Origin of the sequence: Caballeronia sp. Sq4a (assembly GCF_023170545.1) — a bacterium.
Lineage (GTDB): Bacteria > Pseudomonadota > Gammaproteobacteria > Burkholderiales > Burkholderiaceae > Caballeronia.
The window spans coordinates 629547-686644 of sequence record NZ_CP084252.1; the positions used below are offsets into that span (position 1 = coordinate 629547).

At 64.2% G+C, this 57098-nt stretch carries 53 protein-coding genes (2 of these 53 cut by a window edge); 17 read left to right on the forward strand and 36 right to left on the reverse strand.

Going from position 1 to position 57098, the window contains the following annotated elements; all coding sequences use genetic code 11:
- Positions 1–607, forward strand: the 3' portion of a protein-coding gene (locus LDZ24_RS22430) for an AraC family transcriptional regulator (RefSeq protein WP_248323427.1). 374 nt of this gene lie to the left of the window's left edge; 607 of the gene's 981 nt are visible here — the last part of the coding sequence; its start codon lies beyond the left edge, outside the window; its stop codon occupies positions 605–607.
- 16 nt (positions 608–623) lie between these two features.
- Here the strand turns inward: LDZ24_RS22430 and LDZ24_RS22435 are convergent, their stop codons facing one another.
- From LDZ24_RS22435 to LDZ24_RS22485, 11 genes are all read right to left on the reverse strand, one after another.
- Positions 624–1232 (reverse strand): c-type cytochrome, encoded by a 609-nt coding sequence (locus LDZ24_RS22435; RefSeq protein WP_248323428.1) that lies wholly within the window; start codon positions 1230–1232, stop codon positions 624–626.
- A complete protein-coding gene (gene soxC, locus LDZ24_RS22440; protein WP_248323429.1) occupies positions 1225–2517 on the reverse strand; it encodes a sulfite dehydrogenase in 1293 nt (430 codons plus the stop codon). Before soxC ends, LDZ24_RS22435 begins: the two co-directional genes overlap by 8 nt.
- 173 nt (positions 2518–2690) lie before the next feature.
- Positions 2691–3485 (reverse strand): glucose 1-dehydrogenase, encoded by a 795-nt coding sequence (locus tag LDZ24_RS22445; RefSeq protein ID WP_208454799.1) that lies wholly within the window; start codon positions 3483–3485, stop codon positions 2691–2693.
- Positions 3486–3501: 16 nt separating this feature from the next.
- Positions 3502–4962, reverse strand: a complete 1461-nt coding sequence (locus tag LDZ24_RS22450) for an FGGY family carbohydrate kinase (protein WP_248323430.1) — start codon at positions 4960–4962, stop codon at positions 3502–3504.
- A gap of 10 nt (positions 4963–4972) precedes the next feature.
- Positions 4973–6055 (reverse strand): ABC transporter permease, encoded by a 1083-nt coding sequence (locus LDZ24_RS22455; protein ID WP_248323431.1) that lies wholly within the window; start codon positions 6053–6055, stop codon positions 4973–4975.
- 19 nt (positions 6056–6074) lie between these two features.
- Positions 6075–7622, reverse strand: a complete 1548-nt coding sequence (locus LDZ24_RS22460) for a sugar ABC transporter ATP-binding protein (protein ID WP_248323432.1) — start codon at positions 7620–7622, stop codon at positions 6075–6077.
- Complete coding sequence (locus tag LDZ24_RS22465; protein ID WP_248323433.1) at positions 7619–8254, reverse strand: DUF2291 family protein; 636 nt, start codon at positions 8252–8254, stop codon at positions 7619–7621. The genes LDZ24_RS22460 and LDZ24_RS22465 overlap by 4 nt, the downstream gene beginning before the upstream one ends.
- A gap of 75 nt (positions 8255–8329) precedes the next feature.
- Complete coding sequence (locus LDZ24_RS22470; protein ID WP_248323434.1) at positions 8330–9274, reverse strand: D-ribose ABC transporter substrate-binding protein; 945 nt, start codon at positions 9272–9274, stop codon at positions 8330–8332.
- 48 nt (positions 9275–9322) lie between these two features.
- A complete protein-coding gene (locus LDZ24_RS22475) occupies positions 9323–10120 on the reverse strand; it encodes a GolD/DthD family dehydrogenase (protein ID WP_248323435.1) in 798 nt (265 codons plus the stop codon).
- A gap of 14 nt (positions 10121–10134) precedes the next feature.
- Entirely contained in the window at positions 10135–11079 is a 945-nt protein-coding gene (locus LDZ24_RS22480) for a transketolase family protein (protein WP_248323436.1), read from the reverse strand.
- On the reverse strand, positions 11072–11926 hold the full coding sequence (locus tag LDZ24_RS22485; RefSeq protein WP_244851035.1) for a transketolase: 855 nt from the start codon (positions 11924–11926) through the stop codon (positions 11072–11074). Before LDZ24_RS22485 ends, LDZ24_RS22480 begins: the two co-directional genes overlap by 8 nt.
- Positions 11927–12103: 177 nt before the next feature.
- Here LDZ24_RS22485 and LDZ24_RS22490 point away from each other — a divergent pair, with 177 nt between their 5' ends.
- The gene (locus LDZ24_RS22490) at positions 12104–12871 is read left to right on the forward strand and encodes a DeoR/GlpR family DNA-binding transcription regulator (protein WP_248323437.1); all 768 of its coding nucleotides are present in this window, start codon (positions 12104–12106) and stop codon (positions 12869–12871) included.
- 213 nt (positions 12872–13084) lie between these two features.
- Here LDZ24_RS22490 and LDZ24_RS22495 read toward each other — a convergent pair whose 3' ends face one another.
- The 6 genes from LDZ24_RS22495 to LDZ24_RS22520 are packed head-to-tail and all read right to left on the reverse strand — an operon-like array spanning position 13085 to position 19612.
- Positions 13085–14104 (reverse strand): ABC transporter substrate-binding protein, encoded by a 1020-nt coding sequence (locus LDZ24_RS22495; RefSeq protein WP_248323438.1) that lies wholly within the window; start codon positions 14102–14104, stop codon positions 13085–13087.
- Between the two features lie 36 nt (positions 14105–14140).
- A complete protein-coding gene (locus LDZ24_RS22500) occupies positions 14141–15049 on the reverse strand; it encodes an SMP-30/gluconolactonase/LRE family protein (protein ID WP_248323439.1) in 909 nt (302 codons plus the stop codon).
- Positions 15050–15098: 49 nt separating this feature from the next.
- On the reverse strand, positions 15099–16085 hold the full coding sequence (locus LDZ24_RS22505; RefSeq protein WP_248323440.1) for an ABC transporter permease: 987 nt from the start codon (positions 16083–16085) through the stop codon (positions 15099–15101).
- On the reverse strand, positions 16082–17032 hold the full coding sequence (locus tag LDZ24_RS22510) for an ABC transporter permease (protein ID WP_175943370.1): 951 nt from the start codon (positions 17030–17032) through the stop codon (positions 16082–16084). Before LDZ24_RS22510 ends, LDZ24_RS22505 begins: the two co-directional genes overlap by 4 nt.
- The gene (locus tag LDZ24_RS22515; RefSeq protein WP_248323441.1) at positions 17029–18534 is read right to left on the reverse strand and encodes a sugar ABC transporter ATP-binding protein; all 1506 of its coding nucleotides are present in this window, start codon (positions 18532–18534) and stop codon (positions 17029–17031) included. The genes LDZ24_RS22510 and LDZ24_RS22515 overlap by 4 nt, the downstream gene beginning before the upstream one ends.
- 43 nt (positions 18535–18577) lie before the next feature.
- Complete coding sequence (locus LDZ24_RS22520) at positions 18578–19612, reverse strand: substrate-binding domain-containing protein (protein WP_206470401.1); 1035 nt, start codon at positions 19610–19612, stop codon at positions 18578–18580.
- 371 nt (positions 19613–19983) lie between these two features.
- Here LDZ24_RS22520 and LDZ24_RS22525 point away from each other — a divergent pair, with 371 nt between their 5' ends.
- The 4 genes from LDZ24_RS22525 to LDZ24_RS22540 all read left to right on the forward strand — a co-directional run bounded on the left by LDZ24_RS22525 (position 19984) and on the right by LDZ24_RS22540 (position 25690).
- A complete protein-coding gene (locus tag LDZ24_RS22525) occupies positions 19984–21189 on the forward strand; it encodes a sensor histidine kinase (RefSeq protein ID WP_248323442.1) in 1206 nt (401 codons plus the stop codon).
- An 83-nt stretch (positions 21190–21272) separates the two neighbouring features.
- Entirely contained in the window at positions 21273–21467 is a 195-nt protein-coding gene (locus LDZ24_RS22530) for a hypothetical protein (protein ID WP_248323443.1), read from the forward strand.
- A 94-nt stretch (positions 21468–21561) separates the two neighbouring features.
- On the forward strand, positions 21562–23979 hold the full coding sequence (locus LDZ24_RS22535; protein ID WP_248323444.1) for an FdhF/YdeP family oxidoreductase: 2418 nt from the start codon (positions 21562–21564) through the stop codon (positions 23977–23979).
- Between the two features lie 166 nt (positions 23980–24145).
- Positions 24146–25690: a methyl-accepting chemotaxis protein gene (locus tag LDZ24_RS22540; protein ID WP_248323445.1), complete on the forward strand. Its 1545-nt coding sequence runs from the start codon at positions 24146–24148 to the stop codon at positions 25688–25690.
- A gap of 15 nt (positions 25691–25705) precedes the next feature.
- On the opposite strand, the gene LDZ24_RS22545 is transcribed toward LDZ24_RS22540, so the two are convergent.
- Complete coding sequence (locus tag LDZ24_RS22545; RefSeq protein ID WP_248323446.1) at positions 25706–26704, reverse strand: glycosyltransferase family 2 protein; 999 nt, start codon at positions 26702–26704, stop codon at positions 25706–25708.
- A 190-nt stretch (positions 26705–26894) separates the two neighbouring features.
- Positions 26895–27293 (reverse strand): tautomerase family protein, encoded by a 399-nt coding sequence (locus tag LDZ24_RS22550; RefSeq protein ID WP_248323447.1) that lies wholly within the window; start codon positions 27291–27293, stop codon positions 26895–26897.
- A 122-nt stretch (positions 27294–27415) separates the two neighbouring features.
- On the opposite strand from LDZ24_RS22550, the gene LDZ24_RS22555 reads away from it, so the two are divergent.
- Positions 27416–28315 carry a LysR substrate-binding domain-containing protein gene (locus LDZ24_RS22555; protein WP_248323448.1) on the forward strand — a complete coding sequence of 300 codons (900 nt, stop codon included), beginning with the start codon at positions 27416–27418 and terminating at the stop codon, positions 28313–28315.
- A 120-nt stretch (positions 28316–28435) separates the two neighbouring features.
- The gene (locus tag LDZ24_RS22560) at positions 28436–28837 is read left to right on the forward strand and encodes a tautomerase family protein (protein ID WP_248323449.1); all 402 of its coding nucleotides are present in this window, start codon (positions 28436–28438) and stop codon (positions 28835–28837) included.
- Between the two features lie 82 nt (positions 28838–28919).
- Here the strand turns inward: LDZ24_RS22560 and LDZ24_RS22565 are convergent, their stop codons facing one another.
- Positions 28920–30827 (reverse strand): AAA family ATPase, encoded by a 1908-nt coding sequence (locus LDZ24_RS22565; RefSeq protein WP_248323450.1) that lies wholly within the window; start codon positions 30825–30827, stop codon positions 28920–28922.
- 636 nt (positions 30828–31463) lie between these two features.
- A complete protein-coding gene (locus tag LDZ24_RS22570; RefSeq protein ID WP_248323451.1) occupies positions 31464–32396 on the reverse strand; it encodes a LysR substrate-binding domain-containing protein in 933 nt (310 codons plus the stop codon).
- 166 nt (positions 32397–32562) lie between these two features.
- On the opposite strand from LDZ24_RS22570, the gene LDZ24_RS22575 reads away from it, so the two are divergent.
- The 9 genes from LDZ24_RS22575 (at position 32563) to LDZ24_RS22615 (ending at position 40904) form a co-directional block, all read left to right on the forward strand.
- Positions 32563–33633: an ABC transporter substrate-binding protein gene (locus tag LDZ24_RS22575; protein WP_248323452.1), complete on the forward strand. Its 1071-nt coding sequence runs from the start codon at positions 32563–32565 to the stop codon at positions 33631–33633.
- Between the two features lie 28 nt (positions 33634–33661).
- Positions 33662–34741 carry an ABC transporter ATP-binding protein gene (locus tag LDZ24_RS22580; protein ID WP_244851727.1) on the forward strand — a complete coding sequence of 360 codons (1080 nt, stop codon included), beginning with the start codon at positions 33662–33664 and terminating at the stop codon, positions 34739–34741.
- Positions 34728–35600: an ABC transporter permease gene (locus LDZ24_RS22585; protein WP_248323453.1), complete on the forward strand. Its 873-nt coding sequence runs from the start codon at positions 34728–34730 to the stop codon at positions 35598–35600. The genes LDZ24_RS22580 and LDZ24_RS22585 overlap by 14 nt, the downstream gene beginning before the upstream one ends.
- Positions 35601–35616: 16 nt before the next feature.
- Positions 35617–36414 (forward strand): ABC transporter permease, encoded by a 798-nt coding sequence (locus LDZ24_RS22590; protein WP_248323454.1) that lies wholly within the window; start codon positions 35617–35619, stop codon positions 36412–36414.
- Complete coding sequence (locus LDZ24_RS22595) at positions 36411–37538, forward strand: FAD-binding oxidoreductase (protein WP_248323455.1); 1128 nt, start codon at positions 36411–36413, stop codon at positions 37536–37538. The genes LDZ24_RS22590 and LDZ24_RS22595 overlap by 4 nt, the downstream gene beginning before the upstream one ends.
- An 11-nt stretch (positions 37539–37549) precedes the next feature.
- The gene (locus tag LDZ24_RS22600; RefSeq protein WP_248323456.1) at positions 37550–37918 is read left to right on the forward strand and encodes a (2Fe-2S)-binding protein; all 369 of its coding nucleotides are present in this window, start codon (positions 37550–37552) and stop codon (positions 37916–37918) included.
- A complete protein-coding gene (locus tag LDZ24_RS22605) occupies positions 37908–39323 on the forward strand; it encodes an FAD-dependent oxidoreductase (RefSeq protein WP_248323457.1) in 1416 nt (471 codons plus the stop codon). Before LDZ24_RS22600 ends, LDZ24_RS22605 begins: the two co-directional genes overlap by 11 nt.
- Complete coding sequence (locus LDZ24_RS22610) at positions 39316–40482, forward strand: FAD-binding oxidoreductase (protein WP_248323458.1); 1167 nt, start codon at positions 39316–39318, stop codon at positions 40480–40482. Before LDZ24_RS22605 ends, LDZ24_RS22610 begins: the two co-directional genes overlap by 8 nt.
- Positions 40483–40550: 68 nt before the next feature.
- On the forward strand, positions 40551–40904 hold the full coding sequence (locus LDZ24_RS22615) for a RidA family protein (RefSeq protein ID WP_248323459.1): 354 nt from the start codon (positions 40551–40553) through the stop codon (positions 40902–40904).
- 101 nt (positions 40905–41005) lie between these two features.
- Here LDZ24_RS22615 and LDZ24_RS22620 read toward each other — a convergent pair whose 3' ends face one another.
- The 15 genes from LDZ24_RS22620 to xylB form a co-directional block, all read right to left on the reverse strand.
- The gene (locus tag LDZ24_RS22620; RefSeq protein ID WP_248323460.1) at positions 41006–42391 is read right to left on the reverse strand and encodes a GntP family permease; all 1386 of its coding nucleotides are present in this window, start codon (positions 42389–42391) and stop codon (positions 41006–41008) included.
- A 47-nt stretch (positions 42392–42438) separates the two neighbouring features.
- The gene (locus LDZ24_RS22625) at positions 42439–43326 is read right to left on the reverse strand and encodes an amidohydrolase (protein ID WP_248323461.1); all 888 of its coding nucleotides are present in this window, start codon (positions 43324–43326) and stop codon (positions 42439–42441) included.
- A 47-nt stretch (positions 43327–43373) separates the two neighbouring features.
- Positions 43374–44678 carry an MFS transporter gene (locus LDZ24_RS22630; protein WP_248323462.1) on the reverse strand — a complete coding sequence of 435 codons (1305 nt, stop codon included), beginning with the start codon at positions 44676–44678 and terminating at the stop codon, positions 43374–43376.
- Positions 44679–44745: 67 nt separating this feature from the next.
- Positions 44746–45471 (reverse strand): GntR family transcriptional regulator, encoded by a 726-nt coding sequence (locus LDZ24_RS22635; RefSeq protein ID WP_248324211.1) that lies wholly within the window; start codon positions 45469–45471, stop codon positions 44746–44748.
- A gap of 278 nt (positions 45472–45749) precedes the next feature.
- Positions 45750–47300: a methyl-accepting chemotaxis protein gene (locus tag LDZ24_RS28060; protein ID WP_284506666.1), complete on the reverse strand. Its 1551-nt coding sequence runs from the start codon at positions 47298–47300 to the stop codon at positions 45750–45752.
- Between the two features lie 265 nt (positions 47301–47565).
- Positions 47566–48222 carry an HAD family phosphatase gene (locus tag LDZ24_RS22650; protein WP_248323463.1) on the reverse strand — a complete coding sequence of 219 codons (657 nt, stop codon included), beginning with the start codon at positions 48220–48222 and terminating at the stop codon, positions 47566–47568.
- A gap of 28 nt (positions 48223–48250) precedes the next feature.
- Positions 48251–49756, reverse strand: a complete 1506-nt coding sequence (locus LDZ24_RS22655) for an FGGY-family carbohydrate kinase (RefSeq protein WP_248323464.1) — start codon at positions 49754–49756, stop codon at positions 48251–48253.
- Between the two features lie 11 nt (positions 49757–49767).
- Positions 49768–50742 (reverse strand): shikimate dehydrogenase, encoded by a 975-nt coding sequence (locus LDZ24_RS22660; RefSeq protein ID WP_248323465.1) that lies wholly within the window; start codon positions 50740–50742, stop codon positions 49768–49770.
- Complete coding sequence (locus tag LDZ24_RS22665) at positions 50739–51386, reverse strand: glucose-6-phosphate isomerase (protein ID WP_248323466.1); 648 nt, start codon at positions 51384–51386, stop codon at positions 50739–50741. The genes LDZ24_RS22660 and LDZ24_RS22665 overlap by 4 nt, the downstream gene beginning before the upstream one ends.
- 3 nt (positions 51387–51389) lie before the next feature.
- The gene (locus tag LDZ24_RS22670) at positions 51390–52778 is read right to left on the reverse strand and encodes an FAD-binding oxidoreductase (RefSeq protein WP_248323467.1); all 1389 of its coding nucleotides are present in this window, start codon (positions 52776–52778) and stop codon (positions 51390–51392) included.
- Between the two features lie 37 nt (positions 52779–52815).
- Positions 52816–53601 (reverse strand): SDR family NAD(P)-dependent oxidoreductase, encoded by a 786-nt coding sequence (locus LDZ24_RS22675; RefSeq protein ID WP_248323468.1) that lies wholly within the window; start codon positions 53599–53601, stop codon positions 52816–52818.
- Positions 53598–54362 carry a ribose-5-phosphate isomerase RpiA gene (gene rpiA / locus LDZ24_RS22680; protein WP_248323469.1) on the reverse strand — a complete coding sequence of 255 codons (765 nt, stop codon included), beginning with the start codon at positions 54360–54362 and terminating at the stop codon, positions 53598–53600. The genes LDZ24_RS22675 and rpiA overlap by 4 nt, the downstream gene beginning before the upstream one ends.
- Positions 54363–54402: 40 nt before the next feature.
- Positions 54403–55248: a MurR/RpiR family transcriptional regulator gene (locus LDZ24_RS22685; RefSeq protein WP_248323470.1), complete on the reverse strand. Its 846-nt coding sequence runs from the start codon at positions 55246–55248 to the stop codon at positions 54403–54405.
- Positions 55248–55961, reverse strand: a complete 714-nt coding sequence (locus tag LDZ24_RS22690; RefSeq protein ID WP_248323471.1) for an HAD-IA family hydrolase — start codon at positions 55959–55961, stop codon at positions 55248–55250. The genes LDZ24_RS22685 and LDZ24_RS22690 overlap by 1 nt, the downstream gene beginning before the upstream one ends.
- Positions 55958–57098 carry the 3' portion of a xylulokinase gene (xylB, locus tag LDZ24_RS22695; RefSeq protein ID WP_248323472.1) on the reverse strand. Its footprint extends 374 nt past the window's final position, so the window shows 1141 of its 1515 coding nt (coding positions 375–1515); its start codon lies beyond the right edge, outside the window; it ends in the stop codon at positions 55958–55960. The genes LDZ24_RS22690 and xylB overlap by 4 nt, the downstream gene beginning before the upstream one ends.

Here is a 57098-nt window from a genome sequence, read left to right on the forward strand (position 1 = left end):
GATGATTCAGATCGACCGTCATCACATGCCGGCGCGCGCGGAACCACCGCAAAGCATGATGTCGAGTCCGATGGATGCCGACTTGCGCCTGTCGGTCCTGCGCTTTCTGCAAGCGTTGAGCCGGCCGCTCGATGCAGCCGTTCTCGGTCCCGCGCTGGTGCGTGAGCTGTACTTTCGCGTGCTGACCGGCGCGCAAGGTCATGCGATGCGCTCGGCGCTCGCGATGCAGGGGCAGTTCGGCAAGATCGGCAAGGCGTTGCGCCGCATTCACGCGACCTACGCGCAGCCGCTCAATCTCACGCAACTGGCGCGCGAAGCGGGCATGAGCGTGCCGACCTTCCACAGTCATTTCAAGGCCATCACGCACACGTCGCCCATGCAGTATCTCAAGTCGACGCGGCTGCATCAGGCGCGTCTCTTGATGGTGCGTCAGGACATGACGGCGGAGGCGGCGTGTCATGCAGTGGGCTATGCGAGCGCCTCGCAATTCAATCGGGAATTCAAGCGCCTCTTCGGAACGACGCCGGCCGCCGAAACGAAGCGCATGCGCGAGAGCTTCGCCGTTCCGCCGCCGTTTGCCGGCGCGGAGTACGTTTCATCGCATTAGGCGAGCGCGCGCGACATCACAGATGACCCGGCCGCGGGTCCGGCACGAAGCCGTCGCGATTCGGCATGCGGATGGCAGCGAGCGAATGCGCGTCCAGCCGCGCGTCGTCGGGCACGATGCCGTTGCGGTTGAGCATCCATGCGCTCAACGCGTACACCTCGTCTGCGCTCAGCGATTGCGGCGCGTTATAAGGCATCGCGCGGCGGATGTAGTCGAAGAGCGTCGTGGCATACGGCCAGTAGCTGCCGACCGTGCGCACCGGCTTGTCGCTCGCGAGCGTGCCGCGTCCGCCGATGAGCCGGTCGCCCAGGCCGCCTTCGCCGTTCGCGCCGTGACACGCGGCGCACTTCGCGGCGAAGATGTGCGCGCCGGTCGCCACGTCTCCGCTGCCTGCGGGCAGGCCACGGCCATCGGGCGCGACATCGATGTTCCATGCGGCGATTTCCGTCGCGGTCAACGGCGTGCCGATGACGTCGATGGCCGCGCGTTGGGTCGGGTCGTGCGTGAGCGCGTTCTGCGCGCCGTCATCGCGTGTGGGCGTGCTACAAGCAGCGAGCGATACCGCAGCGACGCCGATCATCAACGGCCGCAACAGACGATGCTTCAAAGCCGGGGCGTTATGCATTTTTCACGCTGCCATCGGCGCCGATGCGCCATTGCTGAATGCCGTTGTAGTGGTAATACGAGTTCAGCCCGCGCGCGGCGACCAGCGCCTCGCGCGTCGGCTGAACGTAGCCGGTCGAATCAGTGGCGCGCGAGAGAATCGCGGCAGGCTCGCCGTTCCAGACCCAGCCTGCATGAAAACGCGTCAACGCGCGATCCTTCGGCGGGCCGTCGAGTTGCGCTTCCTGCCATGAGCGCCCGCCGTCGGTCGACACCTCGACCTTGCGAATGGAGCCGCGCCCCGACCACGCGAGTCCGATGATCGGGTAATAGCCGTGAACCGTGAGCCGATGCCCCGGCGACGGCCGCGTGATGACCGATTTCGCATCCATCTCGAACACGAACTGGCGCGCCTGCCCGTTCGCGACCGGGTCCGTGTATTTCGACGTTTCCTCGCGCGTTTCCAGCGGCGCGTCGACGAACTTCAGCCTGCGCAGCCACTTCACGTTCGTATTGCCCTCGAAGCCGGGCACCACGAGCCGCAGCGGATAGCCGTTCTCCGGCCGCAGGCGCTCGCCGTTCTGCGCATAGACGACGAGCGCGCGGTCGAGAATGCGATCGAGCGGCAGGCTGCGCGTCATCGCGGCGGCGTCGGCGCCTTCCGCGAGCATCCAGCGCGGCGTCTGACCGTCACTGGCCGCGAGACCGCCTGCGGCTCCGATCAGCGTCGAAAGCCGCACGCCGGTCCACTCGCAGCACGACAACAAGCCGTGCGTCATCTGAACCGGCAGACCGCTCGGCCCTTTCCATTCGCTTGCGGTGTTGCCCGAACATTCCAGAAAGTACACGCGCGATTCGGATGGCAGCCGCAGCAAGTCGTCCATCGTGAAGAGCTTCGGCTCGCGCACGAGACCGTGAATCGCAAGCCGATGCTGATCCGGATCGATGTCGGGCACGCCCGCATGATGCCGCTCGTAGACGAGCCCGTTCGGCGTGATCGCGCCATGCAGATCGGCGAGCGGCGTCAGCGACGAAGCCTGGCCCGGCACGGGGAACGCGCGGGCCGCGCGCCGCACGACGTTCGCTTCGTGCGGCGACGGCACGCCATATGGATGTTCGAGAATCGGCGCGCCGGGCGTGCGCGTCCACGGCTGAACCGAGAGCGGCTGCAACAGCGAGGACGCAGCGTTGGCGCTCGGCGCCACCACTGCCGAGACTGCGAGACCGCGCAACATCCGACGGCGCGATGGCGATGCAGTTCTGTCGGTATTCGCGGAAGGCGATGAAATGCGGGGAGTTCGCGGCATGCTTGGGGCGCCGGGGGAGAGTGTCGGTCAGGGGGAACAGTATAGGACGCGCCTTGCGGAACGCACAGCCCTGGTTTCGCCTATCGATATGAGGCCGGATCATAAGCGCACGTCGCAGCGTTGCGCGTCGACGTTTACTTAGTCATCCCGAACGACACATGCTCATCATCGCATCACGACATGAACATGCCGCCGTCCACGTTGACCGTCTGACCGGTGATGTACGCGGCGTCGTCCGAGGCCAGGAATGTCACCAGGCCCGCGACGTCACCGCCATTGCCGGCACGCTTCATCGGAATGTTCGCAACCCATTCGGCCATCAACTCGCCGGGTTTGTAATCGCCCAGCAGTTTGCCCCACGCTTCGTCGTTATACGACCACATGTCCGTCGTGATGATGCCCGGGCAGAACGCGTTCACCGTGATGCCGGTCGGCGCGAGTTCCTTCGCGAGACTCTGCGTGATGCCGAGCACGCCGAACTTGCTCGCAGCGTAATGCGGCGTGTAGACGAAACCCTGCCGCGCCTGACCCGACGCCGTGTTGATGAGCCGCCCCGCTTTGCCTGCGCGCAGCATGCGGGTGGCCGCTTCCTGGCAGCACAGAAAAACGCCTTTGGTATTTACGGCCATGACCTTGTCCCACTCGCTTTCAGTCAGGTCCGGCAACTTGGCGATGGTGATGACCCCCGCGTTCTGCACCGACACGTCCACTTCGCCGAGCTTGCTCGCGACTTCCTCATACAGTGCGACGACCTGAGCCTTATCCGTCACGTCCGTTTCGACGGAAAGCGCGTCGAAGCCCGATTCGCGCAGACGGGCGGCCGCATCGTGAACGCTCTTTTCGTTCGCACTGACGCACACCTTCGCGCCTTCCTGCGCGAACCGCTCCGCAATGGCGAGACCGATGCCACGACTGCCACCCGTCACGACCACGACTTTGTTCTCGAACCGCTTCAATTGTTGCGCCACTGAGATTCTCCGGGAGTTAAAGACGCTCGATCCATCGCAGCCATTGCCCATGATTCTCCGCAGCCGCTTCGACACCGCTGCCCGGCTCGACGCGTCGTGCCACGACACGATGCGTCTGCCAATCGTCGAGCGATGCCACGATGCCCGCCTGATACGCCGCGAGCGCCGCCGCGCCCGACGCCGAAATCTCGCTGACCGCGAGCGTGCTGACAGGCCGATTCAACGTGTCCGACAGAAATTGCAAAAGAAACGGACGCTGCGTGAGGCCGCCGTCGAGGTACAACTGCGCGAGCGGCACGTCGGCCGCCTGCTCCATCACGTTGATAACGTCCTTGATCTGATAGACGATGGATTCATACGCCGCGCGCGCCACGTGCTGCCACGACGTCGAAAAGTTGAGTCCGACGATCTGCGCGCCGCCCGGATACTTCCAGTGCGGACAGCCGATGCCCGAGAACGATGGAATCACGAATACGCCGCCGTTGTCGTACTCGGTGAAGGCCTGCTCGGCCTTGGCGAAATCGTCGAACAGGTTGAGCTTTTCCTTCAGAAACGCGGGCGTCGATCCCGCGCTGATGATGATCCCTTCTAGCGCGTAGTCCACGCGCTTGTCGGTGGCGAAACAGAGCGTCGAGACGAGGCCGTGTTCGGGCTCGCGCGCCTTCCCGCCGACGTTCATCATGATGGACGATCCCGTGCCCATCGTCGCCTTCGCGACACCGGGACTCAGGCACCCTTCGCCGACGGCGGCGGCGTGTGAATCGCCGATCATCGAAAGAATAGGCAATGGCGCCGCGAGCAGGCCGTCGAAATCGGTCATGCCGAAGTCGGACGCAGACGGCCGAAGCTCGGGCAAGCGCAGTCCTTGCAGGCCGAACGTCTCGATGAGTTCGCGATCCCATTCCAGCGTGCGAAGATTCAGCAGCATGGTGCGCGACGCATTCGTCACGTCGGTGCAATACGCCGCGCCGTTCGTCAGCCGATACAGCAGCCAGCTATCGACCGTGCCGAAGTACGCGTCGCCTGCCGCGATATGCGCGCGCACGCGTTCATCGTTCTCGTTGAGCCAGATGAGTTTGGTGCCTGAAAAATACGGGTCGATCAGCAAGCCCGTCTTTTGTGCGATGAGCGGCTGCAAGCCGTCGCGCTTGAGCCGTTCGCAGATGCCGAGCGATCGCTGGCATTGCCACGACACGCCTGGGGCGATCGGCTCGCCCTTCGCGTTCCATAAGACGACCGTCTCGCGCTGATTCGATATGCCGATGCCCGCTATGTCGCCTTTGAATCCACTCAGGCATTCGTCCACGGCTTTCAGCACGGATGCGTACAACGCATTCGTATCCTGTTCGACGAAGCCCGCGCGCGGCGTGGTGCATGTAACCGGCGCGAAGCCGCGCGCATGAACCTGTCCGGTCTGGTCGAAGACGAGGGCCTTCGTGCCGCTCGTGCCCTGATCAATGGCGAGAATATGGCTCATGGTCTAGTCCTCACGCGGTCAGCGAGACCATGCGCGACTGAAGCCGCTGCTGCAACTGGTCGATGACCACCGCGAAGATAATGACGAGGCCCTTAATGACCATTTGCCAGAAATCGCTGATGCCGCACATCACCATGCCGTCGCCCAGAATGCTGATCACGCACGCACCGACGACGGAGCCGAATACCGTGCCGCGTCCCCCCATGAGCGCGGTGCCGCCGAGCACGACCGCCGCGATGGCGTTCAGTTCATAGGTCTGTCCCGTCAACGGGTGCGCCGTCTGCAACTGCGCCGTGATCACGAGTCCGACAATCGCCGCGCAGAATCCCGAGAACATGTAGACGAATAGCTTGACGCGATTCGTTCGGATTCCCGAGAATCGCGCCGCTTGCTCATTGCCGCCGATGGCATAAATGCGGCGGCCGAGCGGCGTCTTGCGCGCGACGAAGATGGTAATGGCCGCGAGCACCAGCATGATCCACACCGGCATCGAGAGGCCGAGAATCGTGCCGTTGCCGATGAACTCAAAGCCCGTGTTGCCGAGTGCCGGATTGCCTTCGAGGTCCGCGAAGGTGCTGCCGTTGTTAACCAGCAGCGCCGCGCCGCGCACCACATACAGCATGCCGAGCGTCGCGATAAACGGCGCGACGTTGAGCATGGTGATGAGGTAACCGTTCACCGCGCCGATCAACGCGCCCAGCAAACACGCGATGATCGTCACGCCCCACGGATTGAAGAACACGATGTGATGCCCGATCTTCACGCCTTCGAGCAACAGGTATCCCGCCGCCATGCCGCTAATGCCGACGATGGAGCCCACCGACAAGTCGATACCGCCCGTCAGGATCACGAGCGTCATGCCGATGGAAAGAATCGCCACCACGGTGACATGCTTCGCCATGATGAGCAGGTTGCCGGTCGAGAGGAAGCTCTCGGTGGCGAGCGAGAACACGATGATGATCGCGAATAGCGCGATAAAGATGCGCAGCTTGAGCAGATTGACCGCGACGCGCGACGCCACATAGGCGCCGTGCCGGTTGTGCTTCGCATGCACCGGCGTGACCGGCGGGTTGCTGCTGTTGGGTGTATTCATGGTTCGGATCTCGGTTGCCTCACACTACGGCAGTCGCGGGCGTCGATGCGCGCACGATGCGTTCACTGTCGAATTGGGGCCGGTCGAGCACGGCGGTCAGCTTGCCGCTCGCCATCACGAAGACGCGGTTGGACACGGCCATCGCTTCGTCCAGCTCCGATGTCGCGTAGATCACGGCGATGCCCGACCGCGCGAGCAAGCTGATCGTCTTGTAGACGTCTTCTTTCGCGCCCACGTCGATGCCGCGCGTCGGTTCGTCCATCAACAACACTTTGGGCTTCGTCAACAGCGCCTTGCCGATGACGACCTTCTGCATGTTTCCGCCGGATAGCGACGTTATCGGCGCATCGACGGACGCAGCCTTGATGGCCAGTTTCTTCACGATGTCGTTGGCCGCTTCCACTTGTTTGTCGCGCGTGAGCGCACCGACGAAGCGCCGCGTGAACTTGCCGAGGCTGGACAGGGTCATGTTCTCGAGTATGGTCATCAGTTGCACCATGCCCTGCTTCTGGCGGTCTTCCGGCACGAGCGCGATGCCAGCCTCGATGCGCTTCGGTATCGGCAAGTCTTCGATGGCCTTGCCTGCGAGTTCTATCTCGCCAAGCGCGAGGGGATTCGCGCCAAGTAGCGATTCGAGCAACTCGGTGCGGCCCGCGCCCATCAATCCGTAAATGCCGATCACTTCGCCGGCACGCGCGGTAAAGGACACGTGATCGACCGCATAGATCCCGTTCGAACGCTTGAGCGCGAGGTCTTTCACCTTCAGCACTTCGCGGCCGATTTCGTGCTGCTCGAAGGCGAAACGCTTCTTCGAAGAGCCGACCATCGCTTCGATAATCCACGGAATGTCGATGTTGGCGATATCGTTCTCCGCCACGAGCCGCCCGTTGCGCAGCACGGTGATGCAATCGCCGATCGCCATGATCTCTTCGAGGCGATGCGAGATATAGATCACCGTCACGCCCTCTTCCTTGAGCTGGCCGATGATCTTGAAGAGAATCTCCACTTCCGTCTTCGAGAGCGCGGAAGTCGGCTCATCCATGATGAGCACCTTGATGTGCTTCGACAACGCCTTCGCTATCTCCACGAGCTGTTGCTGACCGACGTACAGATCGCCGAGCCGCGTGCGCGGATCGATCGCGATGTTCAGCCGGTCGAGCAGCACTTTCGCCTGGTGGTTCTCCATCTTCGAGCGGATCACGCCCGAGTTCGTGATCTCGTTGCCCGCGAAGATGTTCTCCGCCACCGTCATGTCCGGGAAGAGATTCAACTCCTGAAAGATGATGCCGATGCCGTGCTGCTCCGCACTGCGCACATCGGTGATCTGCGCGAGCTTCTCGTCGATCCAGATCTCGCCCGAGGTCGGCGTTTCCGCGCCCGCGAGCAGTTTCATCAGCGTAGACTTGCCAGCGCCGTTCTCGCCGATCAGCACGTTGACCTTGCCGCGCCGCACCTTATAGTCCACATCGACGAGCGCCGCCGTGCCCGGATACTGCTTCGACAGCCCGCGCGTTTCGATTACGTTGACGGGGTTCATCGTGCGGGCGGTATGCTGATTCTCGTTCATTTCCAGGCCACCGGAATCGCGCGGATCTCGCCTGCAGGCTCGCTCCAACTGCTATAGACGGCAGAGACATCGACCGGATCGCCGACCTTCAGCTTGAGCGAACTCTGCACCCGCGCCACGACGAGCTTGTTCAATTCCTGACCGAACGCGGCAAAGCGCGTCTGGTCGTCGAAGTCACTGTATTTGACGCCGGGAAAGCCGTCGCGCACGCCCGTGCCGATCACCACCGGACCTGTTTCGAGCGCGATCTGAACGGGATCGCCGCCGTTCGCGGGCGCCACTTCCACGTACGCCTTGCCGACGCGCGACGTCGAATCGATCTTCGTCACCTTGCCCTGCACGCGCAGCCAGAAGTTGCACGGGAAAGCATTGCTCTGACGGAATCCGTATTGCTTGCAGGCATCGTCGAAATTCTGGTTCAGCGCGCTGATGACCTGCGCCGCCGGCTTCGCGTTCTTGTCCGCGTAGGGAACCAACTGGTCGTTCAAAATCTTTGCGGCGTCCGGACCCTTGTGCTGGCCTTGCGCGCGAATATCCGCAAGTTCGATATCGGTGACGACGTGGCACGCCGGCAGACTGACGACGCAAAGCATCGACACCAGCCGCCAGCGCGCGAATACGGGATGAACCATGACGACCTCGACCTCACATGACAAGCCATGTGCGGGCGCAGCCCTTGCCGCGCCCGCACGGAGCAACAACGCGTACTACTTGTTGTAGTAGAAGTCCTTCACATGCGAAGCGTTGTCTTTCGTAATGAGAATGCCGCGCGTGAGCTGACGCTCCTGCTCGCCGGTCTTGCCGGTCTTGATGTATTTGTCGAGCAGATCGACGCCGTGAATCGCGATGCCCTGCGCCTGCAGCATCACGGTGGCCTTCAGCTTGCCCGCGAGCACGGAGTCGCGTTCGTCGTTGCTGCCGTCGATGCCCATGACGACCACGTCCTTATGTCCCGCCGAGTCCAGCGATGCAATCGCGCCGAGCGCAACCGGGCCATTGCCGCAAATCACGCCCTTGATGTTCGGATGCTCTTGCAAGATGGAATCCATCGCCTGCTTGCCGGGCAAAAGTGCGCCCTTCGCATCCTGACGCGCGACCATCTTGAGATCGGGATACTGGTCCAGCACCTGATGGAACGCCTGCGAGCGCGTCACGCAGTTTTTGTCCGCGAGGTTGCACGTTAGTTCGACGTACTCACCCTTCTCGCCGATGGCTTCCACGAAACGCTGCGCCACCTCGGTACCCGCTTGCAGGTTGTTATGGCTCAACTGCGCAATGGCGATCCCGTCCTTCGGAATCTCGCGGTTGATCAGCACCACGGGCACTTTCTTGTCCGCGGCTGCGCGCACCGTCGCGACGCTCGCGTTGGAATCGGCGTTATCGAGAATGATGCCCTTCACACCCTTGCCGATGACGAGATTGACCAGCTCGTTTTGCTTGTTCACGTCTTCGCCATGGGAAAGCACGATGGTGTCGTAGCCGAGCTTCTTCGCTTCTGCATCCGCGCCCTTCGCTTCGGCTGCGTAATACGGATTGTCGAGCGCATTGACGAGAATCGCGATGGTGCCTTGGCCTGCCGCATTGGCGGTGGCCGGCAACGCGGCGGCGAACGAAACGGCCACCGCTGCTGCAACTGCAAGCTTCTTCCACATGTTGTTGTCTCCGGTTTGTTTGTCTTTCTTCGACAGCGTTGGACTGGCTCAGGCGATCGTGTAGCCTCCGTCGATCATGATATCGGCGCCCGTGATCATGTCGGCGCCGTTCGAGAGCAGAAAGAGAATCGCGGCGGCGATTTCATCGGTATAGGCGAAGCGCCCTACAGGGATCAGCTTCTTCATGTTCTCGCCCTTCTCGCCTTCCCATGCGGCCGCGCCCATCGGCGTCAAGACGACGGTCGGCGAGACCGTGTTGACCGTAATGCCGCGCGGCGCCCATTCCTTCGCGAGCACCTTGGTCATGCCGATAAGGCCCGCTTTCGCCGACGTATACGCGCAATGCTGATCGATGGCGACGGTCGCAGCCTGCGACGCGATGTTCACGATCTTGCCGCCGTGACCGCTTGCCAGCACCACGCGCGCGAAGTGCTTCGAGCACAGGAAGGGACCGGTGAGATTCACGCCGATCTGCCGCTGCCATTCGTCGTAGCCGATGTTTTCCGCGGGCGTCAGCGTGATGCAGCCTGCGGCATTGACGAGTAAGTGCAGAGCGCCGAAATGGTCGTTAGCCGCTGCAATGGCCTTCTCGACGTCAGCCTCATTCGCGACATCGCAGGCAAAGGCTTTCGCGTTGTTCGCGCCGAGTTCTTCGATGGCGGCCTGCACGCGCGGTTCTTCGAAGCTCGGATAGAGAATCGCGACGCGTGCGCCCTTCGCGATCAGCGCGGCATTCGTCGCCATGGCGATGCCGCCGAGACCGCCCGTCACCACCGCGACCTTGCCATCGAGCCGGAAGTCAAAGTCCACGCCGTGGCGCAGCGACATGTCGTACTGAATGCTCATTCCCGTCTCCTCTCTTATTGAGCGCAGTGCGCGCGTACGGCATTCGCGATACCGGCCGCGTCGATGCCATAGTGTTTGCGGATGCCCTTGCGCGTGCCGTACTTGGCGAACTCGCCTTCGGTGATGCCGAGGGTCGTGAGCGGCCGCCCGATCTGCCGCCTCGCCATCAGCAACGCGACCGTCGCGCCGATGCCGCCGTGCAGCGAATGCTCCTCGACGGTCACGATGGTCTCGTGACGCTCGATGATCGAAGCGAGCGCGTCCTGATCCAGCGGCCGAAGCGACGAAAGGTTCACCAGCGTCGGATTAACGACGCCCTCTTTCTGAAGCGCTTCGCATGCGTCGAGCGCCTCGCCGACGACCGATCCCAGCGCAATCACCGCGACGCGCGATCCTTCGATCAGCACATCGGGACGGCCCGGCAGAAAGCGGTATGAGGCGTCATGCACCACGGGAAATTTCGCATTGTCGAGGCGGATGTAGACAGGCCCTTCTACCGATGCCGCGTAGTCGATCATTTGCGCGACTTCTGCCTCATCGCAGGGCGCGAAAATCTGCACGTTGCCGAAGCCGCTCATGATCGACAGGTCGTCGATAGCGTGATGCGTCGATGCGAGCGGCCCGTATGCGACGCCCGCGTTCAAGCCGAGCATCTTCACATTCGTCGCGCTGTAACAGACGTCGTTCTTCACCTGTTCGTTGGCGCGTCCGACGAGAAACGGCGCGGCGTTCGCCGTGAACACGATGTGTCCGCCGAGCGCGAGCCCCGCCGCCATGCCGACCATGTTTTGCTCAGCGATGCCCACATTGATGACGCGGTCCGGATAGCTTTCAAGGTACGGCCCGATCTTCGAGGTCGACGTCGAATCCGCGACCATCACGATGATGTCTTGCCCGGCCGCAGTCAGCCGGGTGATCGCGTTCACCGCGCCGTCGCGCAAGTCAGCGAGTTCACGCATGGTCGAGCTCCTTCAGCGCCTGCTTGAGTTGGTCTTCGTCGGGGAACTTGTGATGCCACGCCGGCACGTTCTCCATGAACGACACCCCTCGGCCCTTGATGGTGTGCGCGATGACGACTTTCGGCTTCCGATTGTCGTAGTCGAGACTTTCCATTAGTTTCCAAATGGCATCGGGCTGGTTTCCATTGACGTCGTGGACTTCGAAACCGAAAGCGCGAAACTTCTCGTCGAGCGGGTCCAGGTCCATGATGTTGTGCGTGAAGTCGGCGAGCTGAAGCCGGTTGCGGTCGACGATCACGACGAGGTTCGACAGTTCGAAGTGTGCCGCCGCCATCGCGGCTTCCCAGTTCGAGCCTTCTTCGAGTTCGCCGTCACCGGTCAGCACGAACACGCGGCCGGTGGCGCCTTCCGTCTTAGAAGCGTGACGCTGCTTCGCCATCGCGAGACCCGCGGCGATGGGAAAGCCGTGACCGAGACCGCCGGTATTGACGGTCACGAACGTCGGCAGCTTTTGGCGCACCGGGTGGCCCGGCAGGCGCGAATCGTCTTTCAGATACGTGAGCAGTTCTTCGTCGTTCAGCCACCCGAGTTCCGCGAAGCAGGAATAGAGACCGCCGACCCCGTGACCTTTGCTCAGAATGAATTCGTCATGCCAGCGCACCTTGCGCTCGGCATCGACTTCATAACGCATCACATGAAAATAGAGCGCCGCGAGAATGTCGGCCTCCGACATGTCGCCGCCCGTGTGACCGCTCTTGGCCGTCGCGTTCATCACGCAGATTTTCTTGCGGATCTCTTGCGCCCGGCGATGAAGCGCGTCGCCGGACTGCTTGAAGGGGTTTTCCATTCCCTGCTCCCAGACTTCCCGTTTGCTTGAAGGAAGTTTCTTTTAGTTTCTTTCGAAAGTCAAAGAGAAATCAAAGAAAAAGGGAAAACACCTAGTGAAGCACCACCGATCTTCTGATCAGGCACAATGCGCACTGGAGAGGCGCGTTCATGCAGCGCCTGCGCAGGAAAATCAAAAATGGATCAACGAACCCGGACCGAGAAGATTTTCGAACGCGTGCAGACCGCGAAACTGGTGAAGCTCTCGGAGCTTTCCAGCGAATTCGGCGTGTCGATGCCGACGATCCGCAAGGACATCGACGAGTTGCAGCGGCTAGGACGCGTCGAGCGCGTGCACGGCAACGTGCGGCTGAAGGCAACGCAAAGCGACGGCGCGCGGCGCACCTACGAGACGCCCGTGCTGCCGACGAGTCCTGAGAAAGCGATGATCGGCAAGAAGGCAGCGAGCCTGATCGAGAACGGCGATTCCGTGATTCTGGATTGCGGCGCGACCGCGACGGAACTCGCGAAGAACCTGCTGGACCGGCAGAACCTGCGCGTGGTGACCAACGCGCTCAATATCGCCATTCTGCTGGGCGCGGAGCCGACCAACCGCGTGATGCTCACGGGCGGCATCTTCAAGCCGGAGACGATCGCGGTGTCGGGCGAGAAGGCCTCGACGTTCTTCGAGGGGATGTTCGTCGACAAGCTCTTTCTCGCGGCGGGTGGCGTGTCGATGGAGTCGGGCATCTCCTACCCGGACTTCATCGACCTGCACGTCAAGCGCGCGATGATCGATGCAGCGAAGACCGTCTACCTGCTGGCGGATTCCAGAAAGTTTGGCAAGCGCGAATTTGCCGCCTTTGGGGCGATCGACCGGATCGATTATCTGGTGACGGACGAAGGACTCGGCGGGGAATTCGTGGACTGGATTAAAGCGAACGGAATCGAGATTTTGTACGCGTGAGCGGGCGGCGAGCGCGTCGCGCCGCGTTCACCGCGCTACCACGTCAACTCTGCGTCGTCGGCGTTCGGGAATTCGCCCATCGCCATGGCGTCTTCGCCGCTGTCCGCAATCGCCTTACTGGCTTCGGCCCAACGCTCTCGCGCTTCAGGCGCCGGGCGGCAGCGAAGACGCGCATTGATGCACTCGCGCGCCTCGCTTTTCTACTGATTCGCCCTACTTCTTCCCATCAACCACCGCGACCACTTCCTCGCGCGTGTACTCCTTGTTCGCCAACGCCCCGGCCGGCGTCTTCGCGAGCACCGCATCCAGTTCATCAGGCTTCACTTCGAGCACCGGCATGCGGATATCGTGCGGCACCTTCTTGCCCGCGAGAATCTGCTGCGTCACCCAGAACGCAAACGACGACGCGCCCGGCGGAATCGTCACCGACATCGTCTCGTAGCCGCTCTTTTTCTGATCGGCCCACCACGCGAGCTCTTCCTGCCGGTTGCCCAGAATGATGATCGGCGTCGGCCGTCCCGCCGCCTTGATCGCCTGCGCCGCGCCATAGCCGTCGCCGCCCTGCGTGACGACGCCATCGATCTTCGGCAAGGTCGGCAGAATGCCCGCGACCCGCTTTTGCGCGACGGTCTGCGTCCAATCGCCGTGCACCGAGCCGACGATCTTCAGCCCCGGATACTTCTTCAGTTCATCGACGATGCCCTGATGGATCTCGTCATCCACCGACACGCCCGCCAGCCCGCGAATTTCGAGCAGATTGCCCTTGCCGTTCAGGCGCTTGGCCAGATAATCCACCTGCATGCGGCCCATGCCCTGAAAATCGACCGCGATGCGATACGCGCACGGCTCGGTCGCGATGCCGTCGAAAGAGACCACCGTCACGCCCGCGCCGCACGCCTGCTTGATGACGCCGTTGAGCGCCGTCGGCGAAACCGCATCCACCGCAATCGCCTTGAAGCCCTGCAAAATGAGGTTCTGAATCTGCTGGACCTGCTCGGTGGCCTGGCTCTCGGCCGTCGTGTAGCTCGGCGCGGCCGCGACGATCTTCTGCTTCACGGCGGGGTCCGCCACGTTCGACCAGCTCTTGAGCATCTGCTGACGCCAGCTGTTGCCCGCATAGTTGTTCGAAAGCGCGATCTTCATCGAGGACGTATCGCCCGTCGCGACCTGCGCCGACGCGCCCACCGATGCTGATGCCATGCACAGCGCCAACGCGAGTTTCCTGATCTTCATGCTTGTCTCCGGTTCTTGATTTGATGTGCTGGCGTGTCAGCGTCCCGCGCCGCGCACGCCGACATGAAGCGAATAGATAGACGACGTAGCCGCGATAAACAGCCGATTGCGATTGATGCCGCCGAAGGTCACATTCGCGACGACCTCCGGTATCAGAATCTTGCCGAGCAGCGTGCCGTCGGGCGCGTAGCAGTGCACGCCGTCTTCCGCGCTCGTCCAGACGTTGCCGTGCTCGTCGAGGCGCATGCCGTCCGGCACGCCGCTTTGCATTTCGATGAACACGCGCCCGTTGCGCAATGCGCCTTCGCTCGATACGTCGAACACGCGGATATGACGCGGCGCTTCGTCGTCGTGAGAGGCCGCGGAATCCGCGATATAGAGCCGCGATTCATCCGGCGAGAACGCCAGGCCGTTGGGCTTCACGAAGTCGTCGCAGACGAGCTGCACTTCAGTGCTCTGCGACGACACGCGGTACACGTTGCATCGCCCGATCTCGCTGTCCGCCCGATAGCCTTCGTAGTCGCTCAGAATGCCGTAGTCGGGATCGGTGAACCAGATGTCGCCCTTCGAATCGACGACGACATCGTTCGGCGAATTGAGCCGCTTTCCTTCGAAGTGCGAAGCAATGACGGTCACGCTGCCGTCGTGCTCCGTGCGCGTCACGCGCCGCGCGCCATGCTCGCAGGTGACGAGCCGCCCTTCGCGGTCGCGCGTGTTGCCGTTGCTGTAGTTCGACGGCGCGCGAAACACGCCCACGCCCATGCCGGGCGCCCAGCGCAGCATGCGGTTGTTCGGAATGTCGCTCCAAATGAGCAGGTCCGTCGCCGGAAAATACACCGGCCCCTCGGCCCACAGGCATTCGTCGGTGATTTTGGAAAGAAACGCGTTCGGCTGAAGCAGCAGCCTGAATCGCGGATCATGCACTTCGTAGTCGCTCGGTTTCATGTCTCCTCGTCCCTTCTGTGGATCGATTCTGTGGATCGAAATTGTCGGATCAGCGCGCCGTCTTGCCGCCCGCCGCCACCGTCACCGCGATGATGAGCACGCCGTAGACGATCGCGCGCACGCCCGCATCCGCGCCGACTGCGTTGAGCGCGGCGTTCGTCAGAAACAGGAACATGGACGCGCCCCACACGCCGGCAATCGTCGCCTTGCCGCCCGTCACCAGCGTGCCACCGATCACGACGACCGCAATCGAGATCAGCATGTACTCGACGCCCATGTCGAGCGAAGCGCCGCCCGACGTCGCCGCGAGCAAGAGCGCGGTCAGCGCCGCGATCATCGAACAGAGCACGTACGCGATGCAGCGCGTCGGATGCACGTTCACGCCCGCGAGCCACGCGGCCCGCGCGTTCTGCCCGATGGCGGAAAGCCGGCGGCCATACACCGCGCGATGCAGCAGCACGGCGAGCGCCACCGACAACGCGAGCGCGAGCAGCGCGATATACGGCACATGCAAGAGCCGGCCCGTCGCGAACGCGCCGAGCGCGGGCGGCGGCGGCGGAAGCTGGCGTCCTTGCGTGATGGCGATCGACTGAATGATGAAGCTCGAGGACAGCGTCGCGATGATCGGCGGAATGCGCAGCAGCCGGATCAGCAGATAGTTCACGATGCCGATCGCCGCGCCCACGCCGAGCGCCGCCGCCACGCCCAGCGGAATGTGTCCGTTCTCACCGCCCATCACGTGCATGCCGACGACGCCCGCAAGCGCGATGGTCGACGGCACCGAGAGGTCGATGTTGCCGACGCCCGACGTGATGACGAGCATCTGCCCGAGACCGACGAGCACCATGAACACGCCGTAGGTGAGCGCGGTCTGCGCGACGTTGCTCGCAATGCCGAAGCCGAAGATGCCGACGATCGCGAACCACACGAGCACCGTGCCCGCGAAAGACCACGCCCACGGCGCCTGAAGGCTTCTGAGCCGCGTCCACGCGGTTTCGTTGTTGGCGATCGCCTCGCCCGATGTCTGCGTCTTCATTGCCGCTCCCCGCGTTGCAGCAGCACGCGCAACGACAGCACGATGATCAGGATCGCGCCCTGCATGCCGACCTGCCAGTCCGCCGAGATGTTGAGAAATGCCAGAAACGATGCCGCGAGCGTCAGCGTGATTGCGCCGAGCACCGCGCCGATGACGGACACGCGCCCGCCGACGAACTCGCCGCCGCCGAGAATCACCGCCGCGATGGAAAGCAGCGTGTAGCGCAGCGCAAGGTTGGCGTCGGCGGAAGTCGTGAGGCCGAGCAGCGAGAGCCCCGACAGCACGCCGAAAATGCCTGCTATGCCGTAAAGCGTCGCCTTGCTGCGCACGAGCGACCAGCCGAAGCGGCGCATCGCGCGCGGATTGCCGCCCGCGCCGCGAATGCGCACGCCGGCCGAAGTACGCATCAGCAGAAAGTGCCCGATGACGGCGATCAGCACCGACCACACGATAGGCGCGGCGATGAACGGCGTCTGGTAGCCCATCGCCGTGCCGAGCCAGCCGGGGCTCGTGCCGCCCGGAGAAGGCAGGAGCACGATGGCAAGCCCGCTCCACACGAACGAGAGCCCGAGCGTCACCACGATCGACGGAATCTGCCGCAGTTCGATCAACGCGCCGACGGCCGCATACGCGAGCACGCAGCCGACGAGCGCGAGCGTGCCGAGCCACGGTTGCTTGACCAGCAGCGTCGCGCCGATACAGGCGACCAGACTCACGAACGAACCGATGGACAAGTCGAGATCGTTGACGGTGATAATCGCGAGTTGCGCGAGCGTCGCGAGCACGATCGGCACGGCGAGATTCAGCAGCAGACTGGAGCCGAAGTAGCTCATCACCGTCGGCTGCATAATGAGAATGGGCACCAGCACCGCGACGAGCGAGATGGCGGGAAGCAGCGCGCGCAGACGCGCTTGCGTGCCCTGAAACGTCGTGCGTGCGGGGGTCATGCGGCCTGCTCCTCGAAACTCGCGGCGAGGAGCGCTTCTTCCGTGCATTCGTCGGCGTGCAGCACGCGCGTGACGGCCGCCGAACGGAACACATACGTGCGGTCGCAGTGCGACAGCTCCTCGTTTTCTGTCGTGTACCAGATGAACGTGCGGCCCTTCGCGGCTTCGTCGTGAACGAGGCGATAGATATCGCGCTTCGTGCCGACATCGACGCCGCGCGTGGGGTCGTCCATCAGAATGAGCTGCGCATCCGATGCGAGCGCGCGGGCGAACAGCACCTTCTGCTGATTGCCGCCCGAGAGCGACAGAATGCCCGCGTTCATCGACGCGCCGCGTATGCCGATCTTCGTGCGCCATGCCTCGACGAGCGCGCGCGCCGCCGCGAGATCCACCAGACCGCGCTTGGCTTTCGCGCCACCGAGCAGCCACCGCAAGTCGAGGTTCTGCGCGATCGACCAGACCGGGAACACGCCGTCGCGCCCGCGATCGCCGGCGACGAACGCCGCCTTCACGCGAGACGCGCCGCGCTTGGTCGCCGCTTCATAGATGGCGAGCAGCGCCTCGGTCTGGCCTTGCCCCGCGAGTCCCGCGAAGCCGACGATCTCGCCGCGCGACGCTTCGATGACCGTATGTTTCTTCGCGCCGACGTGCCAGCTAAACGGCTTGTCGTCGCTGCGCGCGCTGCGCTCGCGCACGGCGGCCGGCGTTTTTTCCGCTTCGAGCTGCTGGCCCATCGCCTGAATGATCGACGCGCGGCTCGACTGCTCGCGCGGCAACACGCCGACGATGCCGCCGTCGCGCATCACCATCACGCGGTCCGCCACGCGCTCGATTTCACCGAGCATGTGCGTGATGAGCAGACACGTGATGCCGTTTTGCGCCGCGCGCTGCACGAAGTCGAGCAGTTGATCGGCGGTGTGCGCATCGAGCGATGAAGTCGGTTCGTCGAGAATCAGAAGACGTACCGGCGTATCCGTGACCGTGAAGCCGCGCGCGATCTCGACCATCTGCTTTTGCGTGAGCGTCAGGTCGGAGACGAGTTCATTGCCTTTCAGTCCGTTGCCCGGAAAGATCTCTTCGAGCTTCTCGCGCATCAGCGCGGTCGCGCGTTTGCGCCAGCCGCGCCCGCGCAATTGCGGATGCACGACCGTCATGTTCTCCGCGATCGTCAGATTCGGGCAGAGCGAGAGTTCCTGGAACACGCAGCGCACGCCGGCCTCGCGCGCGGCATTCGCGTCGTAATGCGGCGCCTCGCGGCCGTCCACTTCGATGCGGCCCTGCGTAGGCGTATACACGCCTGCGAGCACGGCCATCAGCGTCGACTTGCCCGCGCCGTTGTGTCCCGCGATGCCGATGCATTCGCCGCGCATGAACGCGAAGTCGATGTCCGCGAGCGCGCGCACCCGCCCGAAGGTCTTGCCGATGCCTTCGAAGCGGATCAGCGCGCCCTGCGCCTCGTTGCCGCTGGTTGCTGTTGCTGTTGCTGTTGCTGTTGCGCCCATTCACATGCCTCCATGCGTGGCGTCTGTCCTGCGTCTGTCGTGCTTATTTCTTGTCGAGCAAGGCCACGGTCTGCGGCAGCGTGTACGTCACGTCGGCCAGGCCGCCCGGCGGCGTCGCGGCGAGCTTGGCCGGCAGCTCCTGCTGCGAAATGGCGAGCAGCGGCACGTTGATGGTCACTTCCTTCGGGATCTTCTTGCCCGCGAGCACTTGCTGCGCGACCCAGAACGCGAACGACACCGCGCCCGGCGGATTCGACAGCGAACGCGACTGATAGCCCGTCTTCGTCTGCTCGCTCCACCACTGGAGTTCGGGATACGTGCTGCCGATGATCATCGGCGGCGCGGGACGATTCGCGGCCTTGAACGCCTGCGCGATGCCGAACGACATCTCGCCTTCGGTGGCGACGCCATCGACTTGCGGCAGCGTCGGCAAAATGCCGGCGACGGCTTTCTGCGCGACCGATTGCGTCCAGTCGCCGTTCACGGAGCCGACGAGCTTCATCCCCGGATGCTTCTTGAGCCCTTCGAGCACGCCTTCGTGCATCAGGTTGTCGACGGAGATGCCCGCCACGCCGCGCACTTCGAGAATGTTGCCCTTGCCGTTCAGGCGCGTCGCGAGATAGTCGACGCCCTGCTCCGCCCAGCCCTTGAAGTCGAAGTTCACGCGATACGCGCAGGGTTCGTCGACCACGCCGTCGAACGACACCACGACGACGCCCGCGGCGCACGCCTTCTTGATCGTTCCGTTGAGCGCGGTGGGCGAAACGGCGTCGATGACGATCGCGTTATAGCCCTGAAGAATCAGGTTCTGCACCTGCTGCGCCTGTTCCGTCACCTGGTTCTCGGCGGTCGTGAAAGCGGGCGCGGCGGCGACCTTCTTGTCGGCGACGGCCTGCTGCGCGACGGCGTTCCAGCTCTTGAGCATCGACTGCCGCCACGCGTTGCCCGCGAAGCTGTTGGACAGCGCGATCTTCTTTTGCGACGTATCGCCCGCGGCGACCTGCGCGTGGGCAGCCCCAGCGAGCGCGCAAACGGCGAGCGTGAGCGCGGCCTTGACCGGCATTCCTTTACGGAACATCTGTTCGTCTCCTTTCATTCTTCTTGTGGAGCGGCGCGACGCGACTCGATCATCGGCACGCCCCTTCAGACGCATTCGCACGCGGTGCGGATGCGTTGCTTTCAGTTAGTCTGCTCGATTCGTCCTGCGGTCAGGCCAATCACGGTGGTCAGGCCACCGCAATCGCGGAGCCAGTATAGCGACTGGTGCTAGCGCGCGCAATTCGCTTACGTTACCGGTAACGGCGTGCTGCGGACGGCATCGCACGGTCCAGGGCAAAGGTCGGTTTTTCCGGTTCGGCGCAGGCGCGCAAGGTCGGCTATGCGAGGACGCAAGCGCCGGCCGCAACCAGTCATTAGAATGGCTGAACCGCCAGCACACCGTGAGAGCACATGAGCTTCGCGCGCAAAGCCACGTGGGCCGCCTGCATCGACACCCTCGCGTTCTCGGAGACCGAGACCGTGCCGGTGGCCGTGCTCCTGCGGCAGCGAAAAGCGCTCGCGAGTTTGCACGACGCATTCCAGGGCGAACGTTCGATAGCGCGGCTGCAAGAGGCCGCCGCACAGGCCGCGTCGACCGGCTGCGCATCGCCGATGGCGAAGGTTCTCGAACTTCAGCGCGCCGACAACGCGCTCATCGTGAAGGCTCAAGTCGGGATGGACGCCACGGCGATCGGGCGCGAAGCGGGCACGGCGGAAGCCGGCAATCCGCCCGGCGAGGCGCTGATTTCGGCGCGGCCGGTCGTCGTCGCCAATGTGCCCGCCGAACGCGGCGCGCGCGCGCCCGCGATCCTGCGCGAATACCGCGTCGTGACATCGGTGAGCCTGCCGCTCATCGGCGCCGAGGGACCGTACGGCATCCTCGAAGTGGATTACGACCAGCAGCACGAAGTCGACGCATCTCACCTTTCGTTCCTCGCCTCGATTGCGGCGATCCTCGCGGAAGGCATCGAGTCGAGGCAACGGCACGAGGAACTGACCGAAGAACGCGACGCGAAGGCCGCGCTCCTACGCGAGCAGCAGCACCGCATCCGCAACAATTTCCAGATGATTACCGCGCTCCTCGAACGGCGCGCGAGCGAGTGCGCGGACCCCGCGGTCCAGAAGGGCTATCGCGAAGTGGAGCGCCGCGTGTTCGCGATGGCATCGCTCTACGATCATCTGCTGGGCCTCGGCGAGCATGAGGAAAGCGTCGATCTCGGCGCGTATCTGGAAAACATGAGCGCGAGTTTCGAAGACTTCTACGATCTCCCCGGCCATGACGTCTCGCTCGCGCTGGCGCTTGAACGCGGCGCGGCGACGCTTCCGATCGACACCTGCGCGGCTATCGGCACGGTCGTCAACGAACTGGTCGCCAACGCGGTCGAGCATGCTTTCGTTGGCTGCGCGGGCGAGATTCGCGTGGCCATGCAGCGCACGGCGGCGGGCGTGGCGATCGAAGTGAGCGACAACGGCTGCGGCTATGCCCCCGGCGCAAGCGAGAACACGGGCTTGAGCACGGTCCGACGCATCGTCGGCAGCTTCGGCGGCCAACTGACGATGCAATCGGCACAAGGCGGCGGCACGCGCTGGACGCTGACCGTGAACGCGCCTGACTGAACGTATTCGTTGCGAGCCGCATTCGCGGCGCAGGCAGAGGGCTTGCTGCACGACAGGCGATGACCACTACCAAGGACAACGCCATGACCCCGCTCCCCCTGCCCCTGCGTCGCTCGCCCGTAGCGGCCGTGTTGTGGATGTCGACGCCATCCGGCGCGCCATCCGACGAATCTGACGACGATCTCGACGACGTGCTCGACGAGACCGGCGCAGTAACGAACCGCAGCAACGGCAAGACCGGCACCAACACGGAAGCCGAGCCCGACCCGAAGTCCTGACGCCTGCCGAAGCGGTCGAGTCACTTCGACGCGCCCAAACGCAGACCGGCATAAGCATTGCTGCCATCCGCAGGTCGGATAACGGAGAGCAGTAATGAGCAAGCGAGAAGTTCCGGGCGTAGGCCCGTATGGCGGACCGGCGGGTGGATGGGGCGCGTTGCAGGCCGTCGCGCGGGCGCTGAAGCAGCAAATGGGCGTCGCGCGCGAAGCGACGATGCTCCTCAAAGTCAACCAGCCCGCGGGCTTCGATTGTCCGGGCTGCGCGTGGCCGGACCCGCGCAGCACGTCGTCGTTCGAATTCTGCGAGAACGGCGCGAAGGCCGTCTCGTGGGAAGCCACGACCAAGCGCACGACGCCCGAATTCTTCGGACGCCACACCGTCAGCGAGCTGTGGACGTGGAACGACTTCGCGCTGGAAGACGAAGGACGGCTCACGCATCCCATGCGCTACGACGCCGCGTCCGACCGCTATCTGCCGATCTCGTGGGACGAAGCATTCGAGCGCATCGGCCAGTCGTTGCGGGCGCTGCCGGACCCGAACATGGCGGAGTTCTATACCTCGGGCCGCGCATCGAACGAAGCGGCGTTCCTGTATCAACTGTTCGCGCGGCGCTTCGGCACCAACAACTTCCCCGATTGCTCGAACATGTGCCACGAGCCGACGAGCGTCGGTTTGCCCGAGTCCATCGGCGTGGGCAAGGGAACGGTGACGCTCGCGGACTTCGATCACTGCGACGCGATTTTCTGCATCGGACACAATCCCGGCACCAACCATCCGCGCATGCTCGCGACGCTGCGCGCGGCCGCCCGGCGCGGCGCGAAGATCGTCGTGCTCAATCCGCTGCGCGAGCGCGGTTTGGAGCGCTTTGCCTCGCCGCAGGACCCGGTCGAAATGGTGACGGGCCGCTCGACCGCCATCGCCACGGATTACATTCAGGTGCGCATTGGCGGCGATGTCGCATTCCTCAAAGGCATGATGAAGACCGTGCTCGCGCTCGACCGCGAGAGCCAGGCGCAAGGCGGCGAAGGCGTGCTGGATCGCGCGTTCATCGACGAACACACGAGCGGCATCGACGAACTGATCGCCGACATCGACGCCACTTCGTGGGACCAGATCGTCGGCGCGTCGGGCGTCGAGCGCGAAGAGATCGAGCACATCGGCAACCTGTATGCGAATGCGAAAGCAGTGATCGCGTGCTATGGCATGGGCATCACGCAGCACCACAGCGGCACGGCCAACGTGCAGCAGATCGTCAACCTGCTGCTTCTGCGCGGCAACATGGGCCGCGACGGCGCGGGCATCTGCCCGTTGCGCGGCCATTCGAACGTGCAAGGCGATCGCACCGTCGGCATCACCGAAATACCGCATCAGGAAATGCTCGATTCGCTCGGGCGCGTGTTCGGCTTCACGCCGCCGCGCGAACACGGTCACGGCGCGATCTCGGCGATCGAAGCGATGCGCGATGGCCGCGCGAAGGCGCTCATCGCGCTCGGCGGCAATCTGCCGGTAGCGATGTCGGATACGCCCGTCTGCTACGAGGCCATGCGCAAGCTCGACCTCGCCGTGCATATCGCGACGAAGCTGAATCGCTCGCACTTGCTGGTCGCGAAGGAAACGATCCTGCTGCCGTGCCTCGGCCGCACGGAACTGGATGTGCAGGAGAGCGGGCCGCAGTCGATCACGGTCGAAGATTCGATGTCGATGGTGCATGCGTCGCGCGGGTCGCTGCCGCCCGCGTCCGAACATCTGCGCTCGGAACCGGCCATCGTCGCGGGCATTGCGAAAGCGACGCTCGACGATCCGTCGCTCGACTGGGACGGCTGGGTGGCGGACTACAACCGCATCCGCGATCTCATCGAGCAAGTGTTTCCGCAGTTCGAGCGCTACAACGAGCGCATTCAGGACCCGGGCGGCTTCCGCCTTTTCAACGCCGCCGCCGCGCGCCGCTGGGATACGCCCGAGGGACGCGCGCGCTTCATCGCGCATAAGGGCGTGATGATGGACCCGCGCGTGGACCGCAGCGACGCGCTGATTCTCGCGACCATCCGCAGCCACGATCAGTACAACACGACGATCTACGGCTTCAATGACCGATATCGCGGCATCACGGGTCGGCGCGACGTGGTGTTCGTCAACGAACGCGATCTCGAAGCGCGCGGGCTTCAGCACGGCGATCTCGTCGATCTGGAGACGATCGAAAGCACGGTGAGCGTCGGCGGCTCGCGCCGTCTGTGCGGACTCACTGCGGTCGCGTTCGATATCGCGCAGGGGTCCATCGCCGCGTACTATCCGGAAGCCAATTGTCTCGTGTCGCTCTCGGACAACGATGCGCGCAGCGGCACGCCGGCGTACAAGTCGATTCCGGTGCTGCTCTCGCTGAGCCAGGGCGACTGTCAGGTGGGCGCCGACGCGCACACATGGCAGCACGGCGACGTCCCCAACGACAAGACCGGCGCCACCGTCGCGGCGGAAGAGCCGGAGCATCGGCGCGTGCGGAACACGCCGAACTGAGCGCGGCTAAACGGCGGCAGGCGAAAGCGAGCCTGCCGCTTTTTCCGCACGATCTGTCTATTTTTAGCACGCTATCAAGTCGGCGCAATCGTTTCCGTTATTACAGCCCAGAGGCCGCTCGTCCCGCGCTGGGCCGTGAGCGAACATCAACGAAACGACGACTCGCATGACTTTTTCTAGAAAACTCTGGCTGCCCCTGCTCCTGAGCCTTGCGTGCCTGGCAGGAATCTCCGTGGCCGACGCATTCCGCATGCGCGCCGTACGCACCGAGCAAACCAAGCTCGACATCAAGCACGCGACGGAAGTCGCGAACAGCATCATCAAGGAGTTCGCGCAGCAAGCGGCGAGCGGCGCGATCACGCAAGATCAGGCCAAACAGGGCGCGTTGAGCGCGATCCGCGACATTCGCTTCGGCGACAACGGCTACTTCAGCGTGTTCGACTCGCAGGCGAAGGTGCTCGTGCATCCGATGAAGCCTGAGTTCGTCGGCAAGGTCATGATGGACTTCAAGGACCCGAACGGCGTCTATCTGTACCGCGAGATCATCGACGTGGGCAAGCGCGAGGGCGCAGGCTACACCTACTATTCCTTCGCCAAACCCGGCAGCAACCAGATCCTGCCGAAGATGTCGTATGTCTCGATGTATCAGCCGTGGGACTGGCTCATCGTGACGGGCGTGTATATCGACGACATCAACGCCGCCTTCTACGCGTCGCTCGGCTGGAGCCTCGGCGTGCTCGCGGTGATCGCGCTGGTGCTGTGCGTGGTCGTGTCGCGGCTCAATCGCGGCATTCTGCGGTCGATGGGCGGCGAGCCCTCGTACGCGGCGGAAGTCGCTAACCAGATCGCGGACAACAACCTCACCGTCGATGTCGCGACTCAGGCGGACGACCATTCCAGTCTCATGTATTCGATGGCGCGCATGCGTGCCCAATTGCTTACTGCGATCGAGAGCGTGAAGACGTCGGCCAACGCGATTGCGAGCGCGAGCCGCGAGATCGCGGTCGGCAACACGGACCTGTCGTCGCGCACGGAGCAGCAGGCGGCGTCGCTTCAGGAAACGGCGGCGAGCATGGAAGAACTGACCGCGGCCGTGAAGCACAACTCGGAGAACGCGCGGCAGGCGAGCGGCCTCGCCGGCACGGCGCGGGACGTCGCGAAGGAAGGCACCACGATCGTCGGCGAAGTGGTCGGCACGATGGCCGAGATCGAGCATAGCTCGCACAAGATCGGCGAGATCATCGACATGATCGAAGGCATCGCGTTCCAGACCAACATCCTCGCGTTGAATGCGGCCGTCGAAGCGGCGCGCGCGGGCGAGCAAGGCCGCGGCTTCGCGGTGGTGGCGGGCGAAGTGCGCAGTCTCGCGCAACGGTCTTCCACGGCCTCGAAAGAGATTCGCGAATTGATCGAGGCGTCCAGCACGCGCGTTCACGCGGGCACGCAACTCGTCGGCCGCGCCGGCGACACCATGACGAAGATCAGCGCGGCAATCCAGAAGGTGACCGACATCATGGACGAGATCGCGTCTGCATCGAACGAGCAGAGCCGCGGCATCGAACAGGTGAATCAGGCCATTAGCCAGATGGACGAAGTCACGCAGCAAAACGCAGCGCTGGTGGAACAGGCGGCTGCGGCGGCCGGGTCGCTGCAGGATCAGGCCGAGCAGTTGAAGTCGACGATGGCCGTGTTCAGAACGGCGTCGGTCTGATCCTGACTGCGCGAACTAACGCAGCGGCCGCGAGCCTGTGGAACTGAAGGTGGCGTGGCCGAGCGAGTTCAGCTTTCGCGATACGCGGCGAAGCAGAAAGCGGCCGACATTCCATGCAATCCACGGGTCGCTCGCGCATGTTTTGAGCACGCTTGCAGTGCCTTCGGACTTGCGCATCGAGACGAGCTTCGTTTTTGCATCGAGCCACCTGAGACTTTTCGAGCGGCGAGCGACGAGCGCCCGCAAACGTGGATTGCCACCGATTGCGGGCCGCGACAACAGCTGATCGGTGGCCGTCTTCATCGCGCTGTAGTTCACCCGTGTACGGCTCATGCCGGATGCGGTCTTGCTGATCGAGCCCATTCTCTCCGTGTAGAGATAGTAGGCATCGTTGGTGCATACCCAGACACAGCCGGCTAGCAGCGCGTCGAGCATCAAGTGGAAGTCCTCGCCATGACGCAAGCTCACGGGATAGCGCAGCCCCCGATTCACCAGCGCGTCGCGGCGAAATAGCGGCATGAGAAGGCCGAAGTCGCATTCGGTCGATTCCCCTGCCGCGTTGTAGAGGAAGCTATCCAGCGTGACCTGGAAGTGCGGCTCGCTTCCTCTTCGGCGGAACCCGGGCCGGACGACTTCCTGTGCGACTGCATCGTAGATCAGCAGGTTGTCCGTCACGATATCGGCCCCGGTATCGTTCCCGAGGCGCACGAGCCGCTCTAACCGTTCAGGAGCGAAGCGGTCGTCGGCGTCGAGAAGCGCGATCCACTGACCGCGGGCTTTCTCGATGCCCGCGTTGCGCGCGCCGCCGGGCCCCACGTTCTCGGCGAGATTGATCAGCTTAATGCGGCTGTCTTCTCTCGACGCAGCCTCCACGACCTTCGCGGTATCGTCGGTCGAGGCGTCGTTGACGACGATGATTTCGAGTGGCGCGAGCGTCTGCTTTTGCAGCGATGCGATTCCGACTCGTATGAAGTCCTGCGCATTGTAAGCGGGAATTACGACCGATACTGACATGCGGGTCCTCCCAAACTGCCACAGTGTCGACAGGCAGTGGTGCCTACCGAATGCACCGTAGCATAGTCAATGCGCGAATCAAGTGCAATGCGTGAAGATATGCACTGCGAAAGAGCGCGTCGAACCGACGGAACGTTCGATTCGGCTGTTGCGGCGCAACCTGTGAGCGGCCTGCAGCCGCTCGTCCGCCTCATCCGCCGGCATCATCCTTTACATAGGATGCCGAACCATTGCCGAAAGACCATTCGTCGCGCGCGTTCGGCTGCAACACGACCAGCACGTCCTCCGGACGCAAGCCCGGGTTCGCCGCGAGATTGTTCGCGATGGCCTTGAACAGCGCCTTCTTTTGCGCGGTGTCGCGCCAATTGCCGGCCGTGATGTTGATCACGACGAGGTCATCGGTGCGATGAATCCCGAGATAGTCGCTGTCGTAGATGAACTCGTCGCGCTCGTGTTGATGAACGAGATGGAACCGATCGTCGGCCGGCGCGCCATACGCCTCGACTAGCGCCTGATGCACGCCTTCGCTAATGGCTCGGATATGCGCGGTGGACTTGCCTTTGATCAGAGAAATGCGGATGAGCGGCATGGCTTGTTCACTCCGGTTACGAGACTGTGGGCGTCTCTGCTACTTGACGTGCAAACAATACGGCCGGATGATCATTCCGTAAATTTGAAACTTACGAACTGTCGCATCTGCGAAATCGAACGATGCCTACGCGAACCAATCTCGACATGGATGTGCTGAGAACCTTCGTCACCGGGTTCGAACTTGGCAGCTTCGCGCGCGCGGCGGAGCGCCTCGGCCGCTCTCAATCTGCAATCAGCACGCAGTTGCGCAGGCTGGAGGATCAGATCGGCCGGCCTCTCGTGCAGAAGTCCGGGCGCGGGCTCGCGCTCACGACAGCGGGTGAAGGTCTGCTGAGCTACGCGAAGCGCTTGCTCGAACTCAACGACGAAGCAGTGGAAACCGTGAGAGGATCGGACCTCGAAGGCTGGGCGCGTCTCGGCTTGCCGCAGGACTTCGCGGAAAGCTGGCTGCCGGCGGTCCTCAGCCGGTTCGCGAGAGCGCATCCGAAGGTTCGCGTCGAGGTCCAGGTGGATAGAAGCGCGTCGCTCATCGAGAAGACACTCTCCGGCGCGCTCGATGTCGCGCTCGTCTGGGGAGACGGCAACGCGTCGCCGCACGGCGAACGCGTGGCGGCCGTGCCCATCCAGTGGGTCGGGCGGCCTGATTGGGGTGGCGTGGAAAGTCTTGGCGGGCAGCAGCTGCCCTTCGTGGCGTTCGAGCCGCCCTGCACGTTCCGCTCGGCCGCCGTCGATGCAATGGATGCAGCCGGCCTGTCGTGGAGGCTCGTGTTCACCAGTCCCAGTCTTTCGGGGCTTTGGGCTGCGGTCGAGGGCGGCCTCGGCATCACCGTTCGCACCGCCCTGAAGATGCCGTCATCGCTCGTTGCGCTGGACCCGGTGACAACCGGCTTGCCCGCCCTTCCGCTCGCTCCGCTCGCGCTGCATCGCGCTGAAGCCGAACCCACGGCCGCTGTCACCAAGCTGACCGATATCGTGACCGAAACGATCCGCGACGAGCTTGCCGCCGTAGCGGTGCGCTGAGCGACGGTTCGATTCGATGAATGGATGAGTTCCAAACTTTCAAATTGCTCGAAGCGGCGCGCAGCCCTATCGTTTCGATACGCAACGCGCCGCGTGTGCATCGAACAAGGAGAAATGGCCATGCCCTTCATCAGCGTCAAAGCGATCGGTGAACCGCTCGCGCAGCATCAGGTGAAAGCGATTCAGGAAGGCATCACTGCGTTGATGGTCGATGTCCTTCAAAAAGTCGGGCCTCTCGTGGGCGTCCTCGTCGAACAGGTGCCCGCGAAGAGTTGGACCGTCGGTGGCGAGCCGGTCGCATGCGCCGCGCAGGTCGATGCCATCGTCAGTGCCGGGACGAATACTGCGGAAGAGAAGGCGCGCTTCATCCGTGAAGCCAACGCACTGCTGAAATCGGTGATCGGCAACACGCTGTCGGAAGTGAGCTATGTCGTGATTCACGAAGTGCCGAAAGACAGCTGGGGCTACGACGGACTCACGCAAGCCTATCGCGCCGATGCGCGCGCCTCGCGCGAATCATGACGAGCCGCGCGCGCGGCGTGCCATCGGAGCAGAGAGCAAGGTGCATCACCGCTTAACGTGATGATGCACCGCGAGCAACGGGTTAAGCCGCGAGCACCTCGTCAACCGCTTCGACCGCCGCCGCATGTTCGCGAATCAGCCGATACACCGTCTCGCCAGGAACCGTCTCCGATTCGAGCAGTTGATCCGCAATCGCGCGAAGCACCGGCTCATTCGCCTTGAGCAATGCAAAGCAGGCATCGTTCAGGTCGGAGAGAAGCTCGTTCGCGTGCCCGATCGCCGTCTTCAACTGCAGGCCCGCGACTTGTTGCGGCAAGGCGGCGAGGCTGAACAGATTCCCGTCGTTATTGAAGCCGAACTTCGAGACCATATCCAGCCCGATGCGCGATGCTTCCTGCAAGTCCTGCGCCGCGCCGCTCGATGCCTCGTTGAACATCAACAGTTCCGCGTTGCGTCCGCCGAGCAGCACCTGAATCTCGTTGCGCATCTCGGTCTCGCGATACAGATGCTTGTCCTGCGCCTTCGTGATGAGCGCGACGCCGAGCGCGCCGCCGCGCGGCAGAATGGTGACTTCTTCGAGCACGCCCGTGTTCAGCAGCGCCGCAACCAGCCCATGCCCGGCTTCGTGAATGGCAATGCGCGTGCGTTCGTCGTCGGACAGCGCGCGCTCCGCGCCGTTGATGTCGCCGATGCGCGCGATCTTGATCGCTTCGACGAAATGATCGGCCGCGACTTCCGTATCGCCGGCTTTGCGCGCGACGAGACCCGCCTGATTCACGATCATCGCGAGCGTGGCCGGCGACAAGCCCGTGGTCAGTCGCGCGAGCTGCGTGAAGTCGATGTCGCCCGCCTTCGTCTTCAGGTTGGCCGCGTAGAAACGCAGGATCTTCTCGCGGTCCTCGATATCGGGCAAACGCACCTGGATGGTCCGGTCGAAACGGCCCGGGCGGCGCAGCGCCTCGTCGAGATTGTCCGGGTGATTCGTCGCCGCAACGATGATGACGCCTTCGTTCGACGCGAAGCCATCCATCTCTGCAAGCAGCTGGTTGATGATGCGGTTGCTCTCCGCTTCCACAGGACCGCCGCCCGTATCCGTGCGCTTGCCGAGGCCGTCCGCTTCGTCGATGAAGATGACCGTCGGCGCGTTCTTGCGCGCGAGTTCGAACAGATGCTTCACCTTCTGAATGCCGACGCCGTAGTACTTCGCGCTGAAATAGCTGCCCGTGATCGCGATGAAGTTCGCGCCGCATTCGCCCGCGAGCGCCTGCGCGAGACGTGTCTTGCCGACGCCCGGCCCGCCCGTCATGAGGATGCCGCACGGCGCGCGCACGCCCATGCCGGTGAATTGCGCGGGCTCGGTCAGCCACGCGCGCACGTCCGCGAGCGCGGCTTTCGCTTCGCCCGCGCCGATCACGTCGTCGAAGCGCATGGCCGGCGATTTCGCCAGCAATTGCGCGCCGCCGCGCATCTCGCGGCGCATGAACCATAACAAGCCGGCGACCATCGCGACGGGCAACAGGATGCTCAGGAGATCGCGCAGGCGATTGAAGTCGTCGTCCCATCGCGCCATGCCCGTTTGCACATTCGCGTCCGGCAGCCAGACGAGTTGATATGACGTGGCTTCGCCGGACTTCATATCGCCGATCAAGAGCGCATTCGAGAAAGCGCCGTTATGGTCGGCGACGTAGTACTTCTCGCCGCGCTGCGTCGATACGAGAATCGCATCGCGGCTCACGCCGATGGCGGCCACGTCGCGGGCGCGGATATCGGCCATGAGTTGAGAGACGTCTTTCTCGCGATGCGTCCACGGCTTCGCGTCCGCGCGCATCGCGCTCGCCACGCCGGCGAGCGCGAGCGGCTCGTGGTGCGCAGCATCGGCATGATGACGCCACGCGATGGCGCCCGCAGTGGCGATCAGCGCGGCGAGAGCGACGCCGTACGCGACGAAGCGGCCAAAGCGCGAGCGAAAGAGATTCCTTACCGGTTTCATCTGGCAAATCCTGAAACGCGTCGCGATGGCGACCGTTCTTTGTGTGGGCGTAAGCGCCCGGTCTGTAAAGGTGAGGCTTCGGTGGCGGGATGTCCGCCGGATACGGCATGACGATTGACCTTCGACCGCAGAAGAAATGTGCGCGTGGCACTAGCTGTTTTTACGGCGGGCCGCGGGCCTTCTTGATGTCAAAAGCCGAGACCGGTAATTTGTTCGCGCTGTTTCATGCGGATAACGCGCCGTCGCACGGAGTGCAGGGTATCACAGCGCGCGCAAACGCTCTCGTGCGGTAATTAATGCTGAAACGGACCTTGGTTGTTTGCGGGCGGTCTATGCGTGCTTCTGCACGTCGTGCGACGAGCACATGGTGATCGTTGTGCGGCACGTAGGCGGGCGAGTGGTCATGGGGTCTCTCGCGTACCCGCCTTCTGCCGGTTTCGAGTTGAACGTGGATAAGCGACGACCAGCCGTTCTAGCCCTCCATGCACAAGTCGAACTTCGACTCGGGACCTCGGCCTATCACAGTGCTTCGACGTCCTTATTAATTACAGCGGACAAGATCGGACTGAACGACCAGAGGAAGCGCGCAGCGCCTTCGGGCAGAAACCCCTCGCGCTTCCCGTTTCGATACTCCGGTTAGCCCCGCACCCGCCCTCGCCTCCTCTCCGTCTCGACGACCTCATCGAGCAATTCATCATGCAGTTCGCGCAGCACCTCGACGAAAGCCGACGCGAGCCGCTCGCGCGGACGATGCGGCGGAAACAGCAGATACGTCGGAAAACGCGTCTGCGGCAGGAAAGGACGAATGACGACCTCCGGCCCCGCGAAGTCCCGAGCGACGATCGGATGCGCAAGCGTCACGCCCATGCCGTGACGGACCATCTCGCAGCACATCGCCGTGTATTGCGCCTCGATGGCGAGCACGCGCTGGACGCCCGCGCGCTGAAACACATCGTCCATGGCGGCGCGCGTACCGTCGCCGTGACACAGCGAGATGAACGACTCGCCTTCGAGATCCTTCGGGCGAATGCTGCGCTTGGCCGCGAGCCGGTGATTCGCCGGCATCACGCACACAGCCGGCACGTTCGATAGCTGCTCGACCTCGCAGTCCGACGCCTCGCTCACATAGACCGCGACGCCGAGATCGCAGAACTGCGATGCCGTCCAGTGATTGACCGTGCCCGACGTGTTCACATGCAGCGAGACCGTCACGTCCGGAAAGAGCGCGACGAAGCGCTTGATCGCATGCGGCACGAGCGTCATGCCAGCCGATGGCATCGCCGCGATGCGCAAACGTCCGCTGCCCAGATTGCGAATCTGAGCCGCCGCGTTGGCGAGGCCCTGCAAGCCGACGAACGCGCGCTCGACCTCGCGAAAGAACGCCGTGCCCTCGCTCGTCGGAATGAGCCGCACGCCGCTGCGCTGGAAAAGCTGCAGGCCCGTGTCGCGTTCGAGTTGCGAGATCAGGCGGCTCACGTTCGGCTGCGACGTGAAGAGCGCCTTGGCTGCGGCCGTCATCGATCCCGACACCATGACCGCGCGAAACGCCTCGATGTGCTTCAGGTTCATGCGTGCTTTCCCCTAAGTGCTGACCACGATGACGAGCCAATGTATATCAACTGTGCATGGGTCAGTATTTTATTTGTATTGGACGATATGAATTGTCGGCGCGACACTCGATTCATCGACGGGACCACACCCCGCGTCCCACGCCCCCCGCCATGGAGATCACGTCATGAAAAGAGCGTTGCATCGCCGTCTGTCCGCCCTTTCCGCTCGCCCCACGATCACCGCTCTGGCGCTCGCCGCAGCCTCCGCCACGCCGATGCTCGCGCACGCCGAAACCACGCTGTATGTCGCGAACGTAGGCGGCTCGAACGAGCAGCTCTATCGGCAGAAGATCATCCCGGCCTTCGAGAAGTCGCATAACGTGAAGGTGGTCTACGTGGCGGGCAATTCGAGCGACACGCTCGCGAAGTTGCAGGCGCAACGAGGGCATCAGCAGATCAATGTCGCGGTGATGGACGACGGCCCGATGTATCAGGCCATGCAGATGAACCTGTGCGCGAAGCTCGACGACGCGCCCGTCATGAACGACGTCTATCCGCTCGCGAAGATCGGCCCGAGCGCGATCGGCGTCGGCATGGTGGCGACGGGCATCGGCTATAACGAGGAAGCGTTCAAGAAGGCCGGCCTGCCGCCGCCCGATTCGTGGAAGGTGCTCGAAGACTCGCGCATCAGGGGCAAGCTCGGCGTGCCGCCGATCACCAATACCTACGGCCTGCACACGCTCGTCATGCTCGCGCGGCTGTCGGGCGGCGGCGAGAAGAACATCGACCCCGGCTTCACCGCGATGACCAAGCAAGTCGCGCCCAACGTGCTCTCGTGGGCGCCGACGCCCGGCGAGATGGACGGCCAGATGCAGTCCGGCGACGTGATTCTCGCGCCTTACGGCAGCGGCCGCGCGGTCGCATTGCAGAACACGGGCTTCCCGCTCAAGTTCATCTACCCGAAGGAAGGCGCGGTCGCGTTGCAGGTGGCGGCGTGCGTGGTCGCGGAGAACGCGCAGCCGAAGCTCTCGCAGGAGTTCGTGCAGTACCTGCTGACGCCGGAAGTGCAAATGCTGCAAGCGCAGAACATCGGCCTCGGTCCGGTCAACAAGACGGTGAAGCTCGCGCCGGAAGTCGCGGCGCGCGTGCCTTATGGTCCCGATCAGGTGGCGAAGCTGACCGCAGTGGACTGGGCGACCATCAACCAGCATCGCACCGAATGGACGGAACGCTGGAATCGCACGGTCGAGCGCTAAACGAGCATCTGTCGAAGGAGTCACGCGCATGGCATTTCTGACGCTTCAGGGCATCTCCAAACGCTACGGCGATTTCACGGCAATCGAACAGCTCGATCTCTCGGTCGAACGCGGCGAGTTCCTGTCCCTGCTCGGCCCGTCCGGATGCGGCAAGACCACGACCTTGCAGATGGTCGCGGGCTTCGTCACGCCGACGACCGGCCGCATCGAACTCGACGGTCGCGACATCACGAACGAACGCCCGGAGAAGCGCGGCATCGGCGTGGTGTTTCAGAGCTATGCGCTGTTTCCGCACATGACGGTGGCGGGCAACGTCGGCTTCGGGCTGGAGATGCGCAAGGTCAGGCGCCGGGAGCGCGAGGAACGCATCGAAGAGGCGCTCGCGCTCGTGCGGCTCAAAGGCCTCGGGCACCGGTATCCGAAGGAGTTGTCGGGCGGCCAGCGGCAGCGCGTGGCGATTGCGCGCGCCATCGCGATGCAGCCCGAACTGCTGCTGCTCGACGAACCGATGTCCAATCTCGACGCCAAGCTGCGCGAGGAAATGCACATCGAACTGCGCGCCATTCAGAAGCGCCTCGGCATCACGACGATTCTCGTCACGCACGATCAGGTCGAAGCGATGACCATGAGCGACCGCATCGCGGTGATGCATCGCGGCACCATCGCGCAACTCTCGACGCCGTACGACGCTTACGAGCGTCCCGCGACGGCGTTCGCATCGACGTTCCTCGGCCGCACGAACGCGTTCGCGGGCGAAGTGCTGCTGCGCAATCCGCGCTGCGCGGTGGTCGACGTCGCCGGCACGCACCTGCATGTGCCGCATGAAGGCCGTCAGGTGGATGGCGCGGTGAACGTCTATATCCGCCCGGAGAAAGTGCATCTCGCCAACGGCGATGCGCGCATCAAAGGCCACATCGCGACGCGCGTGTTCGTCGGCAATCAATGGCTGCTCGAAGTCGACACCGCGCTCGGCAAGCTGCGCGTCGCCCAGCCGAATCACGGCGCGCCGCCGCCCGAGGAAGGCGATGAAGTGGGCCTCGCCTGGACCGACGACGATCTGCGCGTGCTCACGCAGGAAGGCAGGGAGACGCAGCATGGCCACGCTTGACGACGCCCGCCCCGGCGCGGCGCCGTGGCTGCTCTCCGGGCCCGCGCTGCTGCTCTTCACCGGCCTGCTGCTGGTGCCGCTGGTCCTCACGCTGCTGCTCTCGTTCCGCGTCTTCAGCGATACGGCGGGCGTCACCTCCGCCTACACGCTTGCGAACTACTGGGAAGTCGTGAGCGACCCGTACTACGGCACGATCTTTCTGCGCACGGCGGGCCTCGCGTTCGGCGTCACGCTGCTCTCCATCGTGCTCGGCGTGCCGGAGACGATCATCCTCGCGCGCATGAGAAAGCCGTGGCAATCGCTGTGTCTTTTGATCGTGCTCGGGCCGCTGCTCATCTCGGTGGTCGTGCGCACGCTCGGCTGGCAGATCCTGCTCGGCAACAACGGCGTGCTCAACAACGTGCTGCAGGCGCTGCACGTTACCAATGAACCCATCCGCCTCGTCTTCACGATGACCGGCATGATCATCGCGCTCACGCACGTGCTGGTGCCGTTCATGGTGATGTCCGTCTGGGCCAACATGCAGAAGCTCGACCCGCAGATGGAATGGGCCGGCCGCTCGCTCGGCGGATCGCCGCTCAAGGTGTTCAGGCGCGTAGTGCTGCCGCAGATCATGCCGGGCGTGCTGTCGGGTTCGATCATCGTCTTCGCGCTGTCGGCGTCCGCGTTCGCCACGCCCGCGCTCATCGGCGGACGGCGCCTGAAGGTGGTCGCCACCGCCGCGTACGACGAATTTCTCGGCACGCTCAACTGGCCGCTCGGCGCGAGCATCGCGGTGTTGCTGCTGATCGCGAACGTGGCCATCGTGATGGGATGCAGCCGTCTCGCGGAACGCCGTTTCAAGCACATTTTCGACTGAACGCGAGGACACGCACATGAAACAGAACGGCCCGCTCGCGCTCGTCTTCAATGCGCTCTTTCTGACGTTCATCCTCGCGCCGCTCGCCGTGGTGATGCTCGTCGCGTTCACCGACAAGGGCTTCATTGCGATGCCCTTCGATGGCGCGTCATTCCGCTGGTTTCACGCGATCATCGAGAACGGCGACATCGTGTCCGCGTTCTGGCTGTCGATCAAGCTCGCGTTCGCGGCCGCGACCATCGGCGTGCTGCTCGCGGTACCCGCGGCGCTGGCCATTGCGCGTTACCGCTTTCCCGGCCGCGCCGCGCTCACCAGCTTCTTTCTCTCGCCGATGATGATTCCCGCCGTCGTGCTCGGCATCGCATTTCTGCGCTTCCTGTCGATGCTCAATCTGTCGGGATCGTTCTGGTCGCTCGTATGCGCGCATGTGGTGATCGTGCTGCCGTATGCGCTGCGGCTCGCGCTGTCGTCGGCGGTGGGGCTCGACCGCGATGCCGAACGCGCGGCGCTTTCTTGTGGCGCGAGCCGCTTCACCGCGTTTCGCCGCGTCGTGCTGCCGATGATCCGCACGGGCGTCGCGGGCGGCTGGGTGCTCTCGTTCATCCAGAGCTTCGACGAACTGACGATGACCATCTTCGTCGCCACGCCCGGCACCACCACGCTGCCCGTGGCCATGTACAACCAGATCGCGCAGACGATCGATCCGCTGGTCGCGAGCGTGTCCGCGGTGCTGATCGTCGGCACGGTGCTCCTGATGATCCTGCTCGACCGCATGGTCGGACTGGACCGTATCCTGATCGGAGAAGCCCGATGACTTCTGTTAGTCCCGACGTACTCGTTCTCGGCGGCGGCCTGGTGGGTTCCGCCGTCGCGTACGGCCTCGCCCGCGAAGGCGCGCGCGTGACCGTGCTCGATGAAGACGACGGCGGCTTTCGCGCCTCGCGCGGCAACTTCGGCCTCGTGTGGATTCAGGGCAAAGGCTACGGCCTGTCGCCCTACGCGCGATGGTCGCGCAGTTCGGCAGCGCGCTGGCCCGCGCTCGCGGAATCGCTGCATGGCGAATCGGGCGTCGATGTGGCGCTGCGTCAGCCCGGCGGCTTTCACTTCTGCTTCAACGACGCCGAGCTCGCGGACCGCGAGAAGCGTCTCTCGACGCTGCAAGCCGAACTGGGCGACTACCCGTATCAGATGCTGACGGCCGCCGAAGTGCGCGAGCGCATTCCGCAGATCGGACCGAAGGTGATCGGCGCGAGCTACACGCCGATGGACGGCCACGTGAATCCGCTCAAGCTGCTGCGCGGCCTTCACGCGTCGATGCAGACGCGCGGCGTGCGCCTCGTGTCCGCCGAGCGCGCGGAGCGCATCGTGCCGGAGAGAAACGGCTTCGTCGTGCACGGCAGGCGCGGCACGTATCGCGCCGGGCGCGTGGTGCTCGCGGCCGGCCTCGGCAATCGCACGCTCGCGCCGTTCGTCGGGCTGAATGCGCCGGTCGCGCCGAATCGCGGACAAGTGCTGGTGAGCGAGCGCGTCGCGCCGTTCCTGCATTATCCGACGCTCAACGTGCGCCAGACCGACGAAGGCAGCCTGCAATTCGGCGATTCGATGGAAGAAGTCGGCTTCAACGACTTCACGACGACACACGTCCTCGCCGATATCGCCCGCCGCGCCGTGCGCGCGTTCCCGCTGCTCGAACACGTGCGGCTCGTTCGCATGTGGGCCGCCTTGCGCGTCTACAGCCCGGACGGCTTCCCGGTCTATGACCAGTCGGAGGCGCATCCCGGCGCATTCGTCGTGACCTGCCACAGCGGCGTGACGCTCGCCGCCGCGCACGCCCTGCGCATCGCCCCGTGGATTCTCGGCGCGCCGATTCCCGACGAGCTTCCCGCCTTCTCCGCGCGCCGCTTCGAGCACGCCAAAGAACTGATCTCCGCACATTGAGCCAGCACGACATGACTTCATCGACACCTTCGCTTTTCAAGCCGTTGCCGGGCGCGGATAGCGCGAACATCGACATCTTCTTCAACGGTCAGGCTTTGAGCGTGCCGGGCGGGCGCTCGGTCGCGGCGGCCCTGCTCGCGGCGGGCGTGTCGCGGTTTCGCGCGACGCCGGTCTCCGGCGCCCCGCGCGCGCCGTATTGCATGATGGGCGCGTGCTTCGAATGTCTGGTCGAGATCGACGGCGTGCCGAGCCGCCAGAGCTGCATGGTCGAAGTGCGGGCCGGCATGCGCATCCGTTCGCAGGAAGGCGCGCGCGATCTGCCGCCATTCATCGATACCGATACTGCCGATGCATCGCTGGAGAACGCGCATGGACGCTAACCTCCTCTCATCGAACGCCGAAGCCGTAGATGTCGTCGTGATCGGCGCGGGTCCCGCGGGCATGAGCGCCGCGACGCGAACGGCGCGCGCAGGCCTCAAGACCGTTTTGATCGACGAACAGGATGCCGCCGGCGGGCAGATTTATCGCGGCATCGGCCGTGCGGATGCGCGCCGCAAGGAGATTCTCGGTCCCGACTACGCGGCGGGCGGCGCGATCGCGCAGGCGTTCGCGTCATCGGGCGCGCGGCATCTGACTGGCGCGACCGTGTGGCAGGTCACGCGCGAGCGCGGCATCAACTATCTGAAGGACGGCAAGATCGGCAGCTTCGAGGCACAGCGCGTGATTCTCGCGAGCGGCGCGATGGAGCGGCCCTTCCCGATTCCCGGCTGGACGCTGCCCGGCGTGCTGACGGCGGGCGCGGCGCAGATCCTTCTCAAGAGCGCGGGTGAAGTGCCCGCCGCGCCGCCGGTTCTCGCGGGCTGCGGACCGCTTTTGTATCTGCTCGGCTGGCAATACGTTCGCGCGGGCGTGCCGATTCGCGCGCTCGTCGATACGACGCGCCACGAAGACCGCTGGCGCGCGAAGCGTCACATGCTGTCGGCGTTGCGCGCGTGGCCGTATCTGAGCAAAGGCTTGCACTTGATGCGCACGCTGCGCGAAGCGGGCGTGCCCATGTTCGAGGCCGCCGACGACCTGCGCGTGGAATCGCGCATCGGCCCGGACGGCGTGGAGCATGCAAGCGCGCTCAGCTTCACGACGCAGGGCGCGGCGCATCGCATCGAAGCGGACGTGATCTTGCTGCATCAGGGCGTCGTACCGAACACGCAGTTCACGCAGGCCTTGCGCGCGGCGCATCGTTGGGACCCTGCGCAACTCTGCTTCACGCCGAAAACCGACGCATGGGGCGAGCTGGACGTGCCCGGCATCTTCGTCGCGGGCGATGGCGCGGGCATCGGCGGCGCGCAGGCGGCGGCGCTGCAAGGCGAGCTCGCGGGCGTCGCGGTGGCGGCGCAACTCCGCGCGATCGATTCGGCCAGGCGCGATCTCGAAGCCGCGTCGCTCCGGCGTGATCTCGCAAGCGCCATGCGTATCCGCCCGTTCCTCGATTCGCTGTATCGTCCGCGCGATGCGAACCGCATTCCGAAGAACGAAACGATCGTCTGCCGATGCGAGGAAGTCACCGCGGGCGAGTTGCGCCAGTTCGTCGAGCTGGGCTGCGTCGGGCCGAATCAGGCGAAGTCGTTCGGACGCTGCGGCATGGGGCCGTGTCAGGGCCGCATGTGCGGGCTGACGGTAACGGAGGTCATTGCCGATGCGCGGCGCGTGTCGCCGGCCGAAGTCGGCTACTACCGCATTCGTCCGCCGATCAAGCCGCTCACGCTCGGAGAACTCGCCGGTGAATGAGATCAGCGAAGCCGATGTGATCGTCGTGGGCGGCGGCTTGCACGGCACCAGCAGCGCATTCCATCTCGCGAAGCGCGGCGCGCGTGTCGTCGTGCTCGAAGCCGACTATGTGGCGCGGCACTCGTCGGGCGTCAACGCGGGCGGCGTGCGCACGCTCGGACGTCCGTTGCCCGAGATTCCGCTCGCGCTGATGTCGCGGGACATGTGGCATGGCATGAAAGAACTGCTCGGCGAAGACGGCGGATTCGTTCCATCGGGACAACTGAAGATCGCCGAAACTGAAGCGGAACTCGATGCGTGCCGCGAGCGCGTGGCGCTGCTCGAAGCGCATGGATTCACGCACGAGAAAGTGATCGATCGGCAAACCGTGCTCGAACTGGAACCGGCGCTCGCGAAACACGTGACGGGCGGCATCTGGGTCGAGCGCGACGGATATGCGCTGCCGTATCGCACGACGACTGCATTCCGGCTCGCCGCGCAACGGCTCGGCGTGCGGTTTCTGGAGGGCACGCCTGTCAAGCGCATCGAACCACGCGGCGCGCGATGGACCGCGCACACGCCGCGCGGCACGTTCAGCGCCGAGAAGATGCTGATCGCGTCGGGCGCGTGGTCCGGCGAGCTGGCGAAGCAGGCCGGCGAGATCGTGCCCGTGCATCCCGAAGGGCTCATGCTCATGGTCACGCATCGCGTCGCGCCCTTCTGCCGCGCAACGCTCGGCGCGACGGGCCGGCCGCTGTCGTTCAAGCAGTTCGATAACGGCACGGTGGTCATCGGCGGCAAGCTGATCGGCATTGCCGAGCTGGCGAACCGCCACGGCGAAGTGGACTTCATGCGCCTCGTGAAGAGCGCGAAGACCGTCACCGATCTCTTTCCGCATCTGCGTCATCTCGGTGTCAATCGGGCGTGGGCGGGCGTCGAAGCCTTCACCGAAGACGAACTGCCGGTCATCTCCGCGAGCCGCGCCGCGTCGAATCTGTACTACTCATTCGGCTATTGCGGCAGCGGCTTTCAGCTCGGGCCGGGCTGCGGCAAGCTCGTCTCCGAACTCATGCTCGACGGCGCGCCTTCCCTTTCGCTCGATGCGTTCGCCATCGACCGGTTCGACAAGCGCGCTGCTTCGTCACCGAGCGAGAACGCCGCGACGCTCGTCGCGCACTGATTCCATCTATTTACAACGCCGCGCATGCACACGTCATGCGCGGACCTCGCATGCAAAGGAGCCATTCAATGAGCGATATCGTTCGTATCGACACCAATCAGCGCATGAGCCGCGTCGTCAAGGCGGCCGGGCTCGTGTTCATCGGCGGGCAGACGTCCGCCGATCAGACGCCCGACATCAAGCGGCAGACCGCCAGCGTCCTCGAAAAGATCGATGGCTATCTGGACAAGGCGGGCATCGACAGAACGCGTCTGGTGTCGGCGCAAGTGTGGGTCGCGAACATTGAGCGCGATTTTGCGGGCATGAACGAAGTGTGGGACGCGTGGGTGCCCGAAGGCTGCGCGCCGACGCGCGCGACAGTGCAAGCGCAACTGGCGTCGCCGGCGTTGCTGGTGGAGATCGCCGTGGTCGCGGCGAGCTGACGGACGGGCTCTTTCCGGTCGATTGCAGCGGTGGCGGTGAAGAGCCTGCCGCCATCATCATAGGTCCGCTGCCCGTCGCTCAAAGCTCGCATGCGAGCCGGTCAGTGAACACCGATAACCGCATTGAACACAAGCGCCATGACGAGGCCGACCACCGCCACGATGGATTGAACCACCGAGATAGTCTTGGTCGCCTCGCCCATCGTCATGCCGAACGATTCCTTCACCATCCAGAAGCCGGCGTGGTTCGCGTAGTTGAAGAACAGCGAGCCGCAGCCAATCGATAAGGCCAGCAACGGCAAGTTGAGGCTCGGATCGGCTCCGGCAAGCGGGGCCAGCAATCCTGCTGCGCCGACGATACCCACCGTGGCCGAGCCGGTCGAGACGGAAAGCGCCATGGCGATCAGCCAGCCCAGAATCAGCGGGGGAAAAGCGAAGTGCTGCGTCAGATGCACGATGGCCTCGCCCACCTTTGCGCTCGTCAGCATCTCCTGAAACGCGCCGCCTCCGGCGATGATCATGATGATCGATGCAATCGGCTTGAGACTCGTGCCGAGCGCGTGGCGCAGCTTCTCGGCATCGCCTCCTCGGGCGAGGACCAGGGTCGTGACGGCGAACAGTACGCCGAGCAACATCGCGATCAGCGGATTGCCGAGGAAGCTCGCGACATGCAGCATCGGCGAGCTTTTCGGCAACACCATCTCCGCGACCGCATGAACCAGCATCAGGATGGCGGGCAACAACGCAGCCAACACGCCGAGACCGATGGCAGGCCGGCGGTCCGTGGGCGCCTGCTCCACGACGGTGAACTGGTCCAGCAAGCCCTGATCGGGCCGCGTGCTCATGCGCGGTGAAATGAACGCGCCATAGAGCGGGCCTCCCAGAACCATCGCGGGAATCGCCGCCAGAAAGCCATACAGCATGGTGGGGCCCACCGAAGTCTTGAGCGTGGCGATCGCGGTCAATGGCCCCGGATGAGGCGGGACCATGCCGTGCATGGCGGCCAGCGCCGAAATCACCGGCACACCGACATACACATAGGCCGAGCCCTGGAAGCGGGCGTGGCTTTCCAGCTTGCGCGCGACGCTGAAGATGAGGGGCAACATGACGACGAGTCCCACTTCGAAGAACATCGGAATGCCCACGACGAACGCCACGAGCGTCATGGCCCACGGGATCATCCGGTCGGAGGCGCGCTTTAGCATGGCTTCGGCGATCTGCTCAGTGATACCGGCATCGGCGAGGATCTTGCCGAGCATCGCGCCGAGCGCGATGACCACGCCCACCGCGCCCAGTGTCTTTCCCGCGCCATTCGTCAGATGCTTGACGATGCTTCCCGGCTCCATGCCGGTGGCGAAGCCCACGCCGATGGATACGACGAGCAACGCGAGAAGCGGATGCATCTTGATGCGCGACACGATGAGCGCGACCAACACCAGCACGCTGAAGAGCGCGGTGAGCAATAAATCGATGTCTAGAGGAGTCATGTAATCAATCTTCGGGGTCGGAGTGTGTTGCCAGATGCGCGGCGCGATTACTGATTCGCGGCCTCGTGATCGAACATGTAGAGGCTCGCGGGCGTGTGCGTCAGCACGACGTTGCGTTCTTCCGGGTCCGGGATCAGCGCGTGCAATAGGTCCAGCGCACTCGACATTTCCTCGGACTTCTCGAACTGCGTATGCGGCCAGTCGCTACCCCACATCAGGCGATGCAGCCCGAACGCATCGCTCAAAAGATCGAATGCCTCGCGGGCTTCGCGCTCGACGACATCGTGGTCCGGCCAGTTGCGGTATGCCCCGGATACCTTGACCCATACGCGCTCCGATCCCGCGAATTCGAGCAGACGGCGAAAGCCAGCATCGCTCGCGCCGAGAGCGGGATCGGGCCTGCCGAAATGATCGACGACGACATTGACGCCCGCTTCGAGAAGCGGCGCGACGATGCCTTCGAGCCTTCCTGCTTCCGCGTGCACTTCGACATGCCATGCCAGTTCCCGCACATGAGCCAGCGTGCGCGCGCTCACCCAATGGTCGAGCGGATTGTCGGCGTGGCCGATCAGATTCAACCGAATACCGACGATGCCCGCTTCGGCCATATCGGCCAGCGTATGCGGTTCGCAATCGCGCTCGATCACAGCGACGCCACGCAGCCTGTCGCGCGCGCTTCGCAATGCATTCAGCAGATAGCCGCAATCGGTGCCGAGAAAGCTGGGCTGCACGAGCACGCCGCGCGTTATTCCATGCACGTCGAGTTCCGCGAGGTAGGCATGCAACGGCGCGTCGTAATCGGGCGCATAGCGGCGATGCTCGGCGAGCGGAAGACCGCGCCTGAAGACATGAGCATGCGTATCGACTGACGCGATCCCGGATCGACGATGCGCATCCTTTCGACGGCTGACGTCTGTCTCCGACTCAGGGAGCATGGGCTTTCCTCATCAATAGTTTCGACGCCGCGTGCACGGCCGGCGCGTCAATGCCTCGGAGCGTGAGCGAGCGGACGTGCGTCCTCCGCGGTGGGCGCGACTTCGCCCAGCACGCGGCCGCGCGTCTCCGGCAGCATCAGCACGGACAGCACGACGATGGCGTAGGCGAGGCCCGCATCGATGCCGATCGCCGTGCCGAGCGACATATTCGCCGACATATGCCCGACGAGCACGGGGAATCCCGCCGACACGACTCGGCCGAAGTTGTAGCAGAACCCCACGCCCGTGCCGCGCACGCCGCGCGGATACAGCTCGTTGAACAGCGCGCCCATGCTCGCGGGAATGCCCGCCGCGAAGAAGCCGAGCGGAAAGCCGAAGAACAGCATCGCGGTATTGCCGAGCGGAAGGAACAAATAGGCGACCACCGTTATCACGCAGCAGATCGCGAATGTGAGGATGGTTCTGCGACGACCGATGCGATCCAGCAATTGCGCGCTGACGAGACATCCGCAAAAGAACGCGACAATCACCACGGCGAGGTAGCCGCCCGTACCAAGCACGGACAGATGACGCTCGCTTTTCAGGAACGTCGGCAGCCACGTCATCAGCGCGTAATAGCCGCCGTGCGCGCCGACGCCCAGCAGCGCGCCGATCAACGTCATGCGAAGCATTCCCGCGGAAAAGATGCCGGCCACGGGTGTGGGTTGCGTCTCGGTGCGGCGCGCTCGCGCGTCGCGCGTCGCATGCGACGATCGTGACGACGTTCCCGGCTCCTGCACGCCGCGCCGGACGTACAGGATCAGAAGCGCGGGAACGATGCCGATGGCGAACATCACGCGCCACGCGGTGGCCGCGGGCACGAGCGAGAACATCAGCGCATACAGCAACACGGCTGCGCCCCAACCGACGGACCATGCGCTCTGCACGCTGCCCATCGCCTTGCCGCGATGCTCGTTGCGGATGGTCTCGGCCATGAGCACGGCGCCTGCCGCCCACTCGCCACCGAAGCCGAAACCCTGCAACGTCTTCAGCACGAGAAACTGCGGATAGTTCTGCGCGAACGCGCACAGGAAGGTGAACACGGAGAAGAACGCGACGGTCCATTGCAGTGTTCTGACGCGTCCGAACCGGTCGGACAGCATGCCGGCGATCCATCCGCCGAGCGCCGACGCAACGAGCGTGACGCCGCTCACCAGCCCCGCTTGCGTGCGGCTGATGGACCACTCGGCGATGATCGCCGGAATGACGAGGCTGAACATCTGCACGTCGAGCGAATCGAGCGCCCATCCGCCGAAACACGCCCAGAACGTCCTGCGTTCATTGCCCGAGATTTCTTTGAACCAGTTGAACATGCCGCCCCTCTCCCGTCTCCGTCGCCGGTTGTAGTCAGAACAACGTGCTTGCGTTAGCGCCCGATCACTAGCGGATCTCCGCCTGATAGATGAACTCGCTGGCAGGACCACGCGAGCGGCGCCATTCCAGCGGCTGCCGGTCGTAGCCGAATGCAAGACGTTCGATGACGACGGCCGGCGCGCCCGGTTCGATGTTCAGGAGTCTCGCGTGCCGTGAGCCGATGGCTTCGACGGTCAGCGTTTCAGTGGCGGACGCCACGATCTGGTTGCACTGCGTCTCGTACACCGGGTAAAGCAGATCGCCGATCTCGTTCAAGTCCATCTTCGCGAACGCCGCAAAGCGCGCGTACGGCAGCCATATTTCTTCGGCGAGCATCGGCACGCCGTCGATCAGGCGCACGCGGGACATCTGAATCACGCGGGCCGTCCGTGCTATTTGCAGTGTCGCGGCGACTGCCGACGGCGCATCGACGACCTCGCGTCGCAAGATCCGGCTCTCCGGGATGCGGCGTTCGCCTTGTCGCGTCTGAAAGCGAAAGAAGCGAAACAGGGAGCCGTCGAAGTTCGCGCGGCGCACGAACGTTCCTCTGCCTTGGAATCGTTCGAGAAGACCTTCGGCCACGAGCAGATCGACGGCCTTTCTCACCGTGCCGACGGCAACGCCGTAGCTTTGAGAGAGCGCCTGCTCGGTGGGAATCGCTTCGCCCGGTCGCCAATGACGCGCCGCGATCAGGGCAACCATTTCGTCGCGCAAGCGCTGGTAACGCGGCAACCGGTCATCGGACTGCATGATGTCTCTCCGTCGAATTCATATATATGATTACATGTTTTCAACTTTCGACGGATGGGGGATAACCCTGTCTGATAGAGTGGGATCGACGAAGAAGGAGACGTTGTGCTCGATGACGCGCACATGCGCGGCATTCATCGATGGCCGAGCCGCGCGGACGGTCGCAGTGGCTTCAGCAGCGTTCGGCGCCGCAGAATGCGAAACGCGGACCGCGAAGTGCTATCGGCGCAGCGAAGTCACGCCAGTGCACTGCGAACCCGCGCTGTTTCTTTCGGAGGCGGTCAGTCGACCTTGAAAACCGCAACCGCCCGGCGAAGGCTGTTCGCTTGCTCGGCCATCGCTTGTGCCGCCGCGCTCGCTTGCTCGACCAGTGCGGCATTCTGCTGAGTGACTTCATCCATCTGGCCGACCGCGACATTCACCTGTTCGATGCCCGTGCTTTGCTCGTTGGATGCCGACGCGATCTCGCCCATGATGTCCGTCACGCGTTTGACCGAGCGGACAAGCTCATCCATCGTCTTGCCTGCGTCGAGCACGAGCGACGATCCCGCGTTCACATGTTCCACCGAACTGCCGATCAGTTCCTTGATCTCCCGCGCCGCGGTGGCGCTGCGTTGCGCGAGCGTGCGCACTTCTCCCGCCACTACCGCGAAGCCGCGCCCTTGCTCGCCTGCGCGGGCGGCCTCAACGGCTGCGTTTAGCGCAAGGATATTGGTCTGGAACGCGATGCCTTCGATGACCGAGATGATCTCTGCCACCTTCGACGAGCTGTCGGAGATATCGCGCATGGTCGATACCACGCGGTCCACGACTTCGCCGCCTTCCGCCGCCGTATCCGACGCGGACGCTGCAAGGGAACTCGCCTGTAGCGCGTTCTCGGTGTTCAGTCGCACGGTGGAGGTTAGTTCCTCCATGCTGGCCGCCGTTTCCTCGAGCGACGCGGCCTGTTCCTCTGTTCGTTGCGACAGGTCGACGTTGCCCTGCGCGATCTCGCCGGCCGCGACCGAAATGGATTCGGCCGATGTCTTGATGCCGGCCACGACTCCGCTCAATTGCCTGCGCATCGATTCGAGCGATGTGACGAGACTGTGTTCATTCGCCGGATCGTGCGCGATCGGGGAAGTCAGATTTCCGGACGCAATGGTTCTTACCATCTCGGCCGCGTACGCCGGCTCGCCACCGAGCGCCCTGTAGAGCCGTCTTCCCATGAACACGCTCACGCCCGCCCCGATCGTCATGCCCGCGATGGCAAGCGCAATCAGGATCGCGCGCAAGACCGCGAAACGTTCACGCGATGCCTCATACTCGCTCTTCGCAACGTCGACCTGGAGCTGTCGCAAATCACGCATCGCTGCCAATACCTTCGGCAATTCCGCATCGACTCCGCCGTGAAGTACCGTGTACGCCTGCTCGTGTTGATTATTGGCTAATGCCGAACGCAGAGGCGCGAAGCCTTTCGTTTCGATCGCGCCATAGCTGTCCTTGAACGTGTCGGCGAGTTGCTTCTCGGTCGGCGTCAGGTAGCTCGACATGTACTCCTTCCAGAGCGCGTCGATTTCCGTTCGGTCCTTGTTGGCGCGTTCGATAGCCGGTACCGCTGCGCTTGCCTGCGGGTCGAGCGTTGCCTTCGAGAGCGAGATGACTTCGTCCTGCAGCCGGTTGTTGATCTGAGCAAGTTGCTGGATGCACACCGTCCGATCTTCGTAGACGCTGCGCAATGCTTCGCCAGTCTGGTTCATTCCAACGACGCCGGCGAGCGCGATTGCAATCATCGATGCGCCCATCGATCCGGCGATGAGCGTGAGTTGAGTCTTTACAGTGAGGTTTGCCATGTCAGTAGTGCGCCTTGCGGTGGGTCATGCACCATTTTTCGGCATGCATGCACCAGGCTTAAGCGTCGCATCTACTTTTTTAGACGAACTTTCGACGTGGAGCGGGTAGTTTTACCCTATGCACAGCTGGTTCGTATGGATATCGAAAGCTTGGCCGTGTCTCATCCATGAGTTTGAGTACGCACCTTTTCATGCGTCACAGGTCGCATCGGCGTAAGCGGACCGAAGATCAGCACTCCGCTGACTGCGGCCCGAAGTCACCGCTCTATCGCAACGCCTCAGCAGGAAGCCCGAGCTTCGCCGCGAGTTCGTCCGGCGAGCGCACGATGTCCGCGTCGGCGTGAAAGAGCGCGGCGGCGTCATCATCGACGGGCCAGCCGATCACGCGCATGTGCGCGGCGATCGCACCGAGCGCGCCGGTCGGACTGTCCTCGACCGCGACGACCTCTTCCGGCGCGAGCCGCAGAAGCCACGCTGCGCGTTCGTACGGCTCGGGACTGGGCTTGCCGTGACGCACGTCGTTGACGCTGACCGTGATGAGCGAAGGATCTTCGATTCCGAGCGCGCGCAGGTTCGCTTCGAGCAACATGCGCGACGCGTTCGATACGATCGCCTGCGTGATGCCGGCCACCTTCGCCGCGCGATACACCTCGAGCGCGCCGGGACGCGGCGTGAGCTTCGGCGCGCCGTTCAGGTACGAGCGCGCCCGAAACGCCGACCATTCGCCGAAGTCGACCGTCAGCCCGAATCGCTCACGAACGAGCGCATGCACTTCGCGCCCGGTCTTGCCGAAAACGAGCGGATGCATTTCATGACCCGCCTGCACGCCGTGATGCGCGAGCGCCTCGACGAGCGTGGCCAGATGCAGCGACTCGCTCTCGATGAGCGTGCCGTCCATGTCCCACAGAATTGCCTTGATCAAAGCCCGATTATCCTTGTCGTGCATGCGCTCAGAACGCGTGTGCGTCGAGCGCGTCGAGATCGTCGTAGAACTGCTGCGCCTGCGCGTAGAGCCCCTCGAAAATGGGCATCATGCGATCGTACCTGTCGCTCGCGCGCGGATCGGGCTGCACCTCGCTCTCGAACCGGACGAAGGCGCTGACCGCATCCGCGAGACGCGCGAACTGTCCGTGCGCGGTGGCCGCGAGAACAGCGCAGCCTATCACGCCACACTCCACTTCGGCAGGAACGAGGATCGGCGTGCGATACATGCTCGCCTTGATCGCGAGCCACAACGCGGCCCGCGCGCCGCCGCTCGCCGCCACGATCCGGTCGATGCCGCCGTCTTCCGGCCGAAGCAGCGCGATCTGACGGCGCACCGCGAATGCCACGCCTTCGAGGACCGCGCGGTGCAAGTGCCCCAATCCGTGCTTGGCCGTGATGCCGAAGAACTGCCCGCGCGAGTTGGCGTGTTCGCCCAGTCGCTCGCCTGTGAGGTAGGGCAGGAAGAACAGGCCGTCCGCACCGACCGGCGCGCTCGCGGCCTTCTGCGTGATGACGTCGTAGGACAAGGCATTTTCGTGGAACGCACGCCGCGCCCAGCGCATCGCGTCGCCGCCGGAATCCAGCAGCATGAAGCGGCCCCACGAACCGTCGCATGTCACCAGGTTGGAGACGTCCGGGTGCAGCATCGGCGTATCGGCGATCACGGTGATGATCGACGACGTTCCGGTGATGTCCGACGCGAGCCCCGGCGCATGAACGCCCGAACCGAGCACCGACACCGGATAATCCGCCCCGCCGACGAGCACGGGCGTCCCTTCACGCAAGCCGGTCTGCGCGGCGGCATCCTGCGTGACGCCGCCGAGAATGTCGAGCGGCGCGCGGATCGGCGCGAGCTTCGCGGCATCGAGGCCGAAGGCATCGAGAAGCGCGCGGGACCATGTGCGAGTCGACGCATCCATCAGATAGCTGGTCGATGCATCGCTCCAGTCGCATGCGCGCTCGCCCGTCAGCCGGAAGTTCACGTAGTCCTTCGGCATGAACACGGTCGTCGCGCGCTCGAACGCGGCGGGATCGTGCGCCTTCAGCCATTGCAGCTTGAACGCGGGCCACGCGGGCGTCGCGGGATTGGCGGCCTGCTTTGCATGCAACGCGTAGTCGGCCCGCGCGCGAAACGCGGCGACTTCGGCACTGGTGCGCTTGTCGTTCCATAGCGGCGCGGTGTCGCGTGTAAGCTTGCCGTCGTCGTCGATGAGAACGGTGCCGTGCATCTGGCCGCACGCGCACACCGCAACCACACGCGACGCCGCCTCCGGGACGCTCGCCAGCACTTCGCGAATGGACCGCGCCGCGCCCGACCACCAGTCGGCCGGACGCTGCTCGGACCAGCCGTAGCGCGGCACGATCTGCTCGTGCTCGTGCGCGGCGATAGTCCACACGACGCCGCGCGCATCCACGAGCGCGGCGCGCACGCTGCCCGTGCCCACATCGATCGCGAGATAGAGGGCGTCCATCGGCACCGGCGTCAGGCAGCGCCTGCGCGCGGCGCGGGCTTGCCCGCATCGGCGGCGATGCGGCAGAGCGCCTCGAAAGCCGGTCCGCGCGTCGCGATGTCGACATGGAAGACTTCGGCCATCACGCGCGTCCAGCCGTAGATGAAGTAGGTCCAGCCGTCCTCGACCTGCAAGTGCCTGCGCTCGCGTTGCGCCCGCGCCTGATCCAGAAACACGAGATCGCCGCGATAGTTGAGCTCCCAAAGAATCGCGTGTTCGGGAAACACGGCGGCGTCCGTGAGCGGCGAACCGGGCCTGTCCTTGCCGAGGCCGGTAGCATTGATGACGAGCGCCCCGGGCGACAGCCGCGCCGTCACGCGGTCGTTGTCGTCGGGCTGTGAGACGGGCACGTATTCGCAGGGCACGCCGAGATTGAGCTCGCCGTGAATGCGTTCGATCTCCTGCAAACGTTCGTGCGACGGGTCCGACACGATCACCTTCGCAGGCCGGTCCGCGCCCCGCTTCGTCTGCATCAGATGCCACGTGATCGCGATGGCCGATCCGCCCGCGCCCATCACGAATACCTCGGCATCCGAGGTCGCAAAGTGCTGCGCGGGCAGAAAGCCGTCGAGCGCAAAGCCGGCGGTAATCGGGTCCTTGGCGTGGCAGACGAACTTGCCGTCGCGTTTCGACAGGCAACTGGTCTCGTTCATGGCCTGCGCGTATTCGTCGATCTCGTCGAAGAGATCGTGGCACGCGGCATACAGGTCGATCTTGTGCGTCGTGACGAGCGCGCCGAGCGAAAGCGGATCGTCGCGCAGAAAGCGCACCGCCTCGCGATACGCCTCGGGCTCCGCATGCGGCGCGAAGTCGATGCCCTTCATCTGCACATCGCCCAGACCGAGATGCCTGGCCCATTCGGGAAACACGCGCATGATCGAACTCTGCGCGGTGGTCACGCCGATGAACCAGAACGTGGGCTTGATTGCCGCTTCGTATGTCATCATTCGCGCTCCGTTCGTGCCAGCAGACCGGCGATCTGCGCCTCATCGCGCGCGACATACGCCGGGTTCGCCTCGCTGCGATAGCCGCCCTTGCCGTCATCGAGAATGCGCAGCTTCATGCCGTTGGCGCGCTCGATGATCGCGTAGTCCTGCCCGGCATCCGCGGGATAGCAGAACAGCATCACGAAATCGTCGTCGCCCAGATTCACTGAGCGATGAATCCATCGCGGCGGCACGTAGCACACGGTATGAGCCTCGATGTCGACGATACGCGTCTCGCCGTCGGGCGACTCCATCAACATGAGTCCATGCCCCTTGAGCCCGAAGTAGAGCTCGGGCCTGTCGATATTCGCGTGAATGTGCCCGCGCGTCATGAAGAACTCGTCGCCCACCTTGCCGGGACTCATGCGCGTGACGCCGGTGATCAGATCGCCGGGCGCATCGCTCGGACGATGATCGGTCACGTCATACACGACCTCGTCGCCGCGCGCAGCCACCAGCGTGGCAAAGGCATCGGCATCGCCATAGAGGCCGTTAAGATCCTTCAACCGCTTTTGATAGCGCGTGCCCGTGCCCTCCATCAGGCCGCTCGACAGATCGACCCTGAACGCGCGAGGCTCGGGCCAGTTCGAAAGAGTTGGGTTCATCGGTCACACCACTTTGCCGGGGTTCAGAATGCCGAGCGGATCGAGCGCCGACTTGATCGCGCGCATGGCCGCGATATCGCTTTCGCGGCGGCTTCGCGGAAGATAATCGCGCTTCTTCGTGCCGATGCCGTGCTCGGCCGAGATCGAGCCGTCGAACTCGCGCGTGACGTCGTAGATCACGCGGTCGATCTCGTCGTGATCGTGCTTGCCCATGCCCGGCACATCCACGACGATATGGATGTTTCCGTCGCCCAGATGCCCGTAGGTCATCACGAGCGCGTCGGGCCATTGCTCGCGCAGACGCGCTTCGCAACGCGCGGCGGCGACGCCTACCTGCGCGATCGAAAAGCTCACGTCGTAAGCGGCGTGATTCGGAATGAAGCGCTGGTATTCGCCGGGCGCATCGCGGATCGCCCAGAAGTCGCGCGCGTGCGCTTCCGACGATGCAATGGCCGCATCCGTCACCACGCCCGCTTCGAGCATGCCGCCGAGAAATTCCTCGAAGGCTTCGTCGTGCCGCTCGGGGTCGGTGCCGACGCTTTCCAGCAGCACGTAGAACGGATGCGCCTCGGCAAGCGGCGCGCGCAGCGCGGAGAGGTTGGCGATCACCGCGTCGTGATAGCCCGCCCACATCACTTCGAACGCCGATACGCCCGCTGCCAGTTGCGCCTGTGCGCGCGTGAGGAGCGTCGTGACGGAGGCGAAGTCGGGCAAGCCGCACCATGCGGTCGCCGTGGCCGTCGGCTTCGGCCGAAGACGCAGCACGGCACGCGTGATGACCGCGAGCGTGCCTTCGCTGCCGATCAACACATGGCGAAGATCGTAGCCGCTGTTGTTCTTGATCATCTTGTTGAGCCCGCCGATGATCTCGCCGCTCGCGAGCACCGCTTCGAGGCCCAGTACCTGATCGCGCATCATGCCGTACTTGATGACGCGATTGCCGCCCGCATTCGTCGCGAGATTGCCGCCAATGGCGCAACTGCCGCGCGCGCCGAGATCGAGCGGGAAGTAGAATCCGGCCGCGCTCGCCGCTTCCTGCACGGTTTGCAGCGCGACCCCCGCTTCGACGGTCATCGTCGCGGAGACCGCATCGATCTCGACGATGCGGTTCATGCGCTCCAGACTCAGCGCTATCTCGCCGCCACGCAGGTTCGCGCCGCCGACGAGTCCTGTCAGGCCGCCTTGCGTCACCACCGGCTGACGGTAGCGCGCGCAGATGGCGAGCGCCTGCGCGACTTCGTTCGTATCGCGCGGACGCACGAGCGCGAGCGGCACGGCGCCGGGCAAGCCGCTCCAGTCCACCACGCGCTTGTCGCCGAACTCTTCCGGCAACGCCACCACATCCGCGCCGAGGGCGTCGCGCAATGCGTGGATTGCATCGAGTGCGCTCATAGGTTCATCGTCTCCGTTCATCTTGTTAGTGGCTGCATCACCAGACCGTGTAGCCGCCGTCCATCACGATGTCCGATCCCGTCACGAACGCGCTCGCCCGCGACGCGAGAAAGACGACGCCCGGCGCGATTTCGTCCGGCGTGGCCATGCGTTCGAGCGGCGTGTAGTCCAGCCACACCTTGCGCCATGCTTCGTTTGCGAAGCCGCGCTTGGTCAGTTCGGTGCCGACATAACCTGGCGAGATGGAATTCACGCGGATGCCGTCCGCCGCCCATTCGGCGGCAAGCGAACGCGTGAGATGAATCACGCCCGCTTTCGATGCGTTATACGATGCCTGCGGCTGAGGCTTGTTCGCGATGCTCCCGCTCATGCTCGCGATGTTGACGATCCGTCCGCTCTTCTGCCGCGACATGTGACGCGCGGCACTGCGGCAGCAATAGAACACGCCGTCGAGGTTCACGGCGAGCACGGCGCGCCACGCGGCGTCGTCGGTTTCGAGCGCGGCCGCGTTCCTGACGACGCCCGCGTTGTTGACCAGCACGTCGAGTCTGCCGTGCTCGGCGACGACCGCATCGAAGCCCGCATCGACCGACGATGAATCCGTCACGTCCAGCGTGACGAAGCTGCCTCCGATCGCGTCAGCGGCGCGCTGCCCGAGCGTGGCTTCGCGGTCCGCGATGACGACCGTCGCGCCCGCATTGCGCAGCGCCTTGGCTATCGCGAGACCGATGCCCTGCGCCGCGCCGGTGACGACGCAGACTTCGCCATCCAGACGAAAGACGTCGAGGGTCGCGCCCGTGTCTTCCTTTGCGATCTCGCTCATTGGCGCGCTCCGTCGAAAACGACGATATCCGCCGTGCCGTCCGCATGACCCACGATCATCTCGCTCGCGATGCCGGTGAAGAGGCCGTGCTCGACCACGCCGGGAATGGCGTTGAAGCGCGGCGCGAGCGCGAGCGGATCAGGAATGGCTTCGAGATGGCAGTCGAGAATCCAGTTGCCGCTGTCCGTCACCACGAGCGCGCCGTTTTTCGTGCGCCGCTCGATCCTGATGCCCGCATCGAATCCCGCGGATACGAACAACTCGCGCAGCAGACGCTCCGTGCTTTGCCAGCCGAACTGGATGACCTCGATCGGCAGCGGAAAACGCCCGAGCGTATCGAAGACCTTCTTGTCGTCGACGACCGCGACCATCTTGCGCGACGCCGCCGCGACGATCTTCTCCCACAGCAGGCACGCGCCGCCGCCCTTGATCATGCTGCCCTGATGATCGATCTCGTCTGCGCCGTCGATGGTCACGTCGAGGCGGTCGATCTGCCCGAGGTCGGTCAATGGCACGCCGAGTTCGATCGCCAGTTCGCGCGTCGCATTCGATGTCGGCACGCCGACGATATCGAGCCCGTCCTTCACGCGCGGCGCGAGCGCGCGCACGAACCAGTGCGATGTCGTGCCCGAGCCGAGCCCCACTTTCATGCCCGGCGCGAGGTAGTGGTCGACCGCCTTGATGCCCGAGACGAGCTTCGCCTCGTCCTGCTTCGATTGCGGCTCCAGTCGGGCATAGCCCGGTTCGATATGCGTACCCAATTGCGTCTCCGTTGTTATCGAAACACCCCTGAAACAAGGGCTAATCCATGAACTTGTCGGTGAACCAGGGGTCGAGCGCGGCGAGGTTGTCGGGCAGCTCGCGCCCTTGCCGCAGGCCCAGCATGGCGACCAGCATGTTCACCACGAGCAGGTGATTGATGCGCGCCGTGAGCGGCGTGTACAACTCGGTGTTCTCGTATGCGGGCACGGCGACGGTCAGGTCGCAGGTCTGCGCGAGCCGCGAGCCCGGCGCGCACACGGCGATGGTCACCGCGCCCTTGCCCTTCGCCATTGCGGCCGCCATCACGAGCGACTTGGTCGAGCCCGAATGCGAGAAGAAGACCGCCACTTCGTCGTTGCGCAAGGTCGGCGCGAGCAGCAGTTGACGCTGGCTTTCCAGCACGACGCGGCAATGCAGCCCGAGGCGAAAGAACTTGTGCTCGGCATCGAAGGCGATGGTCTCCGAGATGCCGAGGCCGAACAGGAAAATGCCCTTCGCATCGATCAGATATTGCGTCGCGCGCTCGATGGCGGCGGAATCCACGTCACGCGCGAAGCGTTGAATGGCGTGCAGCGAATTGTTCACGATCTTGCTGCACACGCTCGCGGGCGTATCGGCGTTCGTGATGGCTTCGTAATCGAACGGCGCCTGCGGTATCAGGCCCTGGCCGAGCCGGACCTTGAAGTCCTGATAGTCGGCGCAGTCGAAGCGGCGGAAAAAGCGCACCACGGTCGGGTCGCTGGTCTGCGCCGCTTCCGACAACTCGGCCATGCTCATCTTGAGCGCGGCTTCGGGCGCGCCCAGCAATACATCGGCGATGCGCAAGGTCGCGCCCGTCAACGATGGGTGTTCAAGCGCGATACGGCGCAGCAGGTCGTTTCTCATCAGGCTCCCGGCAGGCGCGACGCATTGAGCGCGGCGCACCTCGTCACTAACTCGGCGAAGGAATCGAGCCGCCTGTCATCGGGCACGGGAACGTCCGGCCCGGTGCCCCAGTTGACGATCAGACAGCGAACCTGCGCGTCCTTTGCGCACTGCGCGTCGATGCGCGTGTCGCCGATATAGAGCGTGTGCTCGGGCGCGGCGTCCATCTGTTCGAGCGTCATCAGCAAATGCCGGGGATGCGGCTTTCTTTGCGCAAGCATATCGCCTCCGACGACCGCGCTGAAATACCGGTCGATGCCGAAGTGCGCGAGAACCGCCTGCGCCAGTTGTTGCGCCTTGTTCGTGCACACGCCGAGCTTCACGCCGGCCGCATGCAGCGCGGGAATCGCATCGAGCGCGTCGGCGTAGAGCGTCGCCTTTTCGACCGGATGCTGCTTGTAGATGGACAGATAGGTCTCGACGTCCGCGCTGACGCGCGCCTGATCCAGTTCGAGACCGAGGCCCTTGTACAACTTGTCGATCAGCCCGTGCGAGCCTTCGCCGATGAACTTTTCCACGAAGCCGACCGTCTGCGGCGCGATGCCGTGCGTCGCGAGCAGGCGATTCACGGCGCTTGCGATGTCCGGCGCGGTATCGACGAGCGTGCCATCGAGATCGAATACGACTGCGTCGACCGTTCGTTCGGCCTCAAGGATGATTTCGTTGACGGTCATCGGCTCGGGTTCTCCATGGCGATGTGTTGATAGACCGGACGCAGCGCGTCGTACAGCGTGCGGAAGGTGTCGAAACGTGCGTCGTAGAGCGCCTTGAGCGATGTGTCCGGGCTCACGCGACCCGTCACGCGCAGCGTGCCGACCGCTTCGTCGAGCGATGTCCACCAGCCCGCGCCCACGCCCGCCGCGAGCACCGCGCCGTACGCGCCGCCCTCCGATGCGCCCGTGACCGTGGTCACCTCGCGTTGCAGCACGTCCGCGAGCATTTGCAGCCACAGCGGTTCCCCCGTCGCGCCGCCCGAGACACGCACCTCGTCGCACGTGAGGCCGGCGCTCGCGCCCAGCGATGCGATCGACCGGATGTTCAGCAGCACGCCTTCCATGACGCTGCGGATCATGTGAGCGGCATCGTGCGTCGACGTGAGGCCGATCCACGCGGCACGTCCGTCTGCCGCGACATGCGGGCAGCGCTCCCCGAGCAGATACGGCAAAAAGAGCAGTCCGTCGCAGCCGGGCGCGGCGGCTTTCGCCAGTTGCGTCATGCGTTCGAAGGACAGATCGGGCGTCATGCGCCGCAGCGCGCCGCGCAGCCATTCGAACGCGCCGCCCGCCGAGAGCGTCACGCCCATCACGTGCCAGCGGCCCGGCGCATTGCCGCAGGAAATCTGCAATTGCCCGGTGGCCTCGGGACACGTACGCAAGCCGCCCGCGACGATGCCCGCCGTGCCGATGGTCACGCCGAGCGGACCGGCATCGATCGCGCCCATCGACGTCGTCTGGATGACGGAATCGCCGCCGCCGCCGAACACGGGCACGTCGCGCGGCAAGCCCCACGCCTGCGCCAGGTCGCCCCGCAACGTTCCCGCGCGTTCGGTCGATTCGACGACCTGCGGCAAAAGCGATGCGGGCAAGTCCAGCGCAGACATCAGCGCGCCCGACCACTGGCGCTGGCGCACGTCGAAGAGACCGGTGCCCGATGCGTCGGACACATCGGTGATGTGCTCGCCGGTCAGACGCAGGCGAAGGTAATCCTTCGGGTTCAGCATTCGCCGCATGCGCGCGAACAGCGCCGGCTCATGCTCGCGCATCCACAAGAGCTTGCCCGCCGTGAAGCCCGGCAACATGCGGTTCTGCACC

Coding starts and splice junctions, on each gene's coding strand:
- LDZ24_RS22435 (WP_248323428.1), bottom strand. CDS start 1,232: ATGCATAACGCCCCGGCTTTGAAGCATCGTCTGTTGCGGCCGTTGATG.
- soxC (WP_248323429.1), bottom strand. CDS start 2,517: ATGCCGCGAACTCCCCGCATTTCATCGCCTTCCGCGAATACCGACAGA.
- LDZ24_RS22450 (WP_248323430.1), bottom strand. CDS start 4,962: ATGAGCCATATTCTCGCCATTGATCAGGGCACGAGCGGCACGAAGGCC.
- LDZ24_RS22455 (WP_248323431.1), bottom strand. CDS start 6,055: ATGAATACACCCAACAGCAGCAACCCGCCGGTCACGCCGGTGCATGCG.
- LDZ24_RS22460 (WP_248323432.1), bottom strand. CDS start 7,622: ATGAACGAGAATCAGCATACCGCCCGCACGATGAACCCCGTCAACGTA.
- LDZ24_RS22465 (WP_248323433.1), bottom strand. CDS start 8,254: ATGGTTCATCCCGTATTCGCGCGCTGGCGGCTGGTGTCGATGCTTTGC.
- LDZ24_RS22470 (WP_248323434.1), bottom strand. CDS start 9,274: ATGTGGAAGAAGCTTGCAGTTGCAGCAGCGGTGGCCGTTTCGTTCGCC.
- LDZ24_RS22475 (WP_248323435.1), bottom strand. CDS start 10,120: ATGAGCATTCAGTACGACATGTCGCTGCGCCACGGCGTGGACTTTGAC.
- LDZ24_RS22480 (WP_248323436.1), bottom strand. CDS start 11,079: ATGCGTGAACTCGCTGACTTGCGCGACGGCGCGGTGAACGCGATCACC.
- LDZ24_RS22485 (WP_244851035.1), bottom strand. CDS start 11,926: ATGGAAAACCCCTTCAAGCAGTCCGGCGACGCGCTTCATCGCCGGGCG.
- LDZ24_RS22490 (WP_248323437.1), top strand. CDS start 12,104: ATGGATCAACGAACCCGGACCGAGAAGATTTTCGAACGCGTGCAGACC.
- LDZ24_RS22495 (WP_248323438.1), bottom strand. CDS start 14,104: ATGAAGATCAGGAAACTCGCGTTGGCGCTGTGCATGGCATCAGCATCG.
- LDZ24_RS22500 (WP_248323439.1), bottom strand. CDS start 15,049: ATGAAACCGAGCGACTACGAAGTGCATGATCCGCGATTCAGGCTGCTG.
- LDZ24_RS22505 (WP_248323440.1), bottom strand. CDS start 16,085: ATGAAGACGCAGACATCGGGCGAGGCGATCGCCAACAACGAAACCGCG.
- LDZ24_RS22510 (WP_175943370.1), bottom strand. CDS start 17,032: ATGACCCCCGCACGCACGACGTTTCAGGGCACGCAAGCGCGTCTGCGC.
- LDZ24_RS22515 (WP_248323441.1), bottom strand. CDS start 18,534: ATGGGCGCAACAGCAACAGCAACAGCAACAGCAACCAGCGGCAACGAG.
- LDZ24_RS22520 (WP_206470401.1), bottom strand. CDS start 19,612: ATGTTCCGTAAAGGAATGCCGGTCAAGGCCGCGCTCACGCTCGCCGTT.
- LDZ24_RS22525 (WP_248323442.1), top strand. CDS start 19,984: ATGAGCTTCGCGCGCAAAGCCACGTGGGCCGCCTGCATCGACACCCTC.
- LDZ24_RS22530 (WP_248323443.1), top strand. CDS start 21,273: ATGACCCCGCTCCCCCTGCCCCTGCGTCGCTCGCCCGTAGCGGCCGTG.
- LDZ24_RS22535 (WP_248323444.1), top strand. CDS start 21,562: ATGAGCAAGCGAGAAGTTCCGGGCGTAGGCCCGTATGGCGGACCGGCG.
- LDZ24_RS22540 (WP_248323445.1), top strand. CDS start 24,146: ATGACTTTTTCTAGAAAACTCTGGCTGCCCCTGCTCCTGAGCCTTGCG.
- LDZ24_RS22545 (WP_248323446.1), bottom strand. CDS start 26,704: ATGTCAGTATCGGTCGTAATTCCCGCTTACAATGCGCAGGACTTCATA.
- LDZ24_RS22550 (WP_248323447.1), bottom strand. CDS start 27,293: ATGCCGCTCATCCGCATTTCTCTGATCAAAGGCAAGTCCACCGCGCAT.
- LDZ24_RS22555 (WP_248323448.1), top strand. CDS start 27,416: ATGCCTACGCGAACCAATCTCGACATGGATGTGCTGAGAACCTTCGTC.
- LDZ24_RS22560 (WP_248323449.1), top strand. CDS start 28,436: ATGCCCTTCATCAGCGTCAAAGCGATCGGTGAACCGCTCGCGCAGCAT.
- LDZ24_RS22565 (WP_248323450.1), bottom strand. CDS start 30,827: ATGAAACCGGTAAGGAATCTCTTTCGCTCGCGCTTTGGCCGCTTCGTC.
- LDZ24_RS22570 (WP_248323451.1), bottom strand. CDS start 32,396: ATGAACCTGAAGCACATCGAGGCGTTTCGCGCGGTCATGGTGTCGGGA.
- LDZ24_RS22575 (WP_248323452.1), top strand. CDS start 32,563: ATGAAAAGAGCGTTGCATCGCCGTCTGTCCGCCCTTTCCGCTCGCCCC.
- LDZ24_RS22580 (WP_244851727.1), top strand. CDS start 33,662: ATGGCATTTCTGACGCTTCAGGGCATCTCCAAACGCTACGGCGATTTC.
- LDZ24_RS22585 (WP_248323453.1), top strand. CDS start 34,728: ATGGCCACGCTTGACGACGCCCGCCCCGGCGCGGCGCCGTGGCTGCTC.
- LDZ24_RS22590 (WP_248323454.1), top strand. CDS start 35,617: ATGAAACAGAACGGCCCGCTCGCGCTCGTCTTCAATGCGCTCTTTCTG.
- LDZ24_RS22595 (WP_248323455.1), top strand. CDS start 36,411: ATGACTTCTGTTAGTCCCGACGTACTCGTTCTCGGCGGCGGCCTGGTG.
- LDZ24_RS22600 (WP_248323456.1), top strand. CDS start 37,550: ATGACTTCATCGACACCTTCGCTTTTCAAGCCGTTGCCGGGCGCGGAT.
- LDZ24_RS22605 (WP_248323457.1), top strand. CDS start 37,908: ATGGACGCTAACCTCCTCTCATCGAACGCCGAAGCCGTAGATGTCGTC.
- LDZ24_RS22615 (WP_248323459.1), top strand. CDS start 40,551: ATGAGCGATATCGTTCGTATCGACACCAATCAGCGCATGAGCCGCGTC.
- LDZ24_RS22620 (WP_248323460.1), bottom strand. CDS start 42,391: ATGACTCCTCTAGACATCGATTTATTGCTCACCGCGCTCTTCAGCGTG.
- LDZ24_RS22625 (WP_248323461.1), bottom strand. CDS start 43,326: ATGCTCCCTGAGTCGGAGACAGACGTCAGCCGTCGAAAGGATGCGCAT.
- LDZ24_RS22630 (WP_248323462.1), bottom strand. CDS start 44,678: ATGTTCAACTGGTTCAAAGAAATCTCGGGCAATGAACGCAGGACGTTC.
- LDZ24_RS28060 (WP_284506666.1), bottom strand. CDS start 47,300: ATGGCAAACCTCACTGTAAAGACTCAACTCACGCTCATCGCCGGATCG.
- LDZ24_RS22655 (WP_248323464.1), bottom strand. CDS start 49,756: ATGGACGCCCTCTATCTCGCGATCGATGTGGGCACGGGCAGCGTGCGC.
- LDZ24_RS22660 (WP_248323465.1), bottom strand. CDS start 50,742: ATGATGACATACGAAGCGGCAATCAAGCCCACGTTCTGGTTCATCGGC.
- LDZ24_RS22665 (WP_248323466.1), bottom strand. CDS start 51,386: ATGAACCCAACTCTTTCGAACTGGCCCGAGCCTCGCGCGTTCAGGGTC.
- LDZ24_RS22670 (WP_248323467.1), bottom strand. CDS start 52,778: ATGAGCGCACTCGATGCAATCCACGCATTGCGCGACGCCCTCGGCGCG.
- LDZ24_RS22675 (WP_248323468.1), bottom strand. CDS start 53,601: ATGAGCGAGATCGCAAAGGAAGACACGGGCGCGACCCTCGACGTCTTT.
- LDZ24_RS22685 (WP_248323470.1), bottom strand. CDS start 55,248: ATGAGAAACGACCTGCTGCGCCGTATCGCGCTTGAACACCCATCGTTG.
- LDZ24_RS22690 (WP_248323471.1), bottom strand. CDS start 55,961: ATGACCGTCAACGAAATCATCCTTGAGGCCGAACGAACGGTCGACGCA.